Source organism: Acidovorax sp. FG27, assembly GCF_040365715.1.
Classification (GTDB): Bacteria; Pseudomonadota; Gammaproteobacteria; order Burkholderiales; family Burkholderiaceae_C; genus Paracidovorax.
This window is the reverse complement of sequence record NZ_BAABVY010000009.1, coordinates 503272-559751: the sequence shown is the minus strand read 5'-3', so window position 1 is coordinate 559751 and position 56480 is coordinate 503272. Positions and strand designations below refer to the sequence as shown.

General features: G+C 70.2%; 49 protein-coding genes and 2 tRNA genes (2 of these 51 only partly in view). 26 read left to right on the top strand and 25 right to left on the bottom strand.

What is annotated here, in order from left to right:
* The 4 genes in view from ABWV53_RS09535 to ABWV53_RS09520 are tightly spaced (each overlapping or abutting the next) and all read left to right on the top strand, a layout consistent with a single transcriptional unit that may run on beyond the window.
* Positions 1-178: the final stretch of a nucleotide disphospho-sugar-binding domain-containing protein gene (locus ABWV53_RS09535; RefSeq protein WP_353365249.1), read on the top strand. Its footprint begins 1118 nt before the window's first position; 178 of the gene's 1296 nt are visible here — the last part of the coding sequence; the start codon falls outside the window, past its left edge; it ends in the stop codon at positions 176-178.
* The gene (gene crtY / locus ABWV53_RS09530) at positions 171-1403 is read left to right on the top strand and encodes a lycopene beta-cyclase CrtY (RefSeq protein WP_353365247.1); all 1233 of its coding nucleotides are present in this window, start codon (positions 171-173) and stop codon (positions 1401-1403) included. The genes ABWV53_RS09535 and crtY overlap by 8 nt, the downstream gene beginning before the upstream one ends.
* Positions 1400-2899, top strand: a complete 1500-nt coding sequence (locus tag ABWV53_RS09525; protein ID WP_353365245.1) for a phytoene desaturase — start codon at positions 1400-1402, stop codon at positions 2897-2899. The genes crtY and ABWV53_RS09525 overlap by 4 nt, the downstream gene beginning before the upstream one ends.
* The gene (locus ABWV53_RS09520) at positions 2896-3846 is read left to right on the top strand and encodes a phytoene/squalene synthase family protein (protein WP_353365243.1); all 951 of its coding nucleotides are present in this window, start codon (positions 2896-2898) and stop codon (positions 3844-3846) included. The genes ABWV53_RS09525 and ABWV53_RS09520 overlap by 4 nt, the downstream gene beginning before the upstream one ends.
* A 25-nt stretch (positions 3847-3871) precedes the next feature.
* Here the strand turns inward: ABWV53_RS09520 and ABWV53_RS09515 are convergent, their stop codons facing one another.
* Positions 3872-4372, bottom strand: a complete 501-nt coding sequence (locus ABWV53_RS09515; RefSeq protein WP_353365241.1) for a sterol desaturase family protein — start codon at positions 4370-4372, stop codon at positions 3872-3874.
* A gap of 309 nt (positions 4373-4681) precedes the next feature.
* Here ABWV53_RS09515 and carA point away from each other — a divergent pair, with 309 nt between their 5' ends.
* The 4 genes from carA to ABWV53_RS09495 all read left to right on the top strand — a co-directional run bounded on the left by carA (position 4682) and on the right by ABWV53_RS09495 (position 10322).
* Positions 4682-5866 carry a glutamine-hydrolyzing carbamoyl-phosphate synthase small subunit gene (gene carA, locus ABWV53_RS09510; RefSeq protein ID WP_353365239.1) on the top strand — a complete coding sequence of 395 codons (1185 nt, stop codon included), beginning with the start codon at positions 4682-4684 and terminating at the stop codon, positions 5864-5866.
* A complete protein-coding gene (carB, locus tag ABWV53_RS09505) occupies positions 5859-9125 on the top strand; it encodes a carbamoyl-phosphate synthase large subunit (protein WP_353365237.1) in 3267 nt (1088 codons plus the stop codon). The genes carA and carB overlap by 8 nt, the downstream gene beginning before the upstream one ends.
* A 244-nt stretch (positions 9126-9369) precedes the next feature.
* On the top strand, positions 9370-9846 hold the full coding sequence (gene greA / locus ABWV53_RS09500) for a transcription elongation factor GreA (RefSeq protein WP_353365235.1): 477 nt from the start codon (positions 9370-9372) through the stop codon (positions 9844-9846).
* Between the two features lie 29 nt (positions 9847-9875).
* Positions 9876-10322: a DUF4149 domain-containing protein gene (locus ABWV53_RS09495; protein WP_353365233.1), complete on the top strand. Its 447-nt coding sequence runs from the start codon at positions 9876-9878 to the stop codon at positions 10320-10322.
* Positions 10323-10421: 99 nt separating this feature from the next.
* On the opposite strand, the gene ABWV53_RS09490 is transcribed toward ABWV53_RS09495, so the two are convergent.
* Both ABWV53_RS09490 and ABWV53_RS09485 read right to left on the bottom strand, forming a co-directional pair.
* Positions 10422-11165 (bottom strand): glycosyltransferase, encoded by a 744-nt coding sequence (locus ABWV53_RS09490; RefSeq protein ID WP_353365231.1) that lies wholly within the window; start codon positions 11163-11165, stop codon positions 10422-10424.
* Positions 11165-11638 (bottom strand): YhbY family RNA-binding protein, encoded by a 474-nt coding sequence (locus tag ABWV53_RS09485; protein ID WP_353365229.1) that lies wholly within the window; start codon positions 11636-11638, stop codon positions 11165-11167. The genes ABWV53_RS09490 and ABWV53_RS09485 overlap by 1 nt, the downstream gene beginning before the upstream one ends.
* Positions 11639-11714: 76 nt before the next feature.
* Here ABWV53_RS09485 and ABWV53_RS09480 point away from each other — a divergent pair, with 76 nt between their 5' ends.
* The 4 genes from ABWV53_RS09480 (at position 11715) to glmM (ending at position 16925) form a co-directional block, all read left to right on the top strand.
* Positions 11715-12368: an RlmE family RNA methyltransferase gene (locus ABWV53_RS09480; protein ID WP_353365227.1), complete on the top strand. Its 654-nt coding sequence runs from the start codon at positions 11715-11717 to the stop codon at positions 12366-12368.
* Between the two features lie 165 nt (positions 12369-12533).
* Positions 12534-14453 (top strand): ATP-dependent zinc metalloprotease FtsH, encoded by a 1920-nt coding sequence (gene ftsH / locus ABWV53_RS09475; RefSeq protein ID WP_353365224.1) that lies wholly within the window; start codon positions 12534-12536, stop codon positions 14451-14453.
* A gap of 131 nt (positions 14454-14584) precedes the next feature.
* Positions 14585-15490: a dihydropteroate synthase gene (gene folP / locus ABWV53_RS09470; protein WP_353365222.1), complete on the top strand. Its 906-nt coding sequence runs from the start codon at positions 14585-14587 to the stop codon at positions 15488-15490.
* Between the two features lie 100 nt (positions 15491-15590).
* Positions 15591-16925, top strand: a complete 1335-nt coding sequence (gene glmM / locus ABWV53_RS09465) for a phosphoglucosamine mutase (protein WP_353365220.1) — start codon at positions 15591-15593, stop codon at positions 16923-16925.
* Between the two features lie 44 nt (positions 16926-16969).
* Here glmM and ABWV53_RS09460 read toward each other — a convergent pair whose 3' ends face one another.
* Positions 16970-18796, bottom strand: coding sequence for a sensor domain-containing protein (locus ABWV53_RS09460; RefSeq protein WP_353365218.1), 1827 nt, complete (start codon positions 18794-18796; stop codon positions 16970-16972).
* Between the two features lie 125 nt (positions 18797-18921).
* Positions 18922-19392 carry a tellurite resistance TerB family protein gene (locus tag ABWV53_RS09455; RefSeq protein WP_353365216.1) on the bottom strand — a complete coding sequence of 157 codons (471 nt, stop codon included), beginning with the start codon at positions 19390-19392 and terminating at the stop codon, positions 18922-18924.
* A gap of 157 nt (positions 19393-19549) precedes the next feature.
* On the opposite strand from ABWV53_RS09455, the gene ABWV53_RS09450 reads away from it, so the two are divergent.
* A complete protein-coding gene (locus ABWV53_RS09450) occupies positions 19550-19825 on the top strand; it encodes a hypothetical protein (RefSeq protein ID WP_353365214.1) in 276 nt (91 codons plus the stop codon).
* Positions 19826-19841: 16 nt separating this feature from the next.
* Here ABWV53_RS09450 and ABWV53_RS09445 read toward each other — a convergent pair whose 3' ends face one another.
* Positions 19842-20108 (bottom strand): hypothetical protein, encoded by a 267-nt coding sequence (locus tag ABWV53_RS09445; RefSeq protein WP_353365212.1) that lies wholly within the window; start codon positions 20106-20108, stop codon positions 19842-19844.
* 69 nt (positions 20109-20177) lie between these two features.
* On the bottom strand, positions 20178-20771 hold the full coding sequence (locus ABWV53_RS09440; RefSeq protein ID WP_353365210.1) for a DUF4142 domain-containing protein: 594 nt from the start codon (positions 20769-20771) through the stop codon (positions 20178-20180).
* A 127-nt stretch (positions 20772-20898) separates the two neighbouring features.
* Here ABWV53_RS09440 and ABWV53_RS09435 point away from each other — a divergent pair, with 127 nt between their 5' ends.
* Positions 20899-21831: a DHH family phosphoesterase gene (locus ABWV53_RS09435; RefSeq protein ID WP_353365208.1), complete on the top strand. Its 933-nt coding sequence runs from the start codon at positions 20899-20901 to the stop codon at positions 21829-21831.
* A gap of 9 nt (positions 21832-21840) precedes the next feature.
* Here ABWV53_RS09435 and ABWV53_RS09430 read toward each other — a convergent pair whose 3' ends face one another.
* The 11 genes from ABWV53_RS09430 to ABWV53_RS09380 form a co-directional block, all read right to left on the bottom strand.
* On the bottom strand, positions 21841-23091 hold the full coding sequence (locus tag ABWV53_RS09430) for a DUF1501 domain-containing protein (protein ID WP_353365206.1): 1251 nt from the start codon (positions 23089-23091) through the stop codon (positions 21841-21843).
* 20 nt (positions 23092-23111) lie between these two features.
* Complete coding sequence (locus ABWV53_RS09425; RefSeq protein WP_353365204.1) at positions 23112-24809, bottom strand: DUF1800 domain-containing protein; 1698 nt, start codon at positions 24807-24809, stop codon at positions 23112-23114.
* Positions 24810-24900: 91 nt separating this feature from the next.
* On the bottom strand, positions 24901-26193 hold the full coding sequence (locus ABWV53_RS09420; RefSeq protein ID WP_353365202.1) for an MFS transporter: 1293 nt from the start codon (positions 26191-26193) through the stop codon (positions 24901-24903).
* Positions 26194-26367: 174 nt separating this feature from the next.
* Positions 26368-26814, bottom strand: a complete 447-nt coding sequence (locus ABWV53_RS09415; RefSeq protein WP_353365200.1) for a thermonuclease family protein — start codon at positions 26812-26814, stop codon at positions 26368-26370.
* A 279-nt stretch (positions 26815-27093) separates the two neighbouring features.
* On the bottom strand, positions 27094-27699 hold the full coding sequence (locus tag ABWV53_RS09410; protein WP_353365198.1) for a pseudouridine synthase: 606 nt from the start codon (positions 27697-27699) through the stop codon (positions 27094-27096).
* Positions 27700-27702: 3 nt separating this feature from the next.
* On the bottom strand, positions 27703-28596 hold the full coding sequence (locus tag ABWV53_RS09405; protein ID WP_353365196.1) for a peptidoglycan DD-metalloendopeptidase family protein: 894 nt from the start codon (positions 28594-28596) through the stop codon (positions 27703-27705).
* An 83-nt stretch (positions 28597-28679) separates the two neighbouring features.
* Positions 28680-28862 carry a hypothetical protein gene (locus tag ABWV53_RS09400; protein WP_353365194.1) on the bottom strand — a complete coding sequence of 61 codons (183 nt, stop codon included), beginning with the start codon at positions 28860-28862 and terminating at the stop codon, positions 28680-28682.
* Between the two features lie 71 nt (positions 28863-28933).
* On the bottom strand, positions 28934-30097 hold the full coding sequence (locus ABWV53_RS09395; RefSeq protein ID WP_353365192.1) for a zinc-dependent alcohol dehydrogenase: 1164 nt from the start codon (positions 30095-30097) through the stop codon (positions 28934-28936).
* A gap of 135 nt (positions 30098-30232) precedes the next feature.
* Positions 30233-30308, bottom strand: a tRNA-Asn gene (locus ABWV53_RS09390).
* Positions 30309-30379: 71 nt separating this feature from the next.
* Positions 30380-30455, bottom strand: a tRNA-Asn gene (locus tag ABWV53_RS09385).
* Positions 30456-30559: 104 nt separating this feature from the next.
* Positions 30560-30988 (bottom strand): YbaN family protein, encoded by a 429-nt coding sequence (locus tag ABWV53_RS09380; protein WP_353365190.1) that lies wholly within the window; start codon positions 30986-30988, stop codon positions 30560-30562.
* A gap of 57 nt (positions 30989-31045) precedes the next feature.
* Between ABWV53_RS09380 and def the strand changes: the two genes are divergently transcribed.
* Entirely contained in the window at positions 31046-31585 is a 540-nt protein-coding gene (gene def, locus ABWV53_RS09375; protein WP_353365188.1) for a peptide deformylase, read from the top strand.
* 105 nt (positions 31586-31690) lie between these two features.
* On the opposite strand, the gene ABWV53_RS09370 is transcribed toward def, so the two are convergent.
* Together ABWV53_RS09370 and map are read right to left on the bottom strand one after the other, a co-directional pair.
* On the bottom strand, positions 31691-34348 hold the full coding sequence (locus ABWV53_RS09370; protein WP_353365186.1) for a [protein-PII] uridylyltransferase: 2658 nt from the start codon (positions 34346-34348) through the stop codon (positions 31691-31693).
* 21 nt (positions 34349-34369) lie between these two features.
* Positions 34370-35185 carry a type I methionyl aminopeptidase gene (map, locus tag ABWV53_RS09365; protein ID WP_353365184.1) on the bottom strand — a complete coding sequence of 272 codons (816 nt, stop codon included), beginning with the start codon at positions 35183-35185 and terminating at the stop codon, positions 34370-34372.
* Positions 35186-35360: 175 nt separating this feature from the next.
* On the opposite strand from map, the gene purL reads away from it, so the two are divergent.
* A complete protein-coding gene (gene purL, locus ABWV53_RS09360; RefSeq protein WP_353365182.1) occupies positions 35361-39392 on the top strand; it encodes a phosphoribosylformylglycinamidine synthase in 4032 nt (1343 codons plus the stop codon).
* Between the two features lie 29 nt (positions 39393-39421).
* On the opposite strand, the gene ABWV53_RS09355 is transcribed toward purL, so the two are convergent.
* The gene (locus ABWV53_RS09355) at positions 39422-40198 is read right to left on the bottom strand and encodes a sulfite exporter TauE/SafE family protein (protein ID WP_353365180.1); all 777 of its coding nucleotides are present in this window, start codon (positions 40196-40198) and stop codon (positions 39422-39424) included.
* 122 nt (positions 40199-40320) lie between these two features.
* Here ABWV53_RS09355 and ABWV53_RS09350 point away from each other — a divergent pair, with 122 nt between their 5' ends.
* From ABWV53_RS09350 to ABWV53_RS09340, 3 genes are all read left to right on the top strand, one after another.
* On the top strand, positions 40321-41262 hold the full coding sequence (locus tag ABWV53_RS09350) for a LysR family transcriptional regulator (RefSeq protein ID WP_353365178.1): 942 nt from the start codon (positions 40321-40323) through the stop codon (positions 41260-41262).
* A 97-nt stretch (positions 41263-41359) separates the two neighbouring features.
* On the top strand, positions 41360-42382 hold the full coding sequence (locus ABWV53_RS09345; protein ID WP_353365176.1) for a DUF808 domain-containing protein: 1023 nt from the start codon (positions 41360-41362) through the stop codon (positions 42380-42382).
* Positions 42383-42561: 179 nt separating this feature from the next.
* The gene (locus tag ABWV53_RS09340) at positions 42562-43179 is read left to right on the top strand and encodes an OmpW/AlkL family protein (protein WP_353365174.1); all 618 of its coding nucleotides are present in this window, start codon (positions 42562-42564) and stop codon (positions 43177-43179) included.
* A gap of 93 nt (positions 43180-43272) precedes the next feature.
* Here ABWV53_RS09340 and ABWV53_RS09335 read toward each other — a convergent pair whose 3' ends face one another.
* The gene (locus ABWV53_RS09335; RefSeq protein ID WP_353365172.1) at positions 43273-44307 is read right to left on the bottom strand and encodes a metal-dependent hydrolase; all 1035 of its coding nucleotides are present in this window, start codon (positions 44305-44307) and stop codon (positions 43273-43275) included.
* Positions 44308-44528: 221 nt separating this feature from the next.
* Between ABWV53_RS09335 and egtD the strand changes: the two genes are divergently transcribed.
* A complete protein-coding gene (gene egtD / locus ABWV53_RS09330) occupies positions 44529-45446 on the top strand; it encodes an L-histidine N(alpha)-methyltransferase (protein WP_353365170.1) in 918 nt (305 codons plus the stop codon).
* 67 nt (positions 45447-45513) lie between these two features.
* The gene (egtB, locus tag ABWV53_RS09325; protein ID WP_353365168.1) at positions 45514-46887 is read left to right on the top strand and encodes an ergothioneine biosynthesis protein EgtB; all 1374 of its coding nucleotides are present in this window, start codon (positions 45514-45516) and stop codon (positions 46885-46887) included.
* A gap of 42 nt (positions 46888-46929) precedes the next feature.
* On the opposite strand, the gene ABWV53_RS09320 is transcribed toward egtB, so the two are convergent.
* Both ABWV53_RS09320 and ABWV53_RS09315 read right to left on the bottom strand, forming a co-directional pair.
* Positions 46930-47379 (bottom strand): energy transducer TonB, encoded by a 450-nt coding sequence (locus ABWV53_RS09320; RefSeq protein WP_353365166.1) that lies wholly within the window; start codon positions 47377-47379, stop codon positions 46930-46932.
* A gap of 138 nt (positions 47380-47517) precedes the next feature.
* Positions 47518-49524, bottom strand: coding sequence for a peptidase U32 family protein (locus ABWV53_RS09315; RefSeq protein WP_353365164.1), 2007 nt, complete (start codon positions 49522-49524; stop codon positions 47518-47520).
* Positions 49525-49769: 245 nt separating this feature from the next.
* Between ABWV53_RS09315 and ABWV53_RS09310 the strand changes: the two genes are divergently transcribed.
* The 5 genes from ABWV53_RS09310 (at position 49770) to ABWV53_RS09290 (ending at position 56107) form a co-directional block, all read left to right on the top strand.
* The gene (locus ABWV53_RS09310) at positions 49770-50927 is read left to right on the top strand and encodes a branched-chain amino acid ABC transporter substrate-binding protein (RefSeq protein WP_353365162.1); all 1158 of its coding nucleotides are present in this window, start codon (positions 49770-49772) and stop codon (positions 50925-50927) included.
* A gap of 146 nt (positions 50928-51073) precedes the next feature.
* Positions 51074-51313, top strand: coding sequence for a hypothetical protein (locus ABWV53_RS09305; RefSeq protein WP_353365160.1), 240 nt, complete (start codon positions 51074-51076; stop codon positions 51311-51313).
* A gap of 47 nt (positions 51314-51360) precedes the next feature.
* The gene (tadA, locus tag ABWV53_RS09300) at positions 51361-52512 is read left to right on the top strand and encodes a tRNA adenosine(34) deaminase TadA (RefSeq protein WP_353365158.1); all 1152 of its coding nucleotides are present in this window, start codon (positions 51361-51363) and stop codon (positions 52510-52512) included.
* A 58-nt stretch (positions 52513-52570) separates the two neighbouring features.
* Positions 52571-53566 (top strand): LD-carboxypeptidase, encoded by a 996-nt coding sequence (locus ABWV53_RS09295; RefSeq protein ID WP_502903855.1) that lies wholly within the window; start codon positions 52571-52573, stop codon positions 53564-53566.
* A gap of 39 nt (positions 53567-53605) precedes the next feature.
* Positions 53606-56107 (top strand): penicillin acylase family protein, encoded by a 2502-nt coding sequence (locus ABWV53_RS09290; protein WP_353365156.1) that lies wholly within the window; start codon positions 53606-53608, stop codon positions 56105-56107.
* Between the two features lie 45 nt (positions 56108-56152).
* Here ABWV53_RS09290 and ABWV53_RS09285 read toward each other — a convergent pair whose 3' ends face one another.
* Positions 56153-56480: the 3' end of a helicase HerA-like C-terminal domain-containing protein gene (locus ABWV53_RS09285; protein WP_353365154.1), read on the bottom strand. It continues 1181 nt past the right edge of the window; only the last 328 of its 1509 coding nucleotides appear in the window; its start codon lies beyond the right edge, outside the window; its stop codon occupies positions 56153-56155.

Here is a 56480-nt window from a genome sequence, read left to right as displayed (position 1 = left end):
CGTGCGCCGCGCCCTGCGCACGCTGCTGAGCGAGCCCCGTTTCGCCGACCGCACGCGGGCATTGGGCCAGGAGGTGGTCGCTGCGGGCGGCGCGGAGCGGGCCGCTGACATCGTGGAAGCCGCGCTCCCTGGTTCCACCGTCGCCCGCGAGGCGGCGAGTCTGGCGTCCCATGCATGATGACGGTGCCCCGGGCCGCCTCGAAGCCGATCTGTTGCTGGTGGGCGGCGGGCTCGCGAACGGGCTGATCGCGCTACGGCTCACGCAGGCGCATCCCGACATGCGCATCCTGTTGCTCGAAGCGGGCGACACCTTGGGGGGCAATCACACCTGGAGCTTTCACGCATCCGATCTGTCCGCCGCTCAGCGCGCCTGGATCGACCCTCTGGTCGTACACCGCTGGCCAGCGCATGACGTGGTGTTTCCTGGGTACCGGCGGCGCCTGGACGGCGGGTACTGCAGCGTGACTTCGGACCGCTTCGACGAGTTGCTGGGCGTGCAGACCGGCCTTGCCATGCGTTTGGGCTGTGCCGTCGATTCCGTGGCGCCGACCCATGTGCGCCTTGCCAGCGGCGAGGTGCTGCGATCCCGTTCGGTGATCGACGCGCGCGGGGCGCCTGACATCGCGCACCTGGCATTGCGGTTCCAGAAATTCCTGGGGCAGGAGTTGCGGCTCGAGCAGCCCCACGGCCTGTCCGCACCCGTGCTGATGGACGCCACGGTCGACCAGGTCGATGGCTATCGCTTCGTCTACCTGCTGCCGTTCACGGCCGATACGCTGCTGGTGGAAGACACGGTGTATGCCGACGGGAGCGACCTCTCCCGCGAGCGGCTGCGCGAGCACATCGCTGCCTATGTCGCCGGCCGAGGGTGGCGCGTGGCGCAGGTGCTGCGGGAAGAAGAGGGCGTTCTGCCGATCGCCCTCGCCGGCGATGTGGAAGGCCTGTGGCAAGGGGCGCACGGCGTGCCGAAGGCCGGGCTGGCCGCGGCCCTGTTCCATGCCACCACGGGCTACTCGCTGCCCCAGGCGGCGCGTCTGGCGGACCATCTGGCCGCCTTGCCGCGCAGCACCTGGGACGATCCCGCGCAGGTGTTTTCCGCCGTCCGCGCCCACGCGGTGGCGCACTGGAAGGCCGCCGGCTTCTTCCGCCTGCTCAACCGCATGCTGTTCCTCGCGGCCGCGCCCGCCGAGCGGCGCGCCGTCATGGAGCGTTTCTACGGCCTGCCGCAAGCACTCATTCACCGCTTCTATGCCGGCCAGCCCACCTGGCGTGACAAGGCCCGCATCCTGACGGGCCGTCCGCCGGTGCCGGTGGCGGCCGCCATGCGGGCGGCCCTTCGCCCCGTACCTGCCGGGCCTTCGGGTTCATCGTCGATTTCCCCTGTCGCAGCATCCACTGAATGAATCCTTCCTCGTCTCCAGCGGCCACTGCCGCGGTCATCGGTTCCGGTTTCGGGGGCCTGGCGCTCGCCATGCGGCTGCAGGCAGCCGGCGTGCAGACCACGGTCTACGAATCACGCGACAAGCCCGGCGGGCGGGCCTACGTCTATCACGACCAGGGGTTCACGTTCGATGCCGGGCCCACGGTGATCACCGACCCGTCGGCGCTGCAGGAGCTTTTCGCGCTCTCGGGGCGCACGCTGGCCGACTATGTGGAGCTGCTGCCGGTGACACCCTTCTACCGGCTCTGCTGGGAGGACGGCACCACGCTCGACTACGCCAACGACCAGCAGGCGCTCGACGCGCAGCTTCGCGCCTTGTCCCCTGAGGACGTCGAGGGCTACCAACGGTTCCTGGCGTATTCGCGCGCCGTGTTCGAGGAGGGCTACCGCAAGCTGGGCACCGTCCCCTTCCTGCACTTCCGGGACATGGTGGCCGCCGGCCCTGCGCTGGTGAAGCTCCAGGCCTGGCGCAGCGTCTACGGCAAGGTGTCCCAGTTCATCAAGGATGAAAAGCTGCGGCAGGTGTTCTCGTTCCATTCGCTGCTCGTGGGCGGCAACCCGTTCGAGACCAGCTCCATCTACGCGCTGATCCATGCGCTGGAGCGGGAATGGGGTGTGTGGTTTCCGCGCGGCGGCACCGGCGCGCTGGTCCAGGGCATGGTGCGCTGTTTCGAAGACATGGGCGGCACGCTGCGGCTGTCCACGCCGGCGGAACGCATCGAGGTGCAGGCCGGCCGCGCCACCGCGGTCGTGGCTGGCGGCCAGGCGCATGCGTTCGATCAGGTGGCGTCGAATGCCGACGTGGTGCACACCTACGAGCGCCTGCTCGGCCACACCACGCGCGGGCGGGCCGAGGCGCGGCGCCTGAAGGGCAAGCGCTTCAGCATGTCGCTGTTCGTGGTGCATTTCGGGCTGTCGCGCCCGCAGCCGCAACTGCGGCACCACACCGTGTGCTTCGGTGCCCGTTACCGCGAACTGATACGCGACATCTTCCACGGCAGCGAGGTGCCGCAAGACTTTTCGCTCTACCTGCATGCACCTTGCGCGACGGACCCATCGCTTGCGCCGCCTGGCTGCTCCAGCCACTACGTGCTGGCGCCGGTGCCGCACCTGGGCAATGCGCCAGTCAACTGGTCGGTGGAAGGGCCCCGCTTGCGCGACCGCATCTTCGACTATCTTGAGACGCACTACATGCCCGGCCTGCGCGACAGCCTGGTCACCAGCCGGATGTTCACGCCGGCCGATTTCCGCGATGAGTTGAATGCGCACCACGGCTCCGCGTTCTCGCTCGAGCCGGTACTCACGCAGAGCGCATGGTTCCGCCCGCACAACCGCGATGCGGAGATTTCCAACCTCTACATCGTCGGCGCCGGCACGCACCCGGGCGCAGGCGTTCCGGGCGTGGTGGGGTCGGCCAAGGCCACCGCGGGCCTGATGCTCCAGGACGTGGCCCGATGACCGCCGCGCACACGTCCGCCGCGGCCCGGGTCATCGCGCACGGCGACGCCGCCATCCGCTCCGGCTCACACAGTTTCTCGGCCGCGGCCCGGCTGTTCGCGCCGGAAGTGCGCGAGGCCGCCGTCATGCTGTATGCGTGGTGCCGGCACTGCGATGACGTGGTGGACGGCCAGACCCTGGGCCATACCCAGCGCGGCGCGCCGGCGGATGGCAGCGCGGCCTTGCTGGCCCAGCTGCGGCATGCGACGCGGCAGGCTTGCAGCGGCCAGCACCAGGACGATCCGGTCTTTGCCGGGCTGGCCGAGGTGGTGCGCCGCCACCGCATCGCGCCGGTGTATTTCGAGCATCACCTGGACGGCTTCGCGATGGATGTGGCGGGCCAGCGCTATGCGACTCTGGACGACACGCTGACCTACTGCTGGCGCGTGGCCGGCGTCGTCGGCGTGATGATGTCCCAGATCATGGGCCGCAGCGACGCGCCCACGCTGGACCGCGCATGCGACCTGGGCATGGCGTTCCAGCTCACCAACATCGCCCGCGACGTGGTGGAGGACGCGGCCATCGGCCGGGTCTACCTGCCCGCCGAGTGGCTGGCCGCCGAGGGCCTGCCCAGCGATGCGCGCCTGGCCGAGCCGCACCACCGTGCGGCGCTGGCGCGCGTGGCGCAGCGCCTGGTGGAAGCGGCCGAGCCCTATTACGATTCCGCCATGTCCGGCCTGCCCGCGTTGCCGCTGCGCTCCGCCTGGTCGATCGCCACCGCCCGTTGCGTGTACCGTGCCATCGGGCGCAAGGTGCACCACCGCGGTCCGGCGGCCTGGGACAGCCGCGCGCGCACGACGGGGGTGGAGAAACTGGGCTGGGTGGTGGCCGCCGCCGCGCAGGCCGTGGCGTCCCGGGCCAACGCGCCGGCGCCGCGTGATCCGCGCCTCTTCCAGCGGCCCGCCTGAGGCTGCGGCCCAGGCGGGGCAGGCGTCAGCCGCCGTGAGGTTGACCTTGCCGGCGCCGGCGCTGCACCTCCTGCAGCCGCTGCTTGAGCCGCTCCGGCGCGGGCGCCCACAGGAACCCGAACGACACGCAGTCGTCGCGGCCGTGCACGGCGTGGTGCAGCCGATGGGCCTGATAGAGGCGCTTGAGGTAGCCTGAGCGCGGCACCCACCGCCACGGCCACCGCTTGTGCACCAGGCCATCGTGCACGATGAAGTAGAGCGCGCCATAGAGGGTCATTCCCGCGCCCACCCACTGCAGCGGCCAGTGCCCCGACGTTCCCAAGGCGATCAGCACGATCGCCACGCCCGCGAACACCACCGCGTACAGATCGTTCTTCTCGAACCAGCCGGTGGTGGGTTCGTGGTGGGAGCGATGCCATCCCCAACCCCAGGCGTGCATGATCCAGCGGTGGGCGCTCCACGCGAAAATCTCCATCCCAGCGACCGTGGCGAGCAGGATTCCGATCGAGGTGAGAGGCATGTCCATGGGGGAGGCGCCCATCGGCGCCGGGGAAAATGAGGGTGAAGGGCATGCTACCTGATGAAGCCGGTGATCCCCGACCGCGGGTTGCAATCGCCCTTTGCGCCGGCTTGTCCGGTTCGCTCATTCCAGCCTCAGGCGAATGCGGGTTATCCCGCGTCCGGCCCCGGTTCCGGGAGGCGCTGCGGATATAATCGGGGGCTTTCCCGCAAAAACGTCGCCCGGCCGCACCCAAAGCAATTCCCCAACAAGCAGCAGTCCTCAGGAACGCCTTCCTGCGGGCTCCGGGCGACCCGTAACCATTCGGAGAACCCAGTGCTCTTGTCTTTACAGGGATCCTTCCCGCCCGCCATCCTGGCGCTCGCAGACGGCACGGTCTTTATCGGCAACTCGATCGGTGCCACCGGCACCACCGTCGGCGAAGTGGTGTTCAACACCGCCATCACCGGCTACCAGGAAATCCTCACCGACCCCAGCTACTGCCAGCAGATCGTCACCCTGACGTATCCGCACGTGGGCAACTATGGTGTCAACGCCGAGGACATCGAGGCCGACAAGGTCCACGCCGCCGGCCTCATCATCAAGGATCTGCCGCTGCTGGCTAGCAATTTCCGCAGCACCGAGACGCTGTCGCAGTACCTCGTGCGCGAAAAGACCGTCGCCATCGCCAACATCGACACCCGCAAGCTCACCCGCCTGTTGCGTGACAAGGGCGCGCAGAACGGCGCCATCCTCGGCCTGGCGGCGGGCGAGGCCGTCACGCAGGCGCGCGTGGACGAAGCCCTGGCAGCCGCCAAGGCAGCCCCCAGCATGAAGGGCCTGGATCTGGCACAGGTCGTGAGCACCAAGACCACCTACACCTGGGACCAGACCGAGTGGCAACTGGGCTCGGGTTACGGCCGGCTGGAGCAGCCGCGGTTCCACGTCGTGGCCTACGACTTCGGTGTGAAGAAGAACATCCTGCGCATGCTGGCGCAGCGGGGCTGCAAGCTGACCGTGGTGCCCGCCAGGACGCCCGCCGCCGACGTGCTGGCCATGAACCCCGACGGCGTCTTCCTCGCCAACGGCCCGGGCGACCCGGCGCCCTGCGACTACGCCATCGAAGCGACGCGCCAGGTGATCGATGCCGGCGTGCCCACCTTCGGCATCTGCCTGGGCCACCAGATCATGGCGCTGGCCAGCGGCGCCAGGACCTTCAAGATGGACAACAGCCACCACGGCGCCAACCATCCCGTGAAGGATCTGGACGACGGCCGCGTGAGCATCACCAGCCAGAACCACGGCTTCGCGGTGGAAACCGAATCGCTGCCCGCCACGCTGCGCCCCACGCACGTCAGCCTGTTCGACGGCACCCTGCAGGGGCTGGAGCGCACCGACAAGCCGGCCTTCTGCTTCCAGGGCCACCCCGAAGCCTCGCCCGGACCTCACGACATCGCCTACCTGTTCGACCGTTTCACGGCCCTGATGGAAAAGCACAAGACGGAGAACAAGAATGCCTAAGCGCAGCGACCTCAAATCGATCCTCATCATCGGCGCCGGCCCGATCATCATCGGCCAGGCCTGCGAGTTCGACTACTCCGGCGTGCAGGCCTGCAAGGCGCTGCGCGAAGAGGGCTACAAGGTCATCCTGATCAACAGCAACCCTGCGACGATCATGACCGACCCGGCCACGGCCGACGTCACCTACATCGAGCCCATCACCTGGCAGACGGTCGAGAAGATCATCGCCAAGGAGCGGCCCGACGCCATCCTGCCGACCATGGGCGGCCAGACCGCGCTGAACTGCGCGCTGGACCTGTGGCACCACGGCGTGCTCGAGAAGTACCAGGTCGAGCTGATCGGCGCCACGCCCGAGGCCATCGACAAGGCCGAAGACCGGCTGAAGTTCAAGGACGCGATGACCAAGATCGGGCTGGGCTCGGCCCGCTCCGGCATCGCCCATTCCATGGACGAAGCCTGGGCCGTGCAGAAGACCCTGGGCTTCCCCACGGTGATCCGCCCCAGCTTCACGCTGGGTGGCACGGGCGGTGGCATCGCCTACAACCCGGAAGAGTTCGAGACCATCTGCAAGCGTGGCCTGGAGGCTTCGCCCACCAACGAGCTGCTGATTGAAGAATCGCTGCTCGGCTGGAAGGAGTACGAGATGGAAGTGGTCCGCGACAAGGCGGACAACTGCATCATCATCTGCTCCATCGAGAACCTGGACCCGATGGGCGTGCACACCGGCGACTCGATCACCGTGGCCCCTGCGCAGACGCTTTCCGACAAGGAATATCAGGTGCTGCGCAACGCCTCGCTGGCCGTGCTGCGCGAGATCGGTGTGGACACTGGCGGCTCGAACGTGCAGTTCTCCATCAACCCGAAGGACGGCCGCATGGTCGTCATCGAGATGAACCCGCGCGTGTCGCGCTCGTCCGCGCTGGCGTCCAAGGCCACGGGCTTCCCGATCGCCAAGGTCGCGGCCAAGCTGGCGGTGGGCTACACGCTCGACGAACTCAAGAACGAGATCACCGGCGGTGCCACGCCGGCCTCGTTCGAGCCGTCGATCGACTACGTGGTCACCAAGATCCCGCGTTTCGCGTTCGAGAAATTCCCCACGGCCGACAGCCGCCTGACCACGCAGATGAAGTCGGTGGGCGAAGTCATGGCCATGGGCCGCACCTTCCAGGAATCTTTCCAGAAAGCCCTGCGCGGCCTGGAAGTCGGCGTGGACGGCATGAACGAGAAGACGCAGGACCGCGAGCTGCTCGAAAAGGAACTGGGCGAGCCCGGTCCCGAGCGCATCTGGTACGTGGGCGATGCCTTCGCCATGGGCCTGTCGGTCGATGAAGTCTTCGAGCTGACCAAGATCGACAAGTGGTTCCTCATCCAGATCGAGCAAATAGTGAAGATCGAACTCGACATCGACAAGCTGGTGTCCGAGAAGGGGGCCGGCGCGCTGGCCGCGCTCGACGCCGCCACGCTGCTGTCGCTCAAGCAAAAGGGCTTTTCCGACCGCCGGCTGGCTAAGCTGCTCAAGACGAACGAGAAGGCCGTGCGCGAGGCACGCCGCGCGCTGCAGGTGCGCCCCGTGTACAAGCGCGTGGACACTTGTGCGGCCGAATTCGCCACCAACACGGCGTACCTGTACTCCACCTACGAAGCCGCACCCTACGGCGGCACGGCCGAATGCGAGGCCCAGCCTTCGAACAACAAGAAGATCATGGTGCTGGGCGGCGGGCCCAACCGCATCGGCCAGGGCATCGAGTTCGACTACTGCTGCGTGCATGCCGCGCTCGCCATGCGCGAGGACGGCTATGAAACCATCATGGTCAACTGCAACCCCGAGACGGTCTCGACCGACTACGACACGTCCGATCGCCTCTACTTCGAGCCCGTCACGCTCGAAGACGTGCTGGAGATCGTCGACAAGGAAAAGCCGGTCGGCGTGATCGTGCAGTACGGCGGCCAGACGCCGCTGAAGCTGGCTCTGGGCCTGGAGGCCGAGGGCGTGCCGATCATCGGCACCACGCCCGACATGATCGACGCTGCCGAAGACCGCGAGCGCTTCCAGAAGCTGCTGGGCGACCTGGGCCTGCGCCAGCCGCCCAACGCCACGGCCCGCACCGAAGCCGAGGCCCTCGAAAAGGCCGCCGCCCTGGGCTACCCGCTGGTGGTGCGCCCCAGCTACGTGCTGGGCGGCCGCGCGATGGAGATCGTGCACGAGCAGCGCGACCTGGAGCGCTACATGCGCGAGGCCGTGAAGGTGAGCAACGACTCGCCCGTGCTGCTGGACCGCTTCCTCTCCAACGCCATCGAATGCGACGTGGACTGCGTGCGTGATTTCTCCGGCGTCACCTTCATCGGCGGCGTGATGGAGCACATCGAACAGGCCGGCGTGCACTCGGGCGATTCCGCCTGCTCGCTGCCGCCGTACTACCTGTCGCAGCCCACCATCGACGAGATCAAGCGCCAGACCGCTGCCATGGCCGCGGGCCTGAACGTGGTCGGCCTGATGAACGTGCAGTTCGCCATTCAGGAAGTGGACGGCAGCGACGTGATCTACGTGCTGGAAGTGAACCCGCGCGCCTCGCGCACGGTGCCGTTCGTCTCCAAGGCCACGGGCATCCAGCTGGCCAAGGTGGCGGCGCGCTGCATGGCCGGCCAGACGCTGGCGTCGCAGGGCATCACGAAGGAAGTCACGCCGCCTTACTTCAGCGTGAAGGAAGCCGTGTTCCCGTTCGTCAAGTTCCCGGGCGTGGACACGATTCTCGGCCCCGAGATGAAATCCACCGGCGAAGTGATGGGTGTGGGCAAGACCTTCGGCGAAGCCTTCGTGAAGAGCCAGCTCGGCGCGGGCACCAAGCTGCCGACGTCGGGCAAGGTGTTCCTCACCGTGAAGAACGCCGACAAGCCGCGCGCCGTCGACATCGCCCGCCAGCTGGTGGCGCTCGGCTTCGAGCTGGTCGCGACCAAGGGCACGGCAGCCGCCATTGCCGAGGCCGGCGTGCCGGTGGGCGTGGTGAACAAGGTCACCGAGGGCCGCCCGCACATCGTCGACATGATCAAGAACGATGAGATCGTCATGGTCATCAACACGGTGGAAGAGCGGCGCAACGCCATCGCCGATTCGCGGGCGATCCGCACCAGCTCGCTGCTGGCGCGCGTCACCACCTTCACCACCATCTTCGGTGCGGAGGCGGCGGTCGAGGGCGTGCAGCACCTGGAGAACCTGGACGTGTATTCGGTGCAGGAGCTGCACGCGCAGTTGACGGCGTAAGCCGCAGCAGGGGAGGCGCGAGGCCCGGCCGGCATGCGGCGGCCGCGGGTCCACGGGCTTTCCAGCGGGGGAAGGCGGCGTCAAACGCGGCATAATCCCCCATCGAACTGAACAACCGCCGCGCGGCAACGCGCGGCGGTTTGCTTTTGGTGGCGTCGCGGCACTGCAGGGCAGTGTGGCTTGCGCGCCGAGCAGCGCCGTGCGTCTTGTCGCGCGGCAACGAGTTGAACGGAGAGATTCACCCATGGCCACCATTCCGATTACCAAGCGCGGCGCAGAAAAGCTGAAGGAAGAGCTGCACCGCCTGAAGACCGTCGAGCGTCCCGCCGTGATCAACGCGATCGCCGAGGCGCGCGCCCAGGGGGACCTCAGCGAAAACGCCGAGTACGAAGCCGCCAAGGACCGCCAGGGCTTCATCGAAGGCCGCATCCAGGAAGTCGAAGGCAAGCTGTCCGCTGCGCAGATCATCGATCCGACCCAGCTGGACGCCGGCGGCAAGGTGGTGTTCGGCGCCACGGTGGAGCTGGAGGACGAGGAAAGCGGCGAAGCCGTGACCTACCAGATCGTCGGCGAGGACGAGGCCGATCTGAAGCTGGGCCTGATCAACGTGTCCAGCCCCATCGCCCGCGCGCTGATCGGCAAGGAAGAGGGCGACACGGCCGAGGTGCAGGCGCCCGGCGGCCTGCGCCGTTACGACGTGGTGGCGGTCAGCTACCGCTGAAGCCGCATCCATCGCAAGAGGAGCGCGCCATGCGGGAACGTCTGCCCCTTCTGGCCGCCGCGCTGTGGTGGGGCAGCCTGTCGGCGATCGGCTTCGTGGTGGTGCCGCTGCTGTTCACGCACCTGCCCACGCCAGCCCTGGCCGGTGGCATGGCGGCCCGGCTGTTTGAAGCCCAGACTTTCATTTCGATAGCATGTGGCGCACTGCTGCTGGTGCTTTCGAAGCGAAAGTATGCGGAAGTCGAGGAAGCGTGGGCGCGTGCTGCTATGGTTTTCATCATCGGCGGCCTGCTGCTGGCGCTGGTGTCGCAATACGGCGTGGCGCCGCGCATCGTCGCCCGCCAGAACCTCAAGCTCTGGCATTCGGTGGGCACGGTGCTGTATGCGCTCCAGTGGCTGTGTGCGCTGCTGGTGCTGTGGCGCATCGCCCGGCCGCTGGCATCAGGGCCTGAACCGGCCGCCGTGGCGGCTGACTGATCCGCCGCCGCGCCCTGGGCCGTGGCCCGGTCGATGGGAGGGCGGTGCGAGGGCTGACGGAGCGCGCAGCGTCCGCCGCCCTGCATTCTTCCCTGGCTCTTACTCGCGCCAGTGCTCGGCCACCCAGGTGGCCGGCTGGATGTGCCGGAACCGCCGGTTGCGGCGCCCCGCCAGCGCGTCGGGCGGGTTGCATTCCCCATGGAAGATCACGATGCGCGCGCCTGCGGGCACGACAGGCGCCTTCCAGTAGTTGGAGGGCCAGGCCGGGATGCTGTGGTACTTGAAGCTGGGGCACCAGGCATCGGGCCAGTAAGACAGCTTGCCCTGGCGGTGCAGAAAATCGGAGAGGTAGGCCTGCTCGTTGCGGAACCGGCTCCGGATCTCGTCGAAATGCCCGCGAAAGTAGTCCAGCACGTCCGGGTGCGCGCCGATCTCGAAGCGGTAGACCGACGAGTTGCCGGTGACCCGCCAGGGGCGCTTGTAGTCGTGGATGATCACGAACTCGCCCGGCTGGGTGAAAAATTCGTCCAGGCCGCCAGTGACGACCACGTCCACATCCAGAAACAGCGCGGTGCCGCGCAAGCCGTGCAGGTCGGCGCTGAAGGTGGCGAGCTTGGTCCAGCCGCGCTCCGGAATGCCCGCCGGCAGGTCGAGCGGCGGAATGGGCAGGCACTGCACTTCGCTGCGAATGCCGTTGGAGTCGTCCGTCAGGCAGACGAAGCGGAAGTCGCCGCTCAGGTGGCGGCGCACCATGGCGTAGAGCCGGTTGACGTACTCGGGGCCGTACTTCGTACCCCATTTCATGCAAATGACGTGGCGCTCCGGCGCCGCGGCGCCAGGCATCAATCCGCCTGCCGTTTCTTGACCGACTTCTGCTTGGGCTTGGCGCGCTTGATCTGGCCGCCCGAGGTGAGCCGCTGGTTGCCCAGCACCCGCAACTGCTTGACTTCAGGGCGCTGGCCGCCGCGCTTGCTGAACTTCAGCACCTTCACGTCGCGCGGGCCGGGCATGCGGTCCTCGTCCAGGGTCTTTTCCTTGGGCGGGATCGGGCGCCACAGCACCAGCAGCTTGCCGATGTGCTGGATCGGTGCGGCGTTCAGGTCGTTGGCGAGCTGCTGGTAGATCTGCTCGCGCGCCACGCGGTCGTCGTTGAACACGCGGACCTTGATGAGGCCGTGCGCGTTGAGTGCGGCATTCACCTCTTTTTGCACGGCGGCGGTCAGACCGTCACCGCCGATCAGGACGACGGGGTCCAGATGGTGGGCTTCGGCGCGGTGTTCCCGGCGCTCGGCGGGAGTCAATTGAATGAGGGGCATGGGCCGTATTATCTCAATGCGCCGGGCTGGTGCCGGCAACCGGCTCCGCGGCAGGTGAATGCACAGCGAAAAACAGATGAAAGCCGACAACAAACCCAAGAAGGTCAACAAGGCCTGGCTGCACGACCACATGAACGATCCGTACGTCAAGCAGGCGCAGCGGGACGGCTACCGGGCGCGTGCGGCGTACAAGCTCAAGGAGATCGACGAGCAGCTCGGCCTCATCCGCCCCGGCCACGTCGTGGTCGACCTGGGATCGGCCCCCGGTGCCTGGAGCCAGTACGTGCGCAGGCGGCTGTCGCCGGGCGGAGCGGCCTCCGGCACGCTCAACGGCACCATCATCGCGCTCGACATGCTGCCCATGGAGCCGATCGAGGGCGTGACCTTCCTGCAGGGTGACTTCCGGGAAGACGAGATCCTGGCCAAGCTGCAGGAGGCCGTGCAGGGACGCGCGGTCGATGTGGTGATCTCGGACATGGCGCCCAACCTCTCCGGCATTGCATCGGCCGACGCCGCCCGCATCTCCCTGTTGATCGAACTGGCGGTGGATTTCGCCAAGGCCCATCTGAAGCCCGAGGGCGCGCTCGTAGCCAAGCTGTTCCACGGGGCCGGGTACGACGAACTGGTCAAGCTCTTCAAGGACAACTTCCGGACCGTGAAGCCCTTCAAGCCCAAGGCGTCGCGTGACCGATCGGCCGAAACCTTCCTGGTCGGCATCGGCCTGAAGTGACGCCGCGGTCACAGGGTGGGGGCCTGCCAGGCGTTGACCATGACCTCTGCTGGGGTAAGCCACCCTGGGCCGCAGCTTGAAACGCCTAAAATGCGCCTTAAATGAGATAGAACGGTTTCATGACAGGCTCATGGCTGTTCAACCCTTCCCTATCTGGAGTTCCGCTTGAACAATCAGTGGTTTTCAAAAGTCGCCGTCTGGCTCGTCATCGCCATGGTGCTTTTTACGGTGTTCAAACAGTTTGACACCCGTGCCGGTGGCGGTGCTGGCGCCGTGGGCTACTCGGAATTCCTGGACGAGGTGCGCAGCAACCGTATCAAGAGCGCGACCATTCAGGAAGGGCAGGGCGGCACCGAGATCGTCGCCGTCACCAACGATGATCGCAAGATCCGCACGACCGCGACCTACCTCGACCGCGGCCTGGTCGGCGACCTGATCAACAACAACGTCAAGTTCGACGTCAAGCCCCGCGAAGAAGGCTCGCTGCTGATGACGCTGCTGGTCAGCTGGGGCCCGATGCTGCTCCTGATCGGCGTGTGGGTGTACTTCATGCGGCAGATGCAGGGCGGCGGCAAGGGTGGCGCCTTCAGCTTCGGCAAGAGCAAGGCGCGCCTGCTCGACGAGAACAGCAACACCATCACCTTTGCCGACGTAGCCGGCTGCGACGAGGCCAAGGAAGAAGTGAAGGAAGTCGTCGACTTCCTGAAGGATCCGCAGAAGTTCCAGAAGCTGGGTGGCCGCATCCCCCGCGGCCTGCTGCTGGTCGGCCCTCCCGGCACCGGCAAGACGCTGTTGGCCAAGTCCATCGCCGGCGAGGCCAAGGTGCCCTTCTTCAGCATCTCCGGCTCCGATTTCGTCGAAATGTTCGTCGGCGTGGGCGCGTCCCGCGTGCGCGACATGTTCGAGAACGCCAAGAAGAATGCGCCCTGCATCATCTTCATCGACGAAATCGATGCGGTGGGCCGCCAGCGCGGCGCCGGCCTGGGTGGCGGCAACGACGAGCGCGAGCAGACCCTGAACCAGATGCTGGTCGAGATGGACGGTTTCGAAACCAACCTGGGCGTGATCGTGGTGGCTGCCACCAACCGCCCCGACATCCTGGATGCCGCCTTGCTGCGTCCCGGCCGTTTCGACCGCCAGGTGTACGTGACGCTGCCCGACATCCGTGGCCGCGAGCAGATCCTGAACGTGCACATGCGCAAGATCCCCGTGGCGCAGGACGTGAATCCGAGCGTCATCGCCCGCGGCACGCCCGGCATGTCGGGCGCCGACCTGGCCAACCTGTGCAACGAGGCAGCGCTCATGGCCGCCCGCCGCAGCGCCCGCACCGTGGAGATGCAGGACTTCGAGAAAGCCAAGGACAAGATCATCATGGGCCCGGAGCGCAAGAGCATGGTCATGCCCGAGGAAGAGCGCCGCAACACGGCCTACCACGAGGCCGGCCACGCTCTCATCGGCAAGCTGCTGCCCAAGTGCGACCCGGTGCACAAGGTCACCATCATTCCCCGTGGCCGCGCCCTGGGCGTGACGATGAGCCTGCCCGAGAAGGACCGCTACAGCTACGACCGCGAATACATGCTCAACCAGATCAGCATGCTGTTCGGTGGCCGCATCGCCGAAGAAGTGTTCATGAACCAGATGACCACCGGCGCCAGCAACGACTTCGAGCGCGCCACGTCCATCGCCCGCGACATGGTCACCCGCTACGGCATGACCGAGGCCCTGGGCCCGATGGTTTATGCCGAGAACGAAGGCGAAGTCTTCCTCGGCCGCTCGGTGACCAAGACCACCAACATGAGCGAGCAGACCATGCACAAGGTGGACAGCGAGGTGCGGCGCATCATCGACGAGCAGTACGCGCTGGCGCGCCGGCTGATTGAAGAGAACCAGGACAAGATGCACGCCATGGCCAACGCCATGCTCGAATGGGAAACCATCGATGCCGAGCAGCTCGACGACATCATGGCCGGCCGTCCTCCCCGTCCTCCGAAGGACTGGACGCCGCGCACGCCCTCGTCGGGGGGGGACCATCCCGGCGGCGGCACGCCGGCCGTGAACACCGATCCGGCGCCCACTGCCGCATGAAGCGCTGGGTGTGACGCAGAGCAACGGGGCCTTGGGGCCCCGTTCTCGTTGGAAGCCCCTCGTCGTCCCAAGCCCCTTGTGCCCCCGCTGTGTTCCATGAACCCCCACCCAGCCCTGCCGGGGAGGCCGCGATGAGCGTCGTCGCCCGGCATGCCGATTGGCCCCACTGGCGCACCAGCCGGTTCCTGCTCGACCTGTCGCGCCCGCTCGTCATGGGCATCGTCAACGTCACGCCCGACTCGTTCTCCGATGGCGGCCGCCATGCGGGCACGGCGGCGGCGCTCGCCCACTGCGAGCAGCTGCTGGCCGAAGGCGCCGACATCCTGGACGTGGGCGGCGAGTCCACGCGGCCAGGCAGCCCGGCCGTGCCGCTCGAGGAAGAGCTCGCTCGCGTGGTACCCGTCGTGCGCGAGGCCGTCCGCCTCGGCGCACCCATCTCGGTGGACACCTACAAGCCCGAGGTCATGCGTGCCGTGCTCGACGCGGGGGCCGACATCATCAACGACATCTGGGCGCTGAGGCAGCCGGGGGCCGCGCAGACGGTCGCCGGCCATCCCCGCTGCGGCGTCTGCCTGATGCACATGCACCGCGATCCCCAGACCATGCAGCAGCTGCCCATGCAGGGTGATGCGGTCGCAGAAGTGCTCTCTTTTTTAGAGCGGTCGGCCCAGGATCTGCAAGCGCTGGGGGTCGAAAAGACCCGTATCGTGCTGGATGCCGGCATCGGATTCGGCAAGACCGTCGCGCAGAACTTCGCGCTGCTGGCGCGCCAGGCGCAGCTCAAGTCGCTGGACTACCCGTGGCTGGCGGGCTGGTCGCGCAAGTCGTCGCTGGGCGCCGTCACCGGCCTGCCGGTCGATCAGCGGCTGGGCGCGAGCGTCGCCGCCGCCGTGCTGGCCGTGGACCGGGGCGCCCGCATCGTGCGTGTGCACGACGTGCGCGACACGGCGGCCGCTCTGCAGGTCTGGCAGGCCATGCAGCGCGAGGCGCCCCCAGCGGCGGCTGCGGACCAGGCACCTGCTGCCGGCCCCGCGTGACCGCGCCGCAGGCACGGCGGCCAGCAGGCGCCGGCATGCATGAGGAGACCGGACTGACCGGCCAGGCGGCCCGGCAGCATCACACAGAGAGGAAGACAAGATGAAAAGAACCTACTTCGGCACCGATGGCATTCGCGGCACCGTGGGCCAGCCCCCCATCACGCCCGACTTCGTGTTGCGGCTGGCGCACGCCGTCGGTCGGGTGCTGCGCGAGACCGACAAGCGCCCGACCGTGCTCATCGGCAAGGACACCCGCATTTCCGGCTACATGCTGGAGAGCGCGCTCGAGTCCGGCTTCAATTCAGCCGGCGTGGACGTGGTGCTGCTCGGGCCGTTGCCGACGCCCGGCGTCGCCTACCTGACCCGTGCGCAGCGCGCCAGCCTGGGCTTGGTCATCAGCGCCAGCCACAACCCGTACCCCGACAACGGCATCAAGTTCTTCAACGCCCAGGGCGCCAAGCTGTCCGACGCCTGGGAGCAGTCGGTGGAGCAGGCCCTGGAGGCCGAGCCGGTCTGGGCCGACTCCGCATCGCTGGGCAAGGCGCGCCGGCTGGAGGACGCGGCGGGCCGCTACATCGAATTCTGCAAGAGCACCTTCGCGCACGACCTCACGCTGCGCGGTCTCAAGATCGTGGTCGATGCCGCCCACGGCGCGGCCTACCACATCGCGCCCAAGGTGTTCCACGAGCTGGGTGCCGAGGTGCTGGCCATCGGCTGCTCGCCCGACGGCCTGAACATCAACCACGAAGTGGGGGCGACCCATCCGGATGCGCTCGTGCGCGCCGTGCGCGCCAACCACGCCGACTACGGCATCGCGCTGGACGGCGACGCCGACCGCCTGCAGATCGTCGACGCCGCCGGGCGCCTCTACAACGGCGACGAACTGCTCTATCTGATGGCGGCCGACCGGCTGCGCCGGGGCGAGGCCGTGCCGGGGGTGGTCGGCACCCTGATGACCAACATGGCGGTCGAGGTGGCGCTGCGCCAGCGTGGCGTGCAGTTCGTGCGTGCCAAGGTGGGCGACCGCTACGTGCTCGAAGAACTCGCCCGGCACCAATGGCTGCTGGGCGGCGAAGGCTCGGGGCACCTGCTGGCGCTCGACCGCCACACCACCGGCGACGGCTTGGTCAGCGCCCTGCAGGTGCTGCAGGCTTGCGTGCGCAGCGGCCGCACGCTGGCGCAGCTGCTGGCGGAAGTGACGCTCTTTCCCCAGGTGCTGCTCAACGTGCGGCTGGCCCCCGGCCAGGACTGGAAGGCCAACCGGGTGCTGTCCGATGCCATAGCGGCCACCGAGGCCGAGCTGGGCGACGCGGGCCGGGTGCTCATCCGGGCCAGCGGCACCGAGCCGCTCCTGCGGGTGATGGTGGAAGCGCGTGACGCCGAACAGGCCAACCGCTGCGCCCAACGCCTGGTCGACGCGGCCCGGGCCGGCTGACGAGCCGCCGGGCGGGCCTGCGCCGTGCGGGCCGGGCCCTCGTTTCAGTCCGCCAGCGCTGCCATGTCATGCGTCGCGGGCTGCGGCAACGCATCGCGGCTGCGCTGCAGCAGCGGCGTGACCTGGTCGGCCGGCATGGGCCGGCTCAAAAAGTAGCCCTGGGCTTCGTCGCAGCCCTGCTGCCGAAGGAAGGCCAGCTGCTCGGCGGTTTCCACGCCCTCGGCCGTGGTGCGCATGCCCAGCGCCTGCGCCATGCGGATGATGGCGCTGACGATGGCGCGGTCGTTGGGGTCGTGGCCCAGGTCGCGCACGAACGACTGGTCGATCTTCAGCTTGTAGATCTGGAAGCGCTTGAGGTGGCTGAGCGACGAATAGCCCGTGCCGAAATCGTCCATCGACATGTGCACGCCCCGCTCGCGCAACTGGTCCATCGTGGCGATGGCCGAACGCGGGTCGTCCACGGCGACGCCTTCCGTCAGCTCCAGCTCCAGCACGTGCGCGGGCAGCACCGCTTCCTCCAGGATGCGGCTCACCAGTTCGGGCAGCTGCGGCTGGCGGAACTGCACGGCCGACAGGTTGACGGCCACCTTCAGGCTCTGCAGGCCCATCGCATGCCAGGCGTGCAACTGGGCCAGGGCGGTGCGCAGCACCCACTCGCCGATCTGCAAGATCTGGCCCGTGTCCTCGGCGATGGGGATGAATTCGGCCGGCGAGACCGAGCCCAGCTCCGGATGGTCCCAGCGCAGCAGCGCCTCCACGCTGCGGATCGCGCCGGTGCCGAGCGTGACCTGCGGCTGGTAGTGCAGGTGCAGCTGGCCGCGCTCCAGCGCGCGGCGCAAGGCGTTTTCCAGCCGCAAGGCCCGCGCGGACTGGGCATGCATCTCCGGCGTGAAGAAGCGGAAGGTGTTGCGGCCATCCGACTTGGCGCGGTACATGGCGGTGTCGGCCGACTGGGTCAGCGTTTCGAAATCCTCGCCGTCCTGCGGGAAGAGGGCGATACCCATCGACGGCGCCATGGTCAGCTCGTGGTGGCCGATCTGGTAAGGATGGCGCGAAGCCTCCTGCAGCTTGCCCGCCACCCGGGCCGCGCCAGCGGCATTCGCGCCCGGCAGCAGCAGCACGAACTCGTCGCCGCCCAGCCGGGCCACGGTGTCGCGGTCGCGCACGATGGCCCGCAGCCGCTTGCCGATCTCCACCAGCAAGTCGTCGCCCACGCGATGCCCGAGCGAATCGTTGACATGCTTGAAGTGGTCCAGGTCCAGGAACATCACGGCCAGGGGCGTGCCGTTGTCCTGCGCCAGCCGGATCGCCTGCTGGCTGCGCTCGGCCAGCAGGCTGCGGTTGGGCAGGCCGGTGAGCGCATCGTAATGCGCCAGCCAGTAGATGCGCTCCTGGTCGAGCTTGCGGTCATGGATCTCGCGGTGCAGGTTGCTTACCGTGGTGCGCAGCTCCTCGGTGCGCTCCAGCACCAGCTGCTCCAGCACGTCGTTCTGCCGCAGCGCAGCGTCCGGCACGGGCAGGGCCAGGGCGCCCGGCGCAGCCGTCCAGAGCATCAGGCCGGTGGCGCCGGCCGCGCCCGGCAGCGGGCGCACGCTGACGTGGCAGGGCAGCGGCCGGCCGTGGCGTCCGGTCAGCGTGACCCTGCCGTCGAAGGCTCCTGGGCTTGCCACCAGTTTTGGAGGGGGCTCCATCGCCTCGGCGGGCGCGTACCCCAGCCATGCCTTGCAGGCCGCGTTGCAACGGACCAGGTCTTCGTCCCGCAACAGGGCCACCGGCACCGGCATCACGTCCAGCAGGTCGGCACTCCAGACATCGCCCTCGGAAAAGCCTGCCTGCGGCGGGCCTTTCGAAAGGGAGTACGGCGATGACATAGGAATGGGATGCGTGGGCGAGGCAAAGACGATTTGTACCAAATTGTATTCTGGAAACGTTTTTTTGCATTTCCTGTCGGATGCTGCTCCGCCCAGAAGCAGTGGCACGCGGCACGTGGGCGGGCTCACCGTGCCTGCGCCGCCGCTTCCTGCGCGTACATCTTGCCGGCGATGTATTCCCCGTGCGTCACGTAGAGCAAGCCGGCGATCTTGTTGATGGCGTGCTGTTCCTCCGCTCCCGCATGTCCGTCGGCATAGGCCACCTGCCAGAGCGCCTCGACCAGCCGAATCTTCTCGGGTTGCGTCCAGTGTTCGTTCAGCACCGAGGTGAAGTGCTGATAGTCGTAGGCCGTGCGCGCCGTGGCGTCCGCCTGTTGCATCAACGCATCGAGCGGGCCGCCCTGCAGCGGAAAGCGTTCCTGCAGGGCCCGGGCCACGGCCTGCCGCTGCGCGGAGTCGGCCTGGGGCTCGGCATGCATCACCTCCACCAGCAGCACGGCGGTGGCCAGTTGCACCGAGCGCTGTCGTTCGGCTTCTTGCGTTTCCGCGTTCGGGAATCCCAGGGTGTCGAGAAAATCGTGGAGTGCCTTGAGCATGACGCTCAGACGCCGTGTGCACGCCATTGGTTCCAGCCCGCCGGGCACCGGTGCCGGCGCAGGCTTTTCCTACGCCGCCAGGGCTTCATGGACGTCCCGGCTGGTACAGCGGGGTTCGTAGCTTCAAGGCTTTCCACCCTCCCACAGGACCCACACCATGGTTGATTCCATCCGGAAAGCGTTGAACGACGTCATCGCCTATGACGACGAGCGCCCCAGCGCGCCTTTCGAGCACTGCGTCGTCGCGCTGGCAGCGTTCGGCCTGCTCGCCACCGCGCTGACTGCGCCTTCACGCGGGCAGGCGGTCGGCCGTGCCGTGCTGGCGGGTGCCTTGCTGCTGCGCTCCGCGTCCGGCCAGGACGGCCTGCGCAAGTGGGCGCAGGCGCCGCGGCCCACTGATGCCGCCGGCCAGCTGGTGATCGCCAGCTCTTGAGCCCGGTCGCGGGGCACTATCCCTCGGCGGAATCGCGGCGCACGTCGATCTGGCGCTCCTGCCGCAGCTCCAGCACCAGCCGCGCGCCATCGGCCCTGAGCGTGGCGCGGCCCCAGCCGGTCACCGCGTGCACCCAGGCGGGCTCGCCCAGCTCGTCGGGCAGCTGGGCCTCGACCATGCCGGCGGCCTTCAGCAGCCGCAGGCGATCGACGGAGATCTGATCGGTCACCGCGACGGGGAAGGCCTCGCACCGGGCCAGTTCGCGCAATAGTTCCAGTGACATGGTGCATCTCCGGCGAATTCGACGACTCACGCCATGCGGTCCATGCCACGGCGCGGGCGCTCGGCGGCGTCAGCGCCCGTCCTGGCGGGCGAGGGTCTCGTAAAGCGTGCGCGACAGCTCCAGATGCCGGCGCAGGTCCAGCAGCGTGCGCGCGGCGAACTCCTGGATGTCCCGGTCCTGCGTGCCGCGTTCCACCTCCTCGAACAGCGCCACGCTGGCATGGTGCGCCTGCACGCCCATCGTCTCCACATATCGGCGCTCGAACGCATGCGGCTCCAGCGGGGCCAGCTGTTCGATGCGGGCCTGCTGGGCCGCGTCGGGCGTGCGGGGCAGGGCATGGCTGCGGGCGGTGGCCAGGCTCGCCAGCTCGCGGTGGACCACCGCATGGTCATCGGCCATCTGCTGCGCGAAGGCGCGCACGGCGGTGGTGCGCGCCTTGCCCAGCGCCAGCTGGGCCGCCGCGATCTCGGCCAGGCCGTTGCGTGCGGCGGCATCGAGAAACCGCGACTCCAGGGGCGTGAGGGCGCGTGCCAGCGGCTTTTGCGACCAGGCCGGGGCGGCGGCGGACAGCATGGCCAGGCCCAGGGCGGCGAGCCCCGCGCCGCGGCGGCTCCAGCGCCGCGCGGGCGGGGCCGCTCCTTCGGGCATTACGGGCGTTGACATCGACACAGGGTGGAGAAATGAAACGAGACGATGGCCGATCCTTTGAGCGGCGGCAGTACGGTGTCTGTAGGAACGCGCCGCATGCCCTGCGAGCGACGGTCGACCCGGCTGCCCGACAATCGCGGGGATGACCACGATCACAACGAACGCTCCCACCCTCCTGCCCCGCCAACTGCTGGTGGCGCCCGACAGGCACGATCCCCAGCCGCTGGTGCTCTATCACGGCCGCTGCGCCGATGGCTTCGGCGCCGCCCTGGCGGCATGGACCTACTACGCCGGCCAGGTGGAATGCGTCGGCCTGTCGCACGGCCAGGCCGGTTCGGTACAGGATCTGCCGGCGCTGGAGGGCCGGGCCGTCTACATCCTCGACTTCGCCTTCGCGCCCGACCTGCTGGCCGCCATCGACGAGCGCGCGGCCAAGCTGGTGCTGCTCGACCACCACAAGAGCGCGGCCGAACAGCTGACCGGCTTCGCCTGCCGATGCGGCGTGGTGCATTTCGACATGAGCAAGTCCGGCGCCCGGCTGGCGTGGGACTTTTTTCACCCCGAAGCGCCGCTGCCCGATCTGGTGCGCTTCATCGAAGACCGCGACCTCTGGGCCTGGAAGTTCCCCGAGACCGCCGGTTTCGTCGCCGCGCTCGACATGGAGCCGTTCGACTTCGCCCGCTGGCAGCAGATCGCCGCATTCACGCCCGCCGACACCGCCGCCTTCATCGCGCGCGGCCAGGCCATGGACGAGAAATTCCGCCACCTGGCGCAGGACGTGGCGGGCGGCGCGCAGCCGCTGGTGTTCAACGGCGAGAGCGGCCTGATGGTGAACGCGCCGGGTGCCTTCCACAGCCTCGTCGGCGAACTGCTCTCCGCGCAGAGCGGCACCTTCGCGCTGATGTGGACGGTGGGCAAGGACGGCAAGGTCAAGGTCGGCCTGCGCTCCCAGCGCGGCTACGACTGTTCGCTGCTGGCCGTCGCCATGGGCGGCGGCGGGCATGCGCAGGCCTGCGGCTTTCGCATGGGGGCGGACCGCCTGCCGGAGCTGCTGAGCGGCCAGTTCACCGCCTGACGGCGTTCGTCACGCCAGCCCGAGATCCAGGGGTTTCGCCTGAGGAAACACCCGCGCCAGCGCGGCGGGCCGCAGCCCGTAGGTGCGGGCAAAGAGGCCGCCCAGCACGCCGCGATAATCGTTCAGCACCGGGTAGTCGCGGTTCTGGAACAGCGTCGTGGCCGTCAGCGCCTGCTGCTCGCCCGCGACGCGCCCGCCGGCGATGCCGCCGCCCAGCACCCACATCACGCTGCCGTGGCCGTGGTCCGTGCCGCGGTTGCCGTTCTCGCGGAAGGTGCGGCCGAACTCGCTCACCACCACCACGGTGGTGCGGCCCCAGGCCGGGCCCATCTCGTCGGCGAAGGCGGCCAGGCCCCGGCCCAGCTCCTCGAAGCGGTTGGCCAGCGCGCCCGTCGCGTTCCCCTGGCCCACGTGCGTGTCCCAGCCGCCCACATCGACGAAGCCGAGGTTGCAGCGCGACTGCATGAGCCGCGCCATGCGCCGCGCCGTGCCTTCGAAGCCCCGCGTGCTGAGCGCGTTGCGGCTGGCCGCGTCCATCTCGCCCTGCATGGTGCGCGCCACCTCATCGCGGGTCTGGAAGCCCTCGGCCACCGGCCCGGCCAGCGGCGTGCCCTGGTACATGGAGGCGATCAGGCCCGCCTGCCGGTCGTCGATGCCCGGCCTGGCCGCGCCCGCCGCGGCCAGCGCCGTGTTGGGCACGTCGTAGCCGCCGCGCAGCACCAGCGGCAGCGTGTCGGTGAAGGCCATGGGTGCCAGGTGGTCGTGCCAGCGCGTCTGGGCGCCCAGCTCCAGCGCCAGGCGATTGAGAAAGCCCGAGCGGTAGTCGCGCCGCGTGCCCATCGGCTGGCCCAGCTCGATGCTGTCCTGCGTGTCGAAGTGGCTGCGCGTCAGGTCCTCGGTGCCCGAGAAGGGCACGAAGGCGATCTGCTTTCTGGCGTAGAGCGGCTGCAGCGACCCCGCCAGCGCCGGGTGCAGGCCCCAGTCGGCGGTGAGCGGCAGCGCGCCGCCCGCGCTGCCGGGCCGTGCGATGGCGATGTTCGGCCGGGTTTCGTAGTAGTAGTCGCTGGCCGTGGGCACCAGCAGGCTGGCGCAGTCGTACCCGCCGCGCAGGAAGACCAGCAGAAAGCGCGTGTCGGTGGCGCCTTCGGGCGCTGCGGCCAGGCTGGCCTGCAGCACACCGGGCGCGGCCAGCGCGGCCAGGGCCTGCAGGCACTGCCTGCGGTGGGGCGATGGCAGGGAGGAAGAGGCAGAGCGGGGCATGACGGACCTTTCGCGGCGCTTCAGGCGTACATGAATTCGGGGGACGACAGCAGGAAGGTGTTCCATTCGGCCGGCGATGCGGCGCGTGCCAGCGCCACGCGGGTGGCGGGGGCCAGCAGGGGCTCCAGCACGCGGAACGCGCCGCTGCGCGCGATGTCGGGCGGCGCCACCCTGGGCGCCGGCGCGCCCTCTGCGCGGTAGAGCGCGCCGGTACCCGCGCCGCCCAGCGCGCGGGCGATCTCGAAGCGCACGGCCAGCTGGCCTGAGCTGGTCCAGGCCGCCGCATCCAGCGGATAGCCGTCCGGCGTGGCGCGGCCATAGAGCGGCTCGGCCAGCCGCTGCAGCCACGAGAGCGCCGGGTCCGGATTGGCCAGCACCCGCTCGCCGTAGCCCAGGCGCAGGCCGGCCATCACGTACTGCACCGGGTCGCGCAGCCGCGTGCCGAGCGAGGCGTTGAACGCGTCGCTGCCGATCAGCGTTTCCAGCACGGCAGCGATGTCGCTGTCGCTATGAAGAAACCGGTCGGCCAGGGCCTGCACCAGGGCCGTCGGCGGCGCGTCGCCCACCAGGTACACGGCCAGCTTGTGGCAGATGAAGCGGGCCGTCGCGGAGGCACGGGCCAGGCGGTCCAGCGCCTCGTCCAGCTCGGCCGCGCCGCGTGCCTGGATCGGCCGGCCCAGCAGTTCCTTGGCGTCCCAGTCGTGGCGCTGCGGGTTGAATTCATAGAGGCCGCTGCGCACGTAGTGGCGCGTCCACTCGGGCTTGAGCCGGGGTGGCGGCTCCTCCAGCGGCCGCAGCGAGACACCGTGGCCCGTCAGCACCCGCGCCAGCTCCTGCACGTCGCGCTGCGTGTAGCCGCCGTCCACGCCCAGCGTGTGCAGCTCCATCAGTTCGCGGGCGTAGTTCTCGTTGATGCGGCCAGCCGCGTTCTGGGCGTTGTCCAGATAGCGCAGCATGGCCGGGTGGCGCACGGTGGCGCCCAGCAGGTCGCGGAAGCGGCCGAGCGCATGCGGGCGGATGGCACGGTCTTCATAGTCGCCCACCATCGCCCGGATGTCGGCCTTGCCGGCGAAGACGCTGAAATGGTTCATCCAGAACCAGGTCATCTTCTCCTGCAGTTGCGCGGGCGAGTACACGGCGCGCAGCACGAAGCGCCGCTCGGCCTCGCGCTGCAGGGCGCGCATGTCGCGCTGATAGCTTTCCTGCGCGGCCTTGCGGGCGTCTTCGGTCGCTTCGCTGCGGATGGCCTGCTGGCGCGCCTGCATGTCGATGGCGAGCTGGTCCATCGGCGTGCGGGTGATGGCCATCGCGTCGATCTGCGCCTGTGCGGCCTGCGGCAATGCGGCCGGTGCGCCGGGCCGCAGCAGGGCAGCGACGGCGGCGGCGCTGCCCGCCCGTTGCCAGGCCTCCAGCGCGGCGCTGTTCGCGCCCCAGGTCAGCCGGTCGAGCAGGCGCAGGCCGTAGGCGGCGTCGCCCGGTCCTGGCGCTGCCGGGTTCGCCGCGTCGGCCAGCGGCGCGGCCGCCGCCGCCCAGCCGTTCAGTGCCGGCACCGCCCAGCCCGCCACCGCCACGGCGGCCAGCCAGTCCCGCCGCCGCACGCCCCGCGCCGGGCTGCCCGCATCCGTGGCACGGGAGGCCGCATCGGGTGGCGCGGAGGGCGACGCAGCAGGCTTGCACGGCAGCATGGCGGAAGGCTCGGAGTGGCTGATGGCGCGCATGGTGCGCCGCCGCCATGCTGCCCGCAAGGGGCCGCGCCGTCTTTTACCCGGCCGACACAGATGTATCGGCCTGTGGGGCGGGCAGGGGCGTTCAGCGGCCGGGCGACTGCGCAGCCGGGGTTGCGTCCTCGAAGCGGTCCACCTTGCGCAGCGGCGTGAAGACCAGCGCCCAGGTGCCCACCACCCCCAGGGTGCACAGACCGCCCAGCACGGCGGCCGGCACCACGCCCAGCCAGGCGGCGCTGGTGCCGGCCCGGAACTCGCCCAGTTCGTTGGACGAGCCGATGAACAGCATGTTCACCGCGTTGACGCGCCCTCGCATCGCATCCGGCGTGGAGAACTGCACCAGCGCGCCCCGGATGTACACGCTCACCATGTCGGCCGCGCCCGCCACCATCAGCGCCGCGAACGATAGCCAGAAGACGGTGGAGAACGAGAACACCAGGTTCGCCACGCCGAACACCGCCACCGCGATGAACATGGTGCGGCCCACGTTGCGGTTGAACGGCCGGGTGCTGAGATAGAAGCCCATGGCCACTTCGCCGATGGCCATCGCGCTGCGCAGCGCGCCCAGGCCCTGCGGGCCCACGTGCAGCACCTCGTGCGCGTAGATCGGCAGCAGCGCCACCACGCCGCCCAGCAGCACGGCGAACAGGTCGAGCGAGATGGTGCCCAGGATGATCGGGCGCGAGCGGATGAAGCGGATGCCCGCGCCGAAGCGCTCCACCATGCTGCCCTGCGTGGGCCCGAGCGGCGCGGCATGCGCCACCGGCACGCGCAGCAGCAGCGCGGTGCCGGCCGCGAAGCTCGCCAGGCAGACGAGGTAGGTCAGCGCGCCGCCGCCCGCCGCGTACAGCAGGCCGCCCAGGAACGGCCCGCCGATGCTGGCCGAGCGCATCAGCATGCTGTTGGCGGCGATGGCCTGGGCGAGCTGCTCGCGCGGCACGATCTGCGGCAGCAGGCTCTGCAGCGCCGGCCCCGAAAAGGCCCGGGAACAGCCGAACAGCACCAGCACCGCGTAGACGCCCATCACCCCCGCCGAGCCGTGCCCCGACAGCCACCACAGCAGGCCGCTGCACACGGCGCCCACCGACCAGCTGAGGGTCAGGATGCGCTTGCGGCTGAAGCGGTCGATCAGGTCGCCCGCCGGCAGCAACAGGCACAGCATGGGCAGGAACTGCGCCAGCCCGACATAGGCCAGCGCCAGCGGTTCGCGGGTGAGGTCATACACCTGCCAGGCCACCACCACGGCCTGCACCTGCGTGGCGAAGACGGCGGCGAGTCGCGCCAGCAGAAAGGCCATGAAGCCCGGGTGGCGGTACACGCTGGGCGCAGGTGAGGGGACCGGTGAAGGGGCGGGGGACGGCGGGCGATGGGTGGACATGCAGGGACGCGGGGCGGCGCGGGGGCGGCGACAGGGATTGGCCAGGGACTGGGCTGCCGCGCAGGCGTGGGGCCGGGCCAGGGAAAGCGGGTGATGCTAGCGGTTTCCTCCGCGGCGCGTGCGGTGGCCCGGGCCCCGGCACGCGGCCGCCGGATCGCCGCCGGTCGTCATCCGTCAGCGATGCGGATGCCGCTGGCGGTAGTCCCAGGGTGCCTGCGGGCGCTTCTGCGACCAGAGGCCCGCATGGCTGGCGCGGGCCTGGCGCTGCAGCGCCGCCAGCTCCGGGTAGCGCGCCGCGTGCGGCGTGTAGACCCAGGCCAGCCCGGCGCCGACCTGCGCGGCCGCCACGTCACGGCCGCCGCAGCGCACGTGGGCCAGCAGGCGGCCGTAGGCGTCGTGCCCCTCGGCGCGCAGCGCGGCCTGCTGGCGAAAGCACAGTTGCGCGAGGTTCTGGCGGGCGCGCTGGCCGAAGGCCTGCCGGCTTTCGGGCGCGTCGATGGAGACGATGCGCACCCGCTGCACCTGGTAGCCGCCGGGCGCGGCGCCGCAGCGCACGGTGAGCGTGTCGCCGTCGCTGATGCCGACGACCAGGCACATGAGGGAGGTGGCGAGGGCGGACACGGAGCAGGGCTTGGGGCTGATGAAAACGCCGCGGACTATAGCGCCGCAACACCGCCGCGATCGCTCCCGGCTCGCCGCGCAGCCCGGAGCCGCCGGGCTGCCCAAAAACAAGGCACCGCGCTGAAATCCAGCACGGGCGCGGCCTGGCGGGGGTTGTCCCGATGCTTGTCCACAGATCGGCCCACAGGCTGCGGGCATAACTCGGCGCTGGTGAACCCGAGGGGCAAGAATCAGAGTGTTTTAAGCCATCAGCGCTGGTGGAATAAGGGCCTTGTGCTATCAAATAGATAGTGCTTCGCCCGCTTCGGCCCATTGCCCCGGCGCCAGCCCGTCCAGCGTGTAAGGGCCGATGGCCGCGCGCACCAGCCGCAGCGTGGGGTGGCCGACGGCGGCGGTCATGCGGCGCACCTGGCGGTTGCGGCCCTCGCGGATGGTGAGCGCGATCCAGGCCGTGGGCCGTGACTGCCGCACGCGGATGGGCGGATCGCGCTCCCACAGTGCCGGCGGCGTGCCGATGCGCTCGGCCCGGGCGGGCAGGGTGGGGCCGTCATTCAGCTGCACGCCGCGCCGCAGGGCCGCGAGGGCGTCGTCGCCGGGCTCGTCCTCCACCTGCACCCAATAGGTCTTCTCCATCTTGAAGCGCGGATCGGCGATGCGGGCCTGCAGCCGCCCGTCGCTGGTCAGCAGCAGCAGGCCTTCGCTGTCGGCGTCCAGCCGGCCGGCCACGTACACGCCGGGCAGGTCGATGAAGTCCTTCAGGCCCCGCCAGCGGCCCTCGGGCGTGAACTGGCTGAGCACGCCGTAGGGCTTGTTGAAGCGGATCAGCCGGGGCTGCGCGGCGGGCGCTGGCGTGGGGCGGGGCGCGGAGTTGGAGCGCGGGCGCATGGGTCAGGCCGGCAGAAAGAGCGCCGGGTCGACCATCGCGCGGTTGAGCATCACGCCCCAGTGCAGGTGCGGGCCGGTCACCCGGCCGGTGGCGCCCACGCGGCAATAGGGCTGGCCGGTGGCCACCGCGTCGCCCACCCGCACGTCGATGCCGCTCAGGTGGCAGGCCATGGTCAGCAGGCCGCCGCCGTGGTCCAGCCACACGGTGCCGCCGTTGAAGAAATAGTCGCCGGTGTCGATCACCCGGCCCGGCAGCGGCGCGACCACCGGCGTGCCGGTGGCGGCGGCGATGTCCATGCCGCTGTGCGGGCTGCGGGCCTGGCCGTTGAAGGCGCGGCGCAGCCCGAACGAGCTGGACCGGCGGCCCGGCACCGGCACCTGCATGCGCAGGTCGTCGGCGCGCGGCAGCGGGCTCGAGAAGGTGGCCATCACGCCCTGCTGGTGATCGCGCTCGCGTTCGTAGCGGGCCTGGTCCTCGGGCGACAGGTCGACGGTGCGCGGCGCCACGGTGAGCCGCTGCTCGCGGTACTGGTGGGGCGCCACGTCGTAGGCCACCCGGCGTTCCGGCTCGCCCGCGGCGCGCACGGTGATGAACGCCGGCCCGACCGGGGCCGAGAGCGCGATGCCGACGATGGCCGTCCATTCGATCATGTCGCCCAGCACCAGCAGGGGCACGCCGTTCGCGAGGGCCACGGGCCGCTCCGTGGCTGGCCCGAGCGAGAGCCGCGCCACGCCGCCCGGCACCGCCGAAGGGCGGGGCCAGACCGCCGGCTCGGCGGTGCGGGCGGCAGCGGCGGCCCAAACGGGCAGCGCCAGGGCGCCGGTGCAGGCCAGGGCCTGCTGCAGCCAGCGTCGGCGGTGGGGATGGGCGGATGGCGGCGTGCTGGCGAGAGTCATGGAGCGGTCGGTGCGTGGTGCGGAGCCTTCATGGCGAAGCGCCCATCTTCGCACCTGCAGCCCGGCCGCTCGGCGAACATCCTTCAGCGCTCCGTCTTGCCCTCGTCCGGGCCGGAGGGCTGGTGCGGCTGGCGCTCGTTGTCCGGGTGCGGCTGGTAGGCCGGCCGGGCCGGCTGGGTGCTGCTGTCGGTTTCGACGAGCGCCGGGCTGGGCCGGTCGTCGTCCTTGCGGGGCTTGCCGTCGGGGGAATCGAGTTGCGTGACCATGGTGGGCCTCCTGTGGAATCGGTCGAAGGGAATCGGGCGCGATGGTGCGGGCGATGGCGCGCCGCGCTCGGTCAGGGCGTCAGCACGACCTTGCGGCAGTCGTCCTCGGCCTTGTCGAACATCTCGTAGGCCTGCTCGGCTTCGCCGAGCTTCATGCGGTGGGAGATGATGACCTCGGGCCGCATCCGGCCCTCGCCGATCAGCTCTAGCAGCTCCGGCATGAAGCGCTGCGCATGCGTCTGGCCCATCTTGAAGGTCAGGCCTTTGTCGAACGCATCGCCGAACAAGAAGCCGTGGATGAAGCCCGCATACACGCCCGGCACGCTGACCACGCCGCCGCGCCGCGTGGCGGCGATGCACTGGCGCAGCGCCTTGCCGCTGGAGCCCTCCAGCTTGATGGCGGTGAGCGCCGTTTCCAGCGCGCTGCCCTTGGCCTCGAAGCCCACGGCGTCGATGGTGGCGTCCACGCCATGGCCGGCGGTGGCCTGCAGGATCACCTCGGCCGGGTCGTCCTCGGTGGCAAAGTTGATCGGCGTGACGCCATAGTGTTCGACCGCGAACGCCAGCCGCGCCGGGTTGTCGTCCACCATGAAGATCTGCTCCGCGCCCACGTGCCGCGCGCACAGCGCCGACATCAGCCCGACCGGCCCGGCGCCGAAGATGGCCACCGACGAGCCTCGTCCCAGCTCGGCATTCACCACGGCCTGGTAGCCGGTGGGCAGGATGTCCGAGAGGAACAGCACCTGCTCGTCGCTCAACACGTCGGGCACCTTGAGCGGCCCCACGTTGGCCTGCGGCACGCGCACGAATTCCGACTGCCCGCCGGCGTAGCCGCCGTACAGGTGCGAATAGCCGAAGAGGCCCGCGCCGGGCGTGGCCGACTTCTTGTTCATGATCGCGCCACGGCCGGGGTTGGTGGTCTCGCAGGCCGCGAACAGCGTCTTGTCGCAGTAAAAGCAGCTGCCGCAGGCGATCACGAACGGGATCACCACGCGGTCGCCCGGGCGCAGGCCGGTCACGCCGGCGCCCACGTCCTCCACCACGCCCATGAACTCGTGGCCGAGGATGTCGCCGTCCTTCATCTCCGGGATCTTGCCCCGGTAGATGTGCAGGTCGGACCCGCAGATGGCCGTGGCGGTGACCCGCAGGATGATGTCGTCGGGCGCGTAGAGCACGGGATCGGGGACCGTCTCCACGCGAACCTTCTTGGCGCCTTGGTAGGTGAGAGCCTTCATGCGTGCGAACTCCTGGTGAGGGGGAGCCGCCAGCCTACGGAGCGATCCAGGCGCGGTTTTGTCGGCCATCGCGCCGTATGGGCCACTGCGCAGGCAAAGAAAAAGGCCGCCTTGTTGAAGGGCGGCCTTTGATGTTGGCTCCTCGACCTGGGCTCGAACCAGGGACCTACGGATTAACAGTCCGGCGCTCTACCGACTGAGCTATCGAGGAATGTTCGGTATGAATAACTGACTGACGCTGCCTGCACCCCATGCGATTGCAGGGTGCGCGGCTTGAGAATCTGGCTCCTCGACCTGGGCTCGAACCAGGGACCTACGGATTAACAGTCCGGCGCTCTACCGACTGAGCTATCGAGGAACAAGCCTGCGATTATATACACAAAAACACGGGCTTTCGGCTTCGTCGGTACGAAGCCGCCTGGCCCGCGCAACGGACCGCGCCGGCGCACAGCCGGGGCCGGCTCAGCGCGGCTCCGGCCGGCGCCAGAGCCAGGCCAGCACGCAGGCCATGCACAGGCTTGCCGTGATGGCCGCCCAGCGCGGCGCGTTGCTCACCACCAGCACCACGGCGCAGAGGGCCATCAGCGCGGTGGCGCTCCACTTGGCGCGGCGGCTCACGCAGCCGCCGTTGGCCCAGTTGCGCAGCATCGAGCCGAACAGGGGATGCCGCCACAGCCAGGCATGCAGGCGCGGCGAGCTGCGCGCGGCCGCCCACCCCGCCATGAGGATGAACACGGTGGTCGGCAGGCCCGGCACGAAGATGCCGACCACGCCCATCACCAGGCACAGGCCCGCGAAGGCCAGCAGCAGCCAGCGCACCACGAGCGGCAGCGGAGCATGCGGAGGGGGAGGCGGCAGCTGCTGCGGCGGCGGCTGGTGCGGGTCGGGCATGACGCGATTGTGCCTGCGGCGTTATGCTCGCCGCCCGCCTGAAGCAACGCGTTCCACATGACCATCCACACCATCCTGAAAATGGGCGACCCGCGCCTCCTGCGCGTGGCGCAGCCCGTCACCGCCTTCGACACCGAAGCCCTGCACACCCTGGTGCGCGACCTGCTCGAGACCATGGAGTCGGTGAACGGCGCCGGCCTGGCGGCGCCGCAGATCGGCGTCGATCTGCAGGTGGTGATCTTCGGCTCGGACCAGCGAAACCCGCGCTACCCCGACCGCCCGCTGGTGCCGCGCACCACGCTGGTCAACCCGGTCATCACGCCGCTGGGCGACACGCAGGAGGAGGACTGGGAGGGCTGCCTGTCGGTGCCCGGGCTGCGCGGCGTGGTGCCGCGTTTCTCGCGCATCCGCTACACCGGCTTCGATCCGTTCGGCGACCCGATCGACAGGGTGGCCGAGGGCTTTCATGCGCGGGTGGTGCAGCACGAGTGCGACCACCTGGTGGGCAAGCTCTATCCGATGCGGGTGCGGGACTTCAGCCGGTTCGGTTTCACCGAGGTGCTGTTCCCGGGCATCAGCGCGGCCGAGGACGATTGACGCCCTTTTTTGCGTCAAAAGACCCGCCAGCGCTGGTGTAATGGGCGCATGCAGCTATGAAAAAAATAGCAATGCACGGCCCGGGCCGCTGGCGCCTTGCCGGGCTCAGCCGTCGGCCAGCGCCTTCAGCAGCTCCGTCTCGATGCGGATCTGCCGCGCGTTGTTCTGCAGCTCGGCGCCCTGCACCAGGAAGGTGTCCTCCACCCGCTCGCCCAGCGTGCTGACCTTGGCGAGCTGCACGCTCAGCTGGTGCTGCGAGAGCACCCGCGCCACCAGGTAGAGCAGCCCGGCCCGGTCGGCGGCGGAAATGGAGATCAGCCAGCGCTGGGCCTTCTCGTCCGGCCGCAGCGTGACGCGGGGCGCCACCGGAAAGCTGCGCACCCGGCGCGAGGGGCGCTTGCGGGTGGGTTCGGGCAGCGCGCCGCCTTCCGCGATGGCCCGCACCAGGTCGCTCTCCACCATGTGGGTCAGTTCGCGGTAGTGGCCGGCCTGGGTGGAGGCGACGATCTGGAAGGTGTCGAGCGCATAGCCGTTGCGGGCCGTGTGCACCCGCGCATCGAGAATGCTGAAGCCGGCGCGGTCGAAGTAGCCGCAGATGCGGGCGAAGAGGTCGGGCTGGTCGGCCGCGTACACCATGACCTGCAGCCCTTCGCCCACCAGCGACTGGCGCGCGCGCACCACCGGCTTGTCGGCGCCCACCAGCCGCGCCAGGTGGCGCGTGTGCCAGGCGATGTCGGCCGCCTCGTGGCGCATGAAGTAGCTCACGTCCAGCGTGTCCCAGAGCTTGAGGTGGCCGTCGGCTGGCTGTGCGCTCAGGGCCAGCAGCACCAGCGCCTCGCGCTTGCGCGCCTCCACCTCGGCGGCGGCGTCGGGGGCGCGGCCGCCCAGGGTGCGCAGCGTGGCGCGGTAGAGGTCTTCCAGCAGCTTGCCCTTCCAGGCGTTCCAGACCTTGGGGCTGGTGCCACGGATGTCGGCCACGGTGAGCAGGTAGAGCGCCGTGAGGTTGCGCTCGTTGCCCACGCGCTGCGCGAAGGCGGCGATCACGTCGGGGTCCGAGAGGTCCTGCTTTTGCGCGACCTGGCTCATGGACAGATGCTCGCGCACCAGGAATTCGATCAGCGCCCCGTCGGCCTTGGCCACGCCGTGCTGGCGGCAGAAGTGGCGCACTTCCTCCGCGCCGATCTGCGAATGGTCGCCGCCACGGCCCTTGCCGATGTCGTGAAAGAGCGCGGCCAGGTACAGCAGCCACGGCTTGTCCCAGCCGCCCGCCAGCTGCGAGCAGAAAGGGTATTCGTGCACGTGCTCCGGCATGAAGAAGCGCCGCACGTTGCGCAGCACCATCAGGATGTGCTGGTCCACGGTGTAGACGTGGAAGAGGTCGTGCTGCATCTGCCCGACGATGCGGCGGAAGGGCCAGAGGTAGCGGCCCAGCACCGAGGTCTGGTTCATCAGCCGCATGGCGTGCGTGATGCCGGCCGGCTGCTTGACGATCTGCATGAAGGTGGCCCGGTTGACCGGGTCGCGGCGGAAGGCCGCGTTCATCACGCCGCGCGCGTTGTAGAGCGCCCGCAGCGTGCGCACCGACAGGTCCTTGAGTCCGCCCGTGGTTTCGTAGAGCAGGAAGGTTTCCAGGATGGCGTGCGGGTTCTTCTGGTAGAGGTCGTCGCTCGCCACCTCGATCAGGCCGGCCTTGTCGAAGAAGCGCTCGTTGATCCGGCGCAGCTCGTGGGTGGAGGGCGAGAGCCGCTCCTCGATGTTCAGCAGCAGGATCTGGCTGAGCTGCGACACCGCCTTGGCGGCCCAGTAGTAGCGGCGCATCAGCGTTTCGCTGGCGCGCATGGCCAGCCGCTTGCCGTCGGGCGAGACGGAGCGGTAGCCGAACGATTCGGCCACGGCGGTCTGCAGGTCGAACACCAGGCGGTCCTCGTGCCGCCCGGCCACCAGGTGCAGCCGCGCGCGGATGAGGAACAGCAGCGCCTCGTTGCGCTCGATCTGGCGCACCTCGAATGGCGTGGCCAGCCCGCTCGCGGCCAGGTTGCGCCAGGTGCTGCCCAGCCCCGCGGCGCGGGCCACCCAGGTGATGGTCTGCAGGTCGCGCAGCCCACCGGGCGATTCCTTGCAGTTGGGCTCCAGCGCGTAGGGCGTGTCTTCGTACTTGGTGTGGCGCTGGCGCATCTCCAGTGTCTTGGCCACCAGGAAGGCGGCCGCGTCCATCTGCTCCAGGTAGCGGCGGCGGAATTCGGTGAAGAGCGCCGCGTTGCCGCAGATGAGGCGCGACTCCAGCAGCGAGGTCTGCACGGTCACGTCGCCGGCCGATTCGCTCAGGCATTCGGCCACGGTGCGCACGCTGGAGCCGATCTCCAGCCCCGCGTCCCAGCAGCTGCCGATGAAGGTCTCCATCGCGCTGCGCAGCGGGTCCTGGTCCTCGCCGTCGGCCCCGGGCTCGGGCGCGTCGCCGCGGTCCGGGCACAGGGCGTCGGGCAGCAGCACCAGCACGTCCACGTCGGAATAGGGAAAGAGCTGCGCGCGGCCATAGCCGCCCACGGCCACCAGCGCCACGGTGGAGGGCAGGCCGGCCCGCTGCCAGAGCTGGCACAGCACGCCGTCGGCCAGGCTGGAGAGCTTGAGCAGCAGCGAGCGGATGCCGCGCGTGGACACGCCGCCCGGCTGCAGCGCGGCCAGCAGCGCCGCCTTGTCCGCCCGGTAGGCGTCCCGCAGGGCGGGCAGTTCGATCGGCGCGGACGGGCTGGTGGAGGGGGGCATGGCGGGCTCCTTCACGCCTTTTCAGGTCGCCGTGGCGGTGACGAAGGAGGGTAGCGGCGGGGAGCCGGCCGACAGCGTCATCACCTCGTAGCCGGTGTCGGTCACCAGCACGGTGTGTTCCCACTGGGCCGAAAGGCTGCGGTCCTTGGTGATGATGGTCCAGCCGTCGTTGCCCAGCTCCTTGATCTCGCGCCGGCCCAGGTTCAGCATGGGCTCGATGGTGAAGATCATGCCGGGCACCAGCTCCTCGAGCGTGCCGGGGCGGCCGTAGTGCAGCACCTGCGGCTCTTCGTGGAACTTCTGGCCGATGCCGTGGCCGCAGAATTCGCGCACCACCGACAGGCCGTGCCCTTCGGCGAACTTCTGGATGGCATGGCCCACGTCGCCCAGCCGCGCGCCGGGCTTGACCTGCTGGATGCCCAGCCACATGGCCTCGAAGGTCAGCGCGCACAGGCGCTTGGCCGCGATGGAGCAGTCGCCGATCAGGAACATGCGGCTGTTGTCGCCGTACCAGCCGTCCTTGGTGATGACCGTCACGTCCACGTTGACGATGTCGCCTTTCTTCAGCGGCTTGTCGTTCGGAATGCCGTGGCAGACCACGTGGTTGACCGAGGTGCAGAGGTGGCCGGGGTAGGGCGGGTAGCCGGGCGGCTGGTAGCCGATGGTGGCGGAGACGGTGCCCTGCTGCGCCATGCACTCCGCGCCCAGGCGGTCGATCTCGGCGGTGGTGATGCCGGGGCGGATGTGGGGCGTGATGTAGTCCAGCACTTCGGAGGCCAGCCGGCAGGCCTCGCGCATGCCGGCGATGCCGGCCGCGTCTTTGATGGTGATGCTCATGGGGCGCAATTATCCCACCCGGCCCCGGCCGATGCCGCCGCGGCGCCGCATGGCCGTGCGGCGCCGTTAAAATGCCGGGTTTTCCGAACGCCTCCGGCGCGCCGGCCCCATTCAGCGGCCTCCCGCCCACCTGCTTCGCCCCCCGTTCTCCTCCCCCATCACACAGGCCGCCACCGTGACCTTGCACATGACCCAGCTGGAGGGCGGCAACGCTCTCAGCAGCTTCCGCGCCCAGCAACTGCAGCCCGCCCTCCAGGCCATCCACCCCAAGATCACCGGCATTGCAGCGCGCTTCGTGCACCTGGTGGCGACCGACGCAGCCCCCACGCCCGCCGAGCGCGAGCGCATGGCGGCCCTGCTGACCTACGGCGACGCCTACGCCGGCCCGGCCGACGGCCCGGCCCTCATCGTCACGCCGCGCCTGGGCACCGTCTCGCCCTGGGCCTCCAAGGCCACCGACATCGCGCGCAACTGCGGCCTGGCCATTCGCCGCGTCGAGCGCGTGACCGAATACCGCCTGGCGCTGAAAGCCGGCCTGCTGGGCGGCACGCCCGAGTTGTCGGCCGAGCAGCTGCAGCAGGTCGCCACGCTCCTGCACGACCGCATGACCGAATCGGTGGTGCCCGACCTCGCCGGCGCCGCCGCGCTCTTTACCGAACTGCCCGCCGCGCCGATGGAATTCGTCGACGTGCTGGGCGGCGGCCGCGCTGCGCTGGAAGCCGCCAACACCCGCTGGGGCCTGGCGCTGGCGCAGGACGAGATCGACTACCTGGTCAACGCCTTCACGGCCCTGAAGCGCAACCCCACCGACGTGGAGCTGATGATGTTCGCGCAGGCCAACAGCGAACACTGCCGCCACAAGATCTTCAACGCGCAGTTCACCATCGACGGCGAGAAGCAGGACAAGAGCCTCTTCGCCATGATCCGCAACACCCACCAGCTGGCGCCGCAGCACACGGTGGTGGCGTATTCGGACAACGCCTCGGTCATGGAAGGCTCGCAGGTCGAGCGATTCATTGCCAAAACGGCCTCTGGCGCAGGTGCAATGGGCGTGAGCAGCTATGAAAAGAGTAGCGCTCTCAACCACGTGCTGATGAAGGTGGAAACCCACAACCACCCCACGGCGATCTCGCCCTTCCCGGGCGCATCGACCGGCGCGGGCGGCGAGATCCGCGACGAGGGCGCCACGGGCCGTGGTTCCCGCCCCAAGGCGGGCCTGACGGGCTTCACGGTGTCCAAGCTCTGGGGCGGTGAATTCGGCAAGCCCGAGCACATCGCCAGCCCGCTGCAGATCATGGTCGAGGGCCCGCTGGGCGGCGCGGCCTTCAACAACGAATTCGGCCGGCCCAACCTGCTGGGCTATTTCCGCGAATACGAGCAGACCGTGGGCGGCGTCGACCGCGGCTACCACAAGCCCATCATGATCGCGGGCGGCCTGGGCACCATCGACGCGGGCCTGACCAGGAAGATCGAATTCCCCGCCGGCTCGCTGCTGATCCAGCTGGGCGGGCCGGGCATGCGCATCGGCATGGGCGGCAGCGCCGCCAGCTCGATGGCCACCGGCGCCAACGCGGCCGAGCTCGACTTCGACTCCGTGCAGCGCGGCAACCCCGAGATCGAACGCCGCGCGCAGGAGGTCATCAACCACTGCTGGGCGCAAGGCGCGGCCAACCCGATCCTGGCGATCCACGACGTCGGCGCGGGCGGCCTCTCCAACGCCTTCCCCGAGCTGACCAACGACGCCGGCCGCGGCGCGCGCTTCGACCTGCGCGCCGTGCAGCTCGAAGAGTCGGGCCTGGCCCCGAAGGAAATCTGGTCCAACGAAAGCCAGGAACGCTACGTGCTGGCCATCGCGCCCGAATCGCTGGAGCAGTTCCGGCTTTTTTGCGAACGCGAGCGCTGCCCTTTCGCCGTGATCGGCACCGCCACCGAAGAGCGCCAGCTGGTGCTCGAGGACACGGCCGTGGCAGCGGGCGACCAGAAGCTGCCGGTGGACATGCCCATGGAAGTGCTGCTGGGCAAGCCGCCCAAGATGCACCGCGACGTGAAGACCGTGCGCCGTGAACTGGCGCCCATCGACCTGACCGGCGTGGCGCTGCAAAAGGCCGTGATCGACGTGCTGGCCCACCCCACGGTGGCGTCCAAGCGCTTTCTCATCACCATCGGCGACCGCACGGTGGGGGGCCTCTCGCACCGCGACCAGATGGTCGGCCCCTGGCAGGTGCCGGTGGCCGATTGCGCCGTGACGCTGGCCGATTTCAAGGGCTTCGCCGGCGAGGCCATGAGCCTGGGCGAGCGCACGCCGCTCGCCGCCATCGACGCGCCCGCCTCGGGCCGCATGGCCGTGGCCGAAGCCATCACCAACCTGCTCGCCGCGCCGATCGAGCTGCCGCGCGTGAAGCTCAGCGCCAACTGGATGGCGGCCTGCGGCGAGGTGGGCGAAGACGCCGACCTGTACGCCACCGTCAAGGCCGTGGGCATGGAGCTGTGCCCGCAGCTGGGCATCAGCATTCCGGTGGGCAAGGATTCGCTGTCCATGCGCACCGTTTGGACGAGCCCCTCCGGTAGCGGGAAGGACGAATCCGTCACCGCCAGGAAGGTGACTTCGCCCGTCAGCCTGATCGTCACCGCCTTCGCCACGCTGGCCGACGTGCGCGGCACGCTCACGCCGCAGCTCGACGCCACCGAGGAAGACACCACGCTGGTGCTGGTGGACCTTGGCCGTGGGCAAAACCGCATGGGCGGCTCCATCCTGGGCCAGGTGCTGAACCAGGCAGGCGACGTGGCCCCCGACCTGGACGACGCGAAGGACCTGGTGAACCTGGTCAACGCCGTGAACGCGCTGCGCGCCCAGGGCCGCATCCTCGCCTACCACGACCGCAGCGACGGCGGCCTGCTCGCGGCGGCGGCCGAGATGGCCTTCGCCGGCCAGGTGGGCGTGGCGCTCAACGTCGACCTGCTGGTGACCGAGGGTGACGGCATCACCGACAGCCGCATGGAAACCGGCGACGCCAAGAACTGGGCGCAGCAGGTGAGCGCGCGGCGCGAGGAAATGACGCTGAAGGCGCTGTTCAACGAAGAACTGGGCGTGCTGCTGCAGGTGCGCACCGCCGAGCGCAACGAGGTCATGCAGACCCTCCGCGAGCACGGCCTGTCGAAGTTCAGCCACTTCGTCGGCAAGACCCGCCCGCAGTCGTCCACCATCGACGTGGGCAAGGGCGAGCTGCAGGTGTGGCGCGACGCCAAGAGCGTGTTCAGCGCCAGCCTGTCCGACCTGCACCAGGTGTGGGACGCGGTGAGCTGGAAGATCTGCCAGCAACGCGACAACCCCGCCTGCGCCGACGCCGAGCACGCGGCCGCCGGCAACCCGGCCGACCCCGGCCTGCACGTGGCGCTCACGTTCGACCCGGCGGAGAACGTCGCCGCGCCGTTCCTGAACCTGGCCCGCCCGAAGGTCGCCATCCTGCGCGAGCAGGGCGTCAACTCGCATGTCGAGATGGCCTATGCGTTCACCGAAGCCGGCTTCGAGGCCTTCGACGTGCACATGACCGACCTGCAGACTGGCCGGGCCGACCTCGCCGCCTTCCAGGGCGTGGTCGCCTGCGGCGGCTTCAGCTATGGCGACACGCTGGGCGCGGGCATCGGCTGGGCGCGGTCCATCACCTTCAACGAGCGCCTCTCGGCGCAGTTCCAGGGCTTCTTCGGCCGGGGCGATACCTTCGGCCTGGGCGTGTGCAACGGCTGCCAGATGTTCGCCGAGCTGGCCGACATCATTCCGGGCGCCGAGGCCTGGCCGCGCTTCACCACCAACCAGAGCGAGCGTTTCGAGGCGCGCCTGTCGCAGGTGGAAGTGCTGGAGTCGCCCAGCCTGTTCTTCGCCGGCATGGCCGGCAGCCGCCTGCCCATCGCCGTGGCGCATGGCGAGGGCTACGCCAACTTCACGACCCGCGGCGACGCGGCCCGAGCGATTGCCGCGATGCGCTTCGTGGACCACCACGGCGCGCCGACCGAGCAGTACCCGCTGAACCCCAACGGCAGCGCCGGGGGGCTGACGGCCGTGACCACGGCCGACGGCCGCTTCACGGCCATGATGCCGCACCCCGAGCGCGTGTTCCGCAACGTGCAGATGAGCTGGACCAGCGGCGACGTGAGCGCGGCGAGCCCCTGGATGCGCATCTGGCGCAACGCCCGCAAGTGGGTCGGCTGATCTGATCGGGCGGGCTCGGGCGGTGCCGGTCAGCGCAGCGCGCGCGAGGCCAGCTCCAGCCCGAGCAGCAGCAGCAAGCCCAGGAACGCCTGCCGAAAGCGCTGCGGGCTGAGGCGGGCCCGCAGGCGCTGGCCCAGCGCCATGCCGGCCAGCGCGGGCAGCGTGGCCAGCACCGACCAGCCGATCTGCGGCGCGCGCAGCGCGCCGTGCGCGGCGAGGCCTGCGGCGAGGGCCAGCGTCGACACGGTGAAAGACCAGCCCAGCGCCTGCACCAGCGCGTCGCGGCCCAGCTGCAGCGCCTGCAGATAGGGCACGGCCGGCATCACGAACACCCCGGTCGCGCCGGTGACGATGCCCGTCACCGCGCCCACCAGGGGCGACAGCCAGCGTTCCGCGCCCGGCGGCACCTTGAGCGGCCTGGCCCAGAGCGCGTGCAGGGCATACACGATCAGCGCCACCCCCAGCGCCGGCCCCGTCCAGAGCGGGTCGAGCCGCGCCAGCAAGGCGGCCGACGCCCCCGCACCGGCCGCGCTCGCCAGCAGCAGCGGCCAGAGCCGGCGCAGCAGGGCGCCGGTGCCGGTGCCGGTGGCGCACTGCCAGAGGTTGGTCACCAGCGAAGGCACGACCAGCAGGCCGGCGGCCGCGACCGGCGGCATGCCCAGTCCGAGCAGGCCCATGGCCACCGTCGGCAAGCCCATGCCGGTGACGCCTTTCACACAGCCGGCGAACAGGAACGTGCCGCCCAGCAGGGCGAGGAAGCCAGGGGAGGCAGGGGAGGCGGACAGGAAGGCGTTGGCGGTGGACATGCCCGCATTGAAGGCGCAGGCCCGCGCCGGCACAATGCGGATGCTGCGCGGCAGCCTTCGGACCGTCCGAAGGGTGACGCGTGTCTCTCAACCCCTTCCGCCCCTTGACCGCCCACCGCCCCATGCGCCTCGACCTCGCCGACCTGCGGCTCTTTCTCAGCGTGGTGGATGCCGGCAGCATCACCCAGGGCGCGGTGCGCGCCCACCTGGCGCTGGGCTCGGCCAGCGAGCGGCTGCGGCACATCGAGGCCGACGTGGGCGTGCCGCTGCTGGAGCGCCGCGCCCGCGGGGTGGTGCCGACCGAGGCAGGCGAGGCGCTGGCCCACCACGCCCGGCTCATCGTGCGCCAGCAGGCGCTCTTGCGGGGCGAGCTGGACGGCTTCGCGGCCGGCGCGCGCGGCACAGTGCACCTGTATGCCAACACGGCCGCGCTGACCGAATTCCTGCCGCCCCGGCTCGGGCCCTGGCTCGCCGAGCGGCCCGGGCTGCGGGTCGTGCTGACCGAGCGCACCAGCGCGGACATCGTGCGGCTGATCGCGTCCGGCGCGGCGCATGCAGGTGTCGTGTCCGGCGCCGTGCCCGCGCCCGGCCTGCAGTGCCAGCCCGTCGCCCGCGACCACCTGGTGCTGATCGTGCCGGCCGGGCACCGCCTGGCCGCCGAACGGCGCGCCGTAGCCTTCGCCGACGTGCTGCACGAGCCCTTCGTGTGCCTGGCGGCGGGCCACGCGCTGCAGGACTACCTGGACGGGCAGGCGCGCGCGGCAGGCGCGGTGCTGGCCATGCGGGCGCGCATGGCCGGCTTCGAGGGGCAGTGCGATCTGGTGTCGCACGGCGTGGGCGTGGCCATCGTGCCCGAGGGCGTGGCCCGGCGCCTGCGGCGCGCCCGGCACTACCGCACGGTGAAGCTGCGCGATGCCTGGGCGCAGCGCCGGCTGTGCCTGTGCCTGCGTGACGAGGCCGCCTTGCCGCCCGCGCTGCGCAGCCTGCTCGCACATCTGCGGGGCCCGTCGGCGGTGCTGCTGCCATCCGGCGCCGCAAGCGACAGCCCCGCTAGCCCCGCCTGACGCGGCGCCGTCCTGCGCCGGCTTGCGCTCGCGGCGCAGCGCGGCCAGGTGGGTCTGCTCCCATAATCGGCCGCTTTCAACCCCCACGGAGTTCCCCATGGCCGGTGCCAGCCTTCTCACCCTGCTCGACGACATCGCCACGGTGCTGGACGACGTGGCCCTGATGACCAAGGTGGCCGCCCGCAAGGGCGTGGCGATGGCCGACGACGTCTCGGTGATGACCAAGGTGGCCGCGCAGAAGACGGCGGGCGTGCTGGGCGACGACCTGGCGCTCAACGCCCAGCAGGTCTCCGGGGTGCGGGCCGAGCGCGAGGTGCCGGTCGTCTGGGCGGTGGCCAAGGGCTCGCTGGTGAACAAGCTCATCCTGGTGCCGGCCGCGCTGCTCATCAGCGCCTTCCTGCCCTGGGCCGTCACGCCGCTGCTGATGGTGGGCGGCGCCTTCCTCTGCTATGAGGGCTTTGAGAAGCTGGCGCACAAGTTCCTGCACCGCAAGGCGCCGGCGCAGCCCGGCGAGCCGCAGGCCGTGGTGCCCGTGGCCCCGGCGGACGCAGCGCCTGTGCCGGTGGACATGGCCGCTTTCGAGAAGGAAAAGATCAAGGGCGCGGTGCGCACCGACTTCATCCTCTCCGCCGAGATCATCGCCATCACGCTGGGCACCGTCAGCCAGGCGCCGTTCGCCCAGCAGGTGGCCGTGCTCGCCGGCATCGCCCTGGTGATGACCGTGGGCGTCTATGGCCTGGTGGCAGGCATCGTGAAGCTCGATGATCTGGGCCTGTGGCTGAGCAACAAGCAAAGCGGCGCCGTGCGCGCCGTGGGCCGCGGGATCGTGGCGGCGGCGCCCTGGCTGATGAAGGGCCTGTCGATCGCCGGCACCGCCGCCATGTTCCTGGTGGGTGGGGGCATCCTGGTGCACGGCGTGCCGGCCATCGCGCATGGCGTGGAGGGCCTGGCCGAGCTGGCCGCCCAGTGGCCGGCGGGCGGGCTGTGGCGCTTTCTGGCCAACAACCTGCTGAATGCGCTGGTGGGCATCGTCGCCGGCGCGCTGGTGCTGGGCGGGGTGACGCTCGTCCAGCGGCTGCGCGGCAAGCCGGCCGGCGAGGGCGCCGCCCCGGTGCATTGACACTGGATCCGCGGGCGATGGCGCCACCGCGGCGGCGTCCTTGCCTGACGCAGATCAGACAGCGGCGCACGGCCCCTGCGAGGCCAGCCGGCGTTTGATCTGCGGCAAGGCCCGCCAGCGGCCCACGGCGCTCAATACGGTCACGGGGGTCGTCCCCGGTCAACCGCATCGAGTTCCGTATGAAAAAGCAATGGCTGGCTCTCGCCCTCCTGGGCGCCCTCACTTCGGGCGCCGCCTTCGCGCAGCAGGCCGCCGACGGCCCCTGGCTGGTCCGTGCCCGCGCCGTGCACCTGGACAGCGTGAACAAGGACTCCACCGGCCTGGGCCTGTCGATCAACGACAAGGTGCTGCCCGAAGTGGACATCACCTATTTCTTCAGCCCCAACCTGGCGGCGGAGCTGATCCTTACCGTGCCGCAAAAGCAGAAGATCCGCGCCGACGGACTGGGCCAGATCGGCACGCTCAGGCACCTGCCGCCCGCGCTGCTGGCGCAATACCACTTCACGCATTGGAGCGGCTTCAAGCCCTACGTGGGCGCCGGCGTCAACTACACGCGCTTTTCGAGCGTGCGGTTCGACCCGGCGGTGCAGGCCGCGCTCAGCCCCTCCATCGACAAGAGCAGCTGGGGCGGTGCATTGCAGGTCGGGGTGGACATTCCCCTTGCGAAGAACCTGTACCTGAACTTCGACGTGAAGAAGGTGTTCATCAAGACCGACGTGTTCGCGGCCGGCAACCCGGTGGGCACGTTCAAGATCAACCCGGTGCTGGCCGGGGTGGGACTGGGCTGGCGGTTCTGAACCCGCGTTCAGAACCCGCGAACGAATTGCTATTGAAAAAATAGCATCAGGCGCTGGAAGAACGGGCGCTGGAGCCCTGAAAGACCTCAATTTTCAGGGTGCCGCGTCCGCTACGCCGAAGAGGCCGTTGCCACCGCCGTGCCCGCGCATGCGCCGCCACAAAGCCGGCAGGGCGGCGGCGATGTCGGGGCGCTGCCACCGCTGCGTGACCGAGCCGCCCCCGGCCGCAACCGCCGAGGCCTCGCCCAGGTCGAAGTGGAAGGTATAGGCCGGCTCCTGGCCCAAGCGCAGGTCGGTCACGAAGATGTGGCCGCGCTCGTCCTGCGTGAGCCGCCAGAAGCCCCGGCTGAAGTCGGCGATGCGCCGCACCTGCGGGTGCTGGCCGTAGCGGGCGATCAGCTCGGCGCCGCGCGGGTGCGCGGTCCACTGCATGGGGCGGTCGCCGTCGGCCAGGGCATGAAAGCCCTCCAGATACTGCGTGGGCGTGACCGCCACCACGCGCCAGAGCACGGTGTTGAACGGCGTGGGCGTGACCAGCAGACGCTCGGCCTGCACGCCGCGCTCGGCCAGCGCCGCGCGCGCCACCTGCGCCACGTGTTGCTGCGCGGCGAAGCTCCATGCCAGGTAGGCGGTGCTGACGGCCAGGCCCGCCGCGTTCCACCGCAGGCCGCGTCCGCCCCGCAGGCACAGGGCCAGCAGCACGCCCGCCGCCAGCGGCAGCGTATAGGCCGGGTCGATGATGAAGATGCTGCCCACCCCGAGCGGCGTGTCGTCGAAGGGCCGCAGCAGCTGCGTGCCGTACACGGTCATCCAGTCCAGCAGCGGGTGCGTGACGAGCGCGAGCCACAGCGCCAGCCACCAGCGGCGCCAGAGCGCGCTCTGCCCATGCACCCGCGCCGCCAGCCAGCCGAGCGGCAGCGACACCAGGCTGAGGTAGAAGAGGGCGTGGCTCTCGGCCCGGTGCAGCACCATGTTGGCGATGGCGTCGCCGTGGTCGATGAAAGTGTCGAGGTCGGGCAGGGTGCCGGCGGCGGCGCCCCAGAGCGCGGCCTTCGAGGGAGCGGTGCGCCGGCCCAGGGCGGCTACGGCGACGGCGGAGCCGAGGGCGATCTGCGTGAAGGAATCCATGCGCCGAACGTAGCAGAGCCGGCGGGTGCCCCTGGCCGCGCCGGGTGAAATCCGCGCGGTAAGCGGGCGCGTCCTACAGCGCCGCCAGGTCGCTTCTGCAATCCTGTCATACCGGCATGACCGAATGATCCATCGCGGTGCCGCCCACGAGGCCCCTTCGGCCGCCCCGCGGCGCCGCATGCCTTTCCTTCCATCCTCCCCCCACAGCCCCTCCGACTGCCATGCTCTACCCATCGCACATCGACATCATCCAGGGGCTGTCGCGGCACCCCGCCAGCATTTCGCCCAAGTATTTCTACGACCAGCGCGGCTCCGAGCTGTTCGAGGAGATCACGCGGGTGCCCGAGTACTACCCCACCCGCACCGAATATGCCCTGATGCGCGCCCACGGCGAGGACATCGCCCAGGCCGTCAGGCCCTGCGCCACCGTGGTCGAGCTGGGCGCCGGCAGTTGCGAGAAGGCCCGTACGCTCTGCCAGCTGCTGCAGCCCGAACGCTTCGTGGGCGTCGATATCTCGGCCGATTTCCTGCGCGAAGGCGTGGCGCGGCTCGCGTCGGCCGTGCCCGGTCTGGTCACCCACGCGGTGGCGGCCGACATCACCCAATCCGTCACCCTGCCGGCGGACATCCCGCGCACCGGGCGGCTGGTCTTCTACCCGGGCTCGTCCATCGGCAACTTCGATCCACCGCAGGCGAAGGCGCTGCTGGGCCGCATGCGCTCGCTGGTGGACGCCGACGGCGCGCTGCTCATCGGGGTCGACCTGCGCAAGGAGGTGAGCGTGCTGGAGGCCGCGTATGACGACGCGGCGGGCGTGACGGCGGCCTTCAACCTGAACGTGCTGGAGCATGTGAACCGGCTCATCGGCAGCGACTTCGCAGCCGAGGCCTGGGAGCACCGCGCCTTCTTCAACGATGCGCTCTCCCGCATCGAGATGCACCTGCAGGCCCGCGAGGACGCCTGCGTGCGCTGGCCCGGTGGCCGGCGCGACTTCGCGGCGGGCGAGCGCATCCACACCGAGAACAGCTACAAATACACGCTGCCCGGCTTTTCCGCGCTGCTGGCGAGCGCGGGCTTCTCGCGCGCCCAGGCCTGGACGGACGACCGCGGCTGGTATGCGATGGTCCACGCCCGGCCTTGAGACGGTGACGACCCTTAGTCTTCTTTCGTCCCGCCCGCGCTCCTGCTCCACCCACGCCATCGCCGCCATGACCCGATCTCTTCCATCGCATGGCGGCGCGCCATTGCGCCAAGTCCGCCACACCACTGTCCCCAACTCCATCGCGCAGCGCTACGACGACGTGCGCCAGGCCACCGCGGCCCTGGCCATGCCGCTGACCGACGAGGACTGCTGCGCGCAGTCCATGCCCGACGCCAGCCCGGCGAAGTGGCACCTGGCGCACACCACCTGGTTCTTCGAAACCTTCGTGCTGGAGTCGTACGAGCGGGACTTTCAGCCCTTCCACCCGGCTTTCCGGGTGCTGTTCAACTCGTACTACAACGGCCTGGGCGCGCAGCACCCCCGCGCGCAACGCGGCCTGCTCACCCGGCCGGCGCTGCCGCAGGTGCTGGCCTACCGCATGAACGTGGATGGCCGCATGGCCCAGCTGCTGCAGGAGCGCGCCGACGACGCCACCCTGCACGCCCTGGTCGAGCTGGGGTTGCAGCACGAGCAGCAGCACCAGGAACTGATCCTCACAGACGTCAAGCACCTGCTGTCGTGCAACCCGCTCTGGCCGTCCTACGAGCAGCAGCAGCGTGCCGCGCCAGCGGCGGGCGGCGGGCTGCATCCGGCGGCGATGCCGCTGGCCTGGCACCGGTTCGAGGGCGGTGTGGTCGAGATCGGCCATGCGGGGGAGGGCTTCGCGTTCGACAACGAGTCGCCGCGCCACCGGGTGTTCCTCGCGCCCTACCAGCTCGCTTCGCGGCTGGTCACCAACGGCGAATACCTCGCCTTCATCGAGGACGGCGGCTACCAGGAGCCGGCCCACTGGCTGGCCGAGGGCTGGGACTGGCGCAGGACGAACCAGCTGGACCACCCGCTCTACTGGCGGCGGGCGGCAACGACCGCCAATTCCCAGCCCCGCGCCGACGGTGCGGCCGCGTGGGAGGAATTCACCCTGGCCGGCGCCTGCCCGCTTGCGCCGCACCGGCCGGCGGTGCACCTGTCCTACTACGAAGCCGACGCCTACGCCCGCTGGGCCGGGGCGCGCCTGCCCACCGAAGCCGAGTGGGAGGCCGCCGCAGCCGGGGCCGACAGCACGCTGGGCCACTTCGCCGACAGCGGCGAGTGGCACCCGCGCGCGGCGCAGGGCACGCCAGGTGGCGGCCAGGCGCCGCTCGCGCAGCTCTTCGGAGACGCCTGGCAGTGGACGCAGTCCAGCTACGCGGCGTATCCAGGCTTTCGCATCGCCGAAGGCGCGGTGGGCGAGTACAACGGCAAGTTCATGGTCAACCAGTACGTGCTGCGGGGCGGCTCCTGCGTGACGCCGGCCGGCCACGTGCGCGCCAGCTACCGCAATTTCTTCCCGGCCACGGCGCGCTGGCAGGTCAGCGGCATCCGCCTGGCACGCGACGCCTGAGCCGCCGCGGGGCGCGGCCGGCGCCTTGCGCGGCGCGGGCGGTCAGGGCGCCATCCGGAAGGTCTGCTGCAGGCGCAGGCGCACCGGCTTGCCGTCGCGCTTCGGCGGCGAGAACTTCCATCCGCGCAGCGCGTCGAGCACCGGCTTGTGCAGGCCCTCGTCGCTGCCGGGCAGCACCTTGGTATCGCCGACGCGGCCGCTCGGCAGCACTTCGAACGACACCACCACGTCGCCCTTGGTGCCGAGGGTGATGAGGTAGGACGGGTAGCGCGGCGCGGGCGAGTCCAGCAGCTTGAGCGGCTCGTCCAGCGGCGGCGTGATCTGCTGCTGCAGCACGGCCAGGTCCTGCGCCTTGCGGTAGGCGATGAAATCCTCCTCGGTCTTGTCGGCGCCGGACGGGCCGCTGCCGCAGGCTGCAAGCAGCAGGCCAAGGGACACGGTGGCCGCGAGCGACGCGGCGCGGCGAGCGAGGGGAGGGCGGTGATGGGTCATGCCCCGAGTATCGCGCCACCCGCCAGGGCCGCCGGGACGCCGCAGGCCCGGGCCGCCGCGCACCCCCGGCTCGCCTGGCGCCCTGTTCAATGCCAAACAGGCCGCTGGCGCAGGCGGTGTCTTGGCTTTAAGCTATCTTTATGATAGCGAAGCAGGCGCCGGACGCGTGCGGTAGAACTGCATGGGCACGGCCTGCATGTCCTTGGCGTGCTGGTGCAACACCGACTTCTTCATGCGGCCCACCACGTGCATCTCGCAGGGCTTGCAGTCGAAGCGCAGGGTGAGCTTCTCTTTGCCGTTGACCAGCTGCAGCGGCTCGGCCTTGATGGTGCCCTTGACGCCGATCACGCCCTTGGCCTGCTTGGGGCACAGGCTCATCGAGAAGCGCACGCAGTGCTTGGTGATCATCAGGCTCACCTCGCCTTCCTCTTCCTTCGACTCGTAGGCCGCGTCGATCACCTTCACGCCGTGGCGCACATAGAAGTCGTGCGCCTTGTGGTTGAAGACGTTGGCCAGATAGCTCAGCGTGTCTTCGGGAAAGGGCGCTGGCGGCTCCACCGGCTGGGCGCGCGGTAGTCGCACGAAGCCGGCCGCGCGCGCGGCCTCCAGCGCCTCCACCGCATCGCGGCGCAGCTGGTTGAGCGCCGAGGCCGGCACGAACCATGGCTGCGACAGCGCGAGCGCGATGTCGTGCACCGCGAACACGGTGGCGCCGAAGCGGCCCAGCTGCTCGCGCAGCGTGGCCTCGGCGCGTGCTGGGTCGGTGGCGGGCTGATGCGCCTGACGGATGGCGGCGCTGCCCGTGAAGCCGTCCTCGTCGGTCAGCGTCAGGCAAAAGCCGTCAGCGGTTTCGGCCAGCTGCGCCCACAGGCCGATGCGCCGGTCGCTGGATTTCTTGTCCAGCGTGCGCACCCATTCCATGTCGCGGTTGCGGTTGACCTCCAGGCCCCGGCGCAAGTCCTTGAAGCCGGCGATCGGGTCCTTGGGGAACACGCGCCACAGGCCCTTCCTGGCGTTGATGGCCTCGGCGCGGTTGATCTGCAGGCCCACCAGCTCTTTCTGCAGGTCGTAGTAGCAGAGGCCGTCGCCGTTGTGCAGCACGGTGTCCGCGCTGGAGAGTTCCAGCTCGGCGAAGTTCTCGCCCACCTTGGTGACCCAGCCGATGGCGCGGCCCGGTGTCTTGGGCGTGTCGAAGGCGCCGATGTCTTCCTTGCGGCCGTTGACGAAGTAGTCGGTGAACTCGCGGTTGAAGTTCTGGTCGGGGTCGGGCGTGAAGCTGAAGGTGGTGCGGCCCGAGGACGACCGTGCCAGCGGCTGCGCGGTGAATTCGCGCTCCTCGATGATCTCGTCGAGCAGCTTGCGGTAGTGGGCCGTGATGTTCTTCACGTAGCCCATATCCTTGTAGCGGCCCTCGATCTTGAAGCTGCGCACGCCGGCGTCGATGAGTGCGCGCAGGTTGTCCGACTGGTTGTTGTCCTTCATCGACAGCACGTGCTTTTCGTGCGCGATGATGCGGCCGCCCGCGTCCAGCACCTCGTAGGGCAGGCGGCAGGCCTGGTTGCAGTCGCCCCGGTTGGCGCTGCGGCCGGTATGGGCGTGGGTGATGTAGCACTGGCCCGAATAGGCCACGCACAGCGCACCGTGCACGAAGAATTCGATGGTGGTGCGCGCCGGGTCGGTGGCGGCGCGCACTGCGGCGATCTGGCCCAGGTCCAGCTCGCGGGCGACCACGATCTGCGAGAGCCCTGCGTCCTGCAGGAAGCGCGCCTTTTCGGGCGTGCGGATGTCGGTCTGCGTGCTGGCGTGCAGCTGGATGGGCGGCAGGTCCAGCTCCAGCAGGCCCATGTCCTGGATGATGAGCGCGTCGGCGCCCGCGTCGTACACCTGCCAGGCCATCTGGCGCGCGCCTTCCAGCTCGTCGTCGCGCAGGATGGTGTTGAGCGTGATGAAGATGCGGCTGCCGAAGCGGTGCGCGTGGCGGATGAGCCGCTCCAGGTCGCGCATCTCGTTGCCGGCGCCGGCTCGCGCCCCGAAGGCGGGGCCGCCGATGTAGACGGCGTCCGCGCCGTGGTTCACGGCCTCGATGCCGATGTCGGCGTCGCGCGCGGGGGAGAGCAGTTCGATCTGGTGGGGCAGCAGGGACATGGGGCGGGATTATCCCAGCGCGGGGCCATCGGCGTGCTGCGCCCCGTCCACGAAGGGCGGCGAGCGGCGTGCCGGGGCACCGTCGCCACCCCGCCAATGCACCTGTTTGGGGCTGCTCGGCTGGGGTCTTGCATGGTTTTGGTGCGACGAGCGCGGGCTCATGGTTAGCATATGCAGGTGGCGGCAACTGCTGCCACGCTCGCTTGTGTTTCGCTTCCTTTCGTCCAGCCAGCCACGGAGACCGAATGTTCGCCCAGTCCACTGCTTCCCGCCTGCGTTTTCCCCTGCAACTGACCGCCCTGGCCTGCGCCCTCGCCGCCGCCGCGGTGAATGCCCAGGACGTGCAGGTCGTCAAGATCGGCCACGCCGGCCCCGTCTCGGGCGGCATCGCCCACATCGGCAAGGACACGGAAAACGGCGTGCGCCTGGCGGTGGACGACCTGAATGCGCAAAACCTGGTGATCGGCGGCAAGAAGATCAAGTTCGAGCTGGCAGCCGAAGACGATGCGGGCGACCCGCGCCAGGCCACCGCCGTGGCGCAGAAGCTCTGCGACCAGAAGGTGGCCGGCGTGGTGGGCCACCTGCAGTCGGGCACGTCGATTCCCGCCTCCTCCATCTACGACAAGTGCGACCTGCCGCACATCACCGCCTCGGCCACCAACCCCGACTTCACCAAGCCCGGCTACAAGACCGCTTTCCGCCTGATCGCCAACGACAACGCGCTGGGCGCGGCGCTGGCGCTCTACGCGGCCGACCACCTGAAGCTCAAGACGGTGGCCATCATCGACGACCGCACGGCCTACGGCCAGGGCGTGGCGCAGGTGTTCAAGGCCACCGCGCAGCAAAAGGGCCTGCAGGTGGTGGGCGAGGAATTCACCAACGACAAGGCCACCGACTTCATGGCCATCCTGACCTCGCTCAAGAGCAAGAAGCCCGACGGCATCTTCTACGGCGGCCTCGACGCGCAGGCCGGCCCCATGCTGCGCCAGATGGAGCAGCTGGGCATGGGCCAGGTGAAGTATTTCGGCGGCGACGCGCTCTGCACCGAAAAGCTGCCCGAGCTGGCCAGCAAGGTTGCCGCGCTGAAGAACGTGACCTGCGCCACCGGCGGCGCCTCCGTCGCCAGGATGCAGGGCGGCCCCGAGTGGAAGAAGCGCTACGACGCCAAGTTCCCCGGCCAGTTCCAGATCTACAGCCCCTACGCGTATGACGCCGCCATGGTGCTGGCCGACGCGATGAAGCGCGCCGACTCGGTCGATCCGCGCAAGTACACGCCCTTCATCGGCAAGGCGAACTACAAGGGCGTCACGGCCAACGTGTCGTTCACGCCCAAGGGCGAGCTGACGCACCCGGCCGTCACGCTCTACCACTACCCGGACAACGCCCGCGTTGGGCTGAACTGACCCGCCAGGGGCGCCACCGATGCCCCCGCCCACGTCCACCGGCCGCTCCTGCGGCCGTTTTTGCTGGAGGCCGGCGCGGGACTGCCGCTACAGTGGCGGCCACACGGGCCCATCCCGGGCTGCGGTAACGACGAAGGCGGTGCGCGGTGTTCAGGACTTTCGGACTCATCGGTCTGGTGGTGGCATTGGCCATCGTGGCGGTGCTGGCCAGGCGGCAGGCCCAGGCGCCGCAGGCGGCGGCGCTGCCCGCCGTGCCCGGGTCACCCGCCAGCGCACCCACCGGCTCGGTGCGCGACCAGAGCCAGCAGATCCAGCAGCAGGTGCGCCAGCAGATGGATGCGCTGATGCAGCAGGCCCGCCCCATGCCGGACGATGAGTCCAAGTAAAAACAGGCCCTGGCGCTGATGAATGCTGGGCTTGATGCTATCAAAAGATGAGTGAAAGCACCGATGGCGCCCAGGCGCCCCACGACGCCCGCTGGATGCGCCTGGCGCTGGAGCAGGCCCGCGCCGCTGCCGAGGCGGGCGAGGTGCCGGTGGGCGCCGTCGTCGTGCGGCAGGACCAGGTGATCGCCACCGGCCGCAATGCGCCGATCGCCCGCCTCGACCCGACGGCCCATGCCGAGATCGCCGCGCTGCGGGCGGCGGCCGAGCGGCTGGGCAACTACCGGCTGGACGGCTGCACGCTCTACGTGACGCTCGAGCCCTGCGCCATGTGCAGCGGCGCCATGCTGCATGCGCGGCTGCCGCGCGTGGTGTTCGGCGCGGCCGAAGCGAAGACGGGCGCGGCCGGCTCGGTGGTCAACCTCTTCGCCGAGCCCCGGCTCAACCACCAGACCGCGCTGCAAGGCGGGGTGCTGGCGGACGAATGCGCCGCGCTGCTGAGCGACTTCTTCCAGCAGCGCCGCCAGCAGCAGCGGGCCCGGGCGCTGGCCGCGCACCCGCTGCGCGACGACGCCCTGCGCACGCCTGAAGCGCGGTTTGCGGCACTGTCCGGCAACCCCTGGCTGCCGCACTACGTGAGCGACCTGCCGGCGCTCGGCGGGCTGCGGCTGCACTATCTGGACGAAGGACCCCCGGACGCCGCCCGCACCTGGCTCTGCCTGCACGGCAGCACGGCCTGGAGCCATGCGTGGCGCCGCATGCTGCCGGTCTTCGTCGCGGCGGGCGACCGCGTGGTGGCGCCCGACCTCGTCGGCTTCGGCAGAAGCGACAAGCCCAAGAAGGCGGCGGTGCACACGCTGGCCTGGCATGCGCGGGTGCTGGCCGAATGGGCGGCGCGGCTGGAGCTGGGCCGCACCGTGCTGGTGGCGCCGCCGGCCATGGGCGCGCTGGCCGCCGCGCTGCATGCGGCCCTGCCCGGGCGCCTTGCCGGCTGGCTGGTCTGCGGCGAGCCGCCGGCGGACGATGGCGACCCGGCCTGGGCCGCGCCGTTCCCCGACGCCGGCCACCGCGCCGGGCCCCGTGCCGCCGCGCACTGGCCCGCGGCGGTGCCGGCCGGCGCACCGGTGCCGGACAGGCTGGCCGACCCGTCGCTGGACGGCCCGGCGCTGGCCGAACGCGCTGTGGAATACTTCCGCCCTTGACGCCACGCCCGGGCCCGCCCCGGCCGTGCGCCCACCTTGCCCTCTTTCGGAGCAGGCCGTGCGCGGCCTGAATGCCTTGTCCCTCGATCACCACCCCTCGGCCTGCGGCCACCACCACGGCCCGCAGCACATCTACATCTATTCCCCCTCCGGCGCGGTGCGCGACAAGGCCGCCTTCAAGCGCGGCGTGGCCCGCCTGCAGGCGATGGGGCACGAGGTCGAGATCGATGCCGACGCGCTGGCGAGCCACACCCGGTTCGCGGGCGACGATGCCACGCGCCTGGCCGCCATCCACCGCGCCGCGGCGAGCGGGGCCGACGTGGCGCTGATCTCGCGCGGCGGCTACGGCCTCTCGCGCATCCTGCCCGGCATCCGCTACAAGGCGGTCGCCAAGGCCGTGGCCGGCGGCACCCGCTTCGTCGGCCTGAGCGACTTCACCGCTTTCCAGACGGCCCTGCTGGCGCAGACCGGCGCCACCACCTGGGCCGGCCCGGCGCTGGTCGGCGACCTAGGGTGCGAGGGCGAGCCCGACGACATCATGCTGGCCTGCCTGGACGACCTCTTCACCGGCCACGGCGAAGGCGCCGGCTGGCGCATGAACGCCGAGAAGCCCGGCGCCGACAGCCAGCCCGCCGTGCGCGACATCTACGTGAAAAACGCCACGCTCTGGGGCGGCAACCTGGCCGTGCTGGCCTCGCTGGTCGGCACGCCCTACCTGCCCGACGTGCGCGGCGGCATCCTGTTCCTGGAAGACGTGAACGAGCACCCCTACCGCATCGAGCGCATGCTGACGCAGCTGCTGCACGCCGGCGTGCTGGCCCGCCAGAAGGCCGTGGTGCTGGGCCAGTTCAGCGACTACACGCTGACGCCGCACGACAAGGGCTTCAAGCTGCAGAGCGTGGTCGCCTGGCTGCGCACCCAGATCAAGGCGCCCGTGCTCACCAACCTGCCGTTCGGCCACGTGGCCACCAAGGTCCTGCTGCCGGTGGGCGCGCCGGTGTCGCTGTCGGTGGAAGGGCGCGATGCGCTGATCTACTGGGGCCATACCCACTGAGCGCTGCCTTCAATCCAGGGCGCTGAAGAAAGGCTGAGCATGGGCATGTCGCGAACCCAGCGGTGGATCGGCCGCATCGCGGTGGGGCTGGTCGCCGTGGCGCTGCTGGCGGGCGCCGCGGCCGCCGTCTACGTGCTGCGCAGTTTTCCCGCCCTGGACGGCCGCCTGCAGGCTTCGGGCCTGACGCAGCCCGTGCAGGTGCGCCGCGACGGCGCAGACGTCACCCACATCGAGGCGGCCACGCCGTTCGACGCCTGGTTCGCCATGGGCTACGTGCATGCGCAGGAGCGCACCTGGCAGCTGGAATTCAACCGCCGCCTGATGCACGGCGAGCTGTCGGAGCTGTTCGGCCCCGCCGCGCTGGACACCGACCGGCTGATGCGCACGCTCGACATCGCCGGCGCCGCGCGCCGCCAGTACGACGGCCTGCCGCCCTTCGCCCGCGAGGCGCTGCAGGCCTACAGCCGCGGCATCGCGTCGTTCCACCAGCACCGCACGCAGGCGCTGCCGCCGGAATTCCTGCTGCTGGGCACCCGCCCTGGCGGCAGCGAAGGCGCGCCGTGGTCGCCGCATGACAGCGTGGGCTGGGCGCTGATGATGGCGCTGGACCTGGGCGGCAACTGGGGCAACGAGTTCGCCCGCCTGTCGCTGGCCCGCACGCTGCCCACCGACCGGCTCTGGCAGCTGATGCCCCCGTACCCCGGTGAAGCGCCGGCCACGGCCGTCGACCTGCAGACACTCTACCGCCAGATGGGTGTGTACCGCACGCCCGCCGAGCCCGTGGCGGCTGCTGGCGTGCCGCAGGCGCAGCCACCGCTGCTCGCGCCCTGGCCGCACGATCTGGCCGCGCAGGCGGGCGACCCGGGCGGGCGGGGCAGCAACAACTGGGTGCTGGCGGGCAGCCGCACCGCCAGCGGCAAGCCGCTGCTGGCGAACGACCCGCACCTGGGCTTGGGCGCTCCGGCGATCTGGTACTTCGCCCGGCTGAAGGCACCGGCTGGCGTGGCGGCGGACGGCGGCCCCGTCGCCGGCATGGACGTGGTGGGCGCCACCTTGCCCGGCCTGCCCTTCGTGGTGCTGGGGCGCACGGCGCAGGCGGCCTGGGGCTTCACCAACACCGCGCCCGACGTGCAGGACCTGTACCTGGAGCAGATCGACCCGGCCGACCCGAAGCGCTACCGCACGCCGGACGGCTGGGCCCGCTTCACCGAGCGCGAAGAACTGATTCGCGTCAAGGGCCAGCCGGACGTGCGCCACCGCGTGCGCGCCACACGCCACGGCCCGGTGCTGAGCGACGCGCAGGCGGCGCTGCACGGCGGCGTGATCGACCTGGACCGCCATGTGATCGCGCTGCGCTGGAGCGCGCTCGACGCCGACAACCAGACGGTGCTGGCCGGCCTGCTGGCCAACCAGGCCCGGTCGGTGGCCGAGCTGTTCGGCGCTTTCGCCCACTACCACTCGCCCATGCAGAGCGTGGTGGCGGCCGACGTGCACGGCGCCATCGGCTTCAAGGCGATGGGCCGCGTGCCGGTGCGCGGCGCGGGCAACGACCTGCGCGGCGTGGCCCCCGCACCGGGCTGGGACGCACGCTACGACTGGCAGGGCTGGCTGCCCCTGGCAGACACCCCGCAGGACGACGGCGCCGCCCGCGGCTGGCTGGCCACGGCCAACCAGCGCATCACGCCGCCCGGCTATCCCCACTTCATCACGGCCGACTGGTCGCTGCCCTACCGGCAGGACCGCATCGCCGAACGCCTCGCGGCCACGCCGCGCCACGACATGGCCAGCCTGCGGGCCCTGCAGCAGGACACCGTGTCGCTGGCGGTGCTGCGGCTGCTGCCGCACCTGGTGGCCGCGCCCACCGACCACGCCCTGGCTGCGCAGGCGCGGGCGCTGCTGCAGGGCTGGGACGGCGACATGCGCGCCGACCGCGCCGCGCCGCTGATCTTCGCCGCCTGGGCGGACGAGCTGGCGCGTGGCCTGCTGGCGCCCCGCATCGGGGCCGAGCGCTTCGCGGCGCTCTACGGCCGGCGCGACTTCCGCGCCGGCATCGAGGGCATGCTGCAGGGGGGCGACGGCTGGTGGTGCCAGCCCCTGACCTGCCCGCAGCAGGCGGGCGCGGCCTTCAGCCGGGCGCTGGACCGCCTGGCCGCGCTCCACGGCGGCGACCCCGCCCGCTGGCGCTGGGGCGCGGCCCACCCGGCGCTCAGCGTGCACCGGCCGTTCGGCAACGTGCCGGCGCTGGCCCGCTGGTTCGATGTGCGCGTGCCGTCGCCGGGCGATGCCTACACGGTCAACGTGGGCCAGTACAACCCGGCGGAAAAGCACGACCCTTTCGCCAGCCGCCACGCCCCGTCGCTGCGCGCGGTGTACGACCTGGGGGATCCGGAGCAGTCGCTGTTCATCTACCAGACCGGGCAGAGCGGGCTGGTCTTCTCGCCGCGCTACCGCGACATGGCTGGGCCGTGGTCGCAGGGCGGCATGCGGCCGCTGCAACTGGCGCCGGCCCGCTATGCGCACCGGCTGGTGCTGACGCCCTGAATCGCCAGTCCGCCGGTCCGCCAGCCCGGGGCGGCTGGGAGTGGATCAGCGCTTCTTGCCGCCGAAGATGCTGCCCAGCACGCCGCGCAGGATCTCCTTCCCGAGCGAGGTGCCCATGGTGCGCACGGCCGACCTGGCCATGGTCTGCACCAGGCCGTCGCGCTTGCCGCCGCGCGGGCCGGTGGAGCCGAACAGTACGTCGTTGAGCCCCCCCATCATGCCGCTGCCGTCCTGCGCCGCGTCGGCCTTCGCCTTGGCGGGGGCGTTGTCGGCAGCCACGTCGGCGCGGCCGCGCAGCTTCTCGTAGGCCGATTCCCGGTCCACGGCCTTTTCGTACACGCCGGCCACCAGCGACTGCGCCAGCAGCGCCTGG

Bases quoted from the DNA above. Each gene is read 5' to 3' on its own strand.
- crtY (WP_353365247.1), top strand. From the start codon at position 171: ATGCATGATGACGGTGCCCCGGGCCGCCTCGAAGCCGATCTGTTGCTG.
- ABWV53_RS09525 (WP_353365245.1), top strand. From the start codon at position 1,400: ATGAATCCTTCCTCGTCTCCAGCGGCCACTGCCGCGGTCATCGGTTCC.
- ABWV53_RS09520 (WP_353365243.1), top strand. From the start codon at position 2,896: ATGACCGCCGCGCACACGTCCGCCGCGGCCCGGGTCATCGCGCACGGC.
- ABWV53_RS09515 (WP_353365241.1), bottom strand. From the start codon at position 4,372: ATGGACATGCCTCTCACCTCGATCGGAATCCTGCTCGCCACGGTCGCT.
- carB (WP_353365237.1), top strand. From the start codon at position 5,859: ATGCCTAAGCGCAGCGACCTCAAATCGATCCTCATCATCGGCGCCGGC.
- greA (WP_353365235.1), top strand. From the start codon at position 9,370: ATGGCCACCATTCCGATTACCAAGCGCGGCGCAGAAAAGCTGAAGGAA.
- ABWV53_RS09495 (WP_353365233.1), top strand. From the start codon at position 9,876: ATGCGGGAACGTCTGCCCCTTCTGGCCGCCGCGCTGTGGTGGGGCAGC.
- ABWV53_RS09490 (WP_353365231.1), bottom strand. From the start codon at position 11,165: ATGCCTGGCGCCGCGGCGCCGGAGCGCCACGTCATTTGCATGAAATGG.
- ABWV53_RS09485 (WP_353365229.1), bottom strand. From the start codon at position 11,638: ATGCCCCTCATTCAATTGACTCCCGCCGAGCGCCGGGAACACCGCGCC.
- ABWV53_RS09480 (WP_353365227.1), top strand. From the start codon at position 11,715: ATGAAAGCCGACAACAAACCCAAGAAGGTCAACAAGGCCTGGCTGCAC.
- folP (WP_353365222.1), top strand. From the start codon at position 14,585: ATGAGCGTCGTCGCCCGGCATGCCGATTGGCCCCACTGGCGCACCAGC.
- glmM (WP_353365220.1), top strand. From the start codon at position 15,591: ATGAAAAGAACCTACTTCGGCACCGATGGCATTCGCGGCACCGTGGGC.
- ABWV53_RS09460 (WP_353365218.1), bottom strand. From the start codon at position 18,796: ATGTCATCGCCGTACTCCCTTTCGAAAGGCCCGCCGCAGGCAGGCTTT.
- ABWV53_RS09455 (WP_353365216.1), bottom strand. From the start codon at position 19,392: ATGCTCAAGGCACTCCACGATTTTCTCGACACCCTGGGATTCCCGAAC.
- ABWV53_RS09450 (WP_353365214.1), top strand. From the start codon at position 19,550: ATGGTTGATTCCATCCGGAAAGCGTTGAACGACGTCATCGCCTATGAC.
- ABWV53_RS09445 (WP_353365212.1), bottom strand. From the start codon at position 20,108: ATGTCACTGGAACTATTGCGCGAACTGGCCCGGTGCGAGGCCTTCCCC.
- ABWV53_RS09440 (WP_353365210.1), bottom strand. From the start codon at position 20,771: ATGTCAACGCCCGTAATGCCCGAAGGAGCGGCCCCGCCCGCGCGGCGC.
- ABWV53_RS09435 (WP_353365208.1), top strand. From the start codon at position 20,899: ATGACCACGATCACAACGAACGCTCCCACCCTCCTGCCCCGCCAACTG.
- ABWV53_RS09430 (WP_353365206.1), bottom strand. From the start codon at position 23,091: ATGCCCCGCTCTGCCTCTTCCTCCCTGCCATCGCCCCACCGCAGGCAG.
- ABWV53_RS09425 (WP_353365204.1), bottom strand. From the start codon at position 24,809: ATGCGCGCCATCAGCCACTCCGAGCCTTCCGCCATGCTGCCGTGCAAG.
- ABWV53_RS09420 (WP_353365202.1), bottom strand. From the start codon at position 26,193: ATGTCCACCCATCGCCCGCCGTCCCCCGCCCCTTCACCGGTCCCCTCA.
- ABWV53_RS09410 (WP_353365198.1), bottom strand. From the start codon at position 27,699: ATGCGCCCGCGCTCCAACTCCGCGCCCCGCCCCACGCCAGCGCCCGCC.
- ABWV53_RS09405 (WP_353365196.1), bottom strand. From the start codon at position 28,596: ATGACTCTCGCCAGCACGCCGCCATCCGCCCATCCCCACCGCCGACGC.
- ABWV53_RS09400 (WP_353365194.1), bottom strand. From the start codon at position 28,862: ATGGTCACGCAACTCGATTCCCCCGACGGCAAGCCCCGCAAGGACGAC.
- ABWV53_RS09395 (WP_353365192.1), bottom strand. From the start codon at position 30,097: ATGAAGGCTCTCACCTACCAAGGCGCCAAGAAGGTTCGCGTGGAGACG.
- ABWV53_RS09380 (WP_353365190.1), bottom strand. From the start codon at position 30,988: ATGCCCGACCCGCACCAGCCGCCGCCGCAGCAGCTGCCGCCTCCCCCT.
- def (WP_353365188.1), top strand. From the start codon at position 31,046: ATGACCATCCACACCATCCTGAAAATGGGCGACCCGCGCCTCCTGCGC.
- ABWV53_RS09370 (WP_353365186.1), bottom strand. From the start codon at position 34,348: ATGCCCCCCTCCACCAGCCCGTCCGCGCCGATCGAACTGCCCGCCCTG.
- map (WP_353365184.1), bottom strand. From the start codon at position 35,185: ATGAGCATCACCATCAAAGACGCGGCCGGCATCGCCGGCATGCGCGAG.
- ABWV53_RS09355 (WP_353365180.1), bottom strand. From the start codon at position 40,198: ATGTCCACCGCCAACGCCTTCCTGTCCGCCTCCCCTGCCTCCCCTGGC.
- ABWV53_RS09350 (WP_353365178.1), top strand. From the start codon at position 40,321: ATGCGCCTCGACCTCGCCGACCTGCGGCTCTTTCTCAGCGTGGTGGAT.
- ABWV53_RS09345 (WP_353365176.1), top strand. From the start codon at position 41,360: ATGGCCGGTGCCAGCCTTCTCACCCTGCTCGACGACATCGCCACGGTG.
- ABWV53_RS09340 (WP_353365174.1), top strand. From the start codon at position 42,562: ATGAAAAAGCAATGGCTGGCTCTCGCCCTCCTGGGCGCCCTCACTTCG.
- ABWV53_RS09335 (WP_353365172.1), bottom strand. From the start codon at position 44,307: ATGGATTCCTTCACGCAGATCGCCCTCGGCTCCGCCGTCGCCGTAGCC.
- egtD (WP_353365170.1), top strand. From the start codon at position 44,529: ATGCTCTACCCATCGCACATCGACATCATCCAGGGGCTGTCGCGGCAC.
- egtB (WP_353365168.1), top strand. From the start codon at position 45,514: ATGACCCGATCTCTTCCATCGCATGGCGGCGCGCCATTGCGCCAAGTC.
- ABWV53_RS09320 (WP_353365166.1), bottom strand. From the start codon at position 47,379: ATGACCCATCACCGCCCTCCCCTCGCTCGCCGCGCCGCGTCGCTCGCG.
- ABWV53_RS09315 (WP_353365164.1), bottom strand. From the start codon at position 49,524: ATGTCCCTGCTGCCCCACCAGATCGAACTGCTCTCCCCCGCGCGCGAC.
- ABWV53_RS09310 (WP_353365162.1), top strand. From the start codon at position 49,770: ATGTTCGCCCAGTCCACTGCTTCCCGCCTGCGTTTTCCCCTGCAACTG.
- tadA (WP_353365158.1), top strand. From the start codon at position 51,361: ATGAGTGAAAGCACCGATGGCGCCCAGGCGCCCCACGACGCCCGCTGG.
- ABWV53_RS09290 (WP_353365156.1), top strand. From the start codon at position 53,606: ATGGGCATGTCGCGAACCCAGCGGTGGATCGGCCGCATCGCGGTGGGG.